Genomic DNA, 57,671 nt, shown 5'->3' with positions numbered 1-57,671 from the left:
CAAGCAGCTTCAAGTTATGTTCGGTGCTATGGTTGCTTCTATTTTGGTACCTATTACTTTATTTCTTCCTGACTCGTTTGTTACAACTCCGATTGGGAAAGCTATGTACTCAATATTGATTGTACTTTGTGCTTTTGGATTTAGAAATATCCGAAAATTCTTAAAAAAAATATTGACTTTCTATTTTATTTCATTTGCACTCGGAGGTGGATTGGTTGGACTACATTTTATGCTCGGACGACAAATAACAGCATCAGAAAATGGTCTGTTGACATTTCAAACTGGATATGGCGATCAAGTAAGCTGGTTATTTGTGTTTATTGGTTTTCCACTTGTCTGGTGGTTCACAAAGGTAAGGATGGACAAGCATGCATTGGAAAAATTTAAACAAGAGCAACTATATGAAGTTACAATAGTTTTGCAAGGAGAAAGTAATGCAACGACAGGTTATATGGATAGTGGAAATCAGCTACTAGATCCACTGAGTCAAAAGCCAGTTATTATTTGTGATCAACAATTTATGTTGAAATGGCTATCATCAGAAGAGCTTAAACAACTAGAAATGGCACAGGAACAACTAGACTTTGATACGATTCCAAGTAAGTGGGAACACAGTATTCAAATTGTTCCTTATCAGGGTGTGAATGGTAGCCGTACCTTCATGATTGTACTAAAACCGGACAGAATTCTAGTAAACTTTGAAGACAAACAAATATCCACATCAAAAGTCTTAATCGGTGTTCAATTTGGGGAATTATCACCTGATGGCAGTTATCATTGCCTTTTGCACCCCTACATTTTTAAGCATTCGGTAGCAACTTCCGCATAATTAAGAGATAAAGGAGAGATAACAGATGAGCAAATGGAAGTTAAAGTTTCAATTATGGTGGTACAAGGTTTTAATAAAGTTAGGTTTGAAAACAGATGAAATATATTACATAGGTGGTAATGAAGCTTTACCTCCACCATTATCGAAGGAAGAAGAGGCAGAACTACTGAAGCGGCTACCAGTTGGAGATAAAGCAGCAAGAGCTATGCTAATAGAAAGAAATCTTAGATTAGTTGTTTATATTGCTCGAAAGTTTGAAAATACTGGAATTAACATTGAGGACTTAATAAGTATTGGAACCATCGGCCTTATTAAAGCAATTAATACTTTTAATCCAGAAAAGAAGATCAAGCTAGCAACATATGCTTCTAGATGTATTGAAAATGAAATTCTAATGTATCTTAGAAAAAACAACAAAACAAAATCTGAAATATCTTTTGATGAGCCATTAAATATTGATTGGGATGGTAATGAATTATTGTTATCTGATGTGCTAGGCACCGATGATGACATTACCATAAAAGATATAGAAGCAAACGTAGACAAAAACTTGTTGAGAAAAGCTCTAGAGCAACTAAATGATCGTGAAAAACAAATTATGGAATTGCGATTTGGTCTTATAGGAGATGAAGAAAAGACTCAAAAGGATGTAGCTGATATGTTAGGCATTTCTCAGTCCTATATTTCTCGTTTAGAGAAGAAGATCATTCGTCGATTAAAAAAAGAATTTAATAAAATGGTTTAACCCTTCACATATCAATACTTAGATCATTTTTAATCGATGTAAGTGAATAAGTCTTCTGCATAAAAACCCTCCATGGTGGTGATACTGTTCCATGAATAGCATCTCCAACCAGGAGGGTAGAAAATGACAAGACATAAAGTAGAGATTTGTGGAGTAGATACCTCTAAATTACCTGTATTAAAAAACGATGAAATGAGAAAGTTGTTTAAACAAATGCAAGATGGTGACATTGCTGCTAGAGAAACATTAGTTAATGGCAATTTGCGTTTAGTTCTAAGTGTTATTCAACGTTTTAACAATCGTGGTGAGTATGGGGACGATTTGTTTCAAGTTGGTTGTATCGGACTAATGAAGTCAATTGATAATTTTGATTTAGGCCAAAATGTTAAATTCTCAACTTATGCAGTCCCTATGATTATTGGGGAAATAAGAAGGTACTTAAGAGACAACAATCCTATAAGAGTTTCTCGCTCCTTAAGAGACATAGCATACAAAGCATTACAAGTTAGAGAAAGATTAATTAGTAAAACGTCAAAGGATCCTACACCGATGGAAATAGCAAAAGAAATGGGTGTTCCCCATTCAGATATAGTTTTTGCAATGGATGCTATTCAGGACCCTGTATCGTTATTTGAACCTATTTATAATGACGGTGGAGATCCGATTTTCGTTATGGACCAATTGAGTGATGAAAACGACAAAGATTCAGATTGGCTTGATAAATTATCTTTAAAAGAAGGTATGCACCGTCTAAATGAAAGAGAAAAAATGATTCTGAATAAGCGCTTCTTCCAAGGAAAAACACAAATGGAGGTAGCGGAAGAGATAGGAATTTCTCAAGCGCAAGTTTCTCGTCTAGAAAAAGCAGCTATCCAAGAAATGAATAAAGAGATGTTCGAATAAAACAAAAAAAGCCTTTTAAGGCTTTTTTTGTTTTATTACACTGTGTCCATAGTGTGCGTCGTAACACACCAAGGGTAATGCGTGAATACAACGCAAGCAGTCATGAGGTACCTTATTTTCCTGTTGTTGGCCAATTTTGAATCTGAGCGGTCGTACAGTACACAATTTTAACAATATGCCATCAAAATAAATAAAATTAGGGCAAATAATGGATCTGGTGACCTCGAAAATTTAGTAATATTAAATAATAGCCAAATAACGGATCTCATGACCGCCAAGATTTCCTTAGACACCTGAGCGGCTATGAGAGCCCTTATTTTCCTATTTTATGCCAATTTAAAATCTAAGCGGCTATACAGTACGCTATTTTAGCAAATTGCCCACGTAATCAATGAAATCAGGGCGAATAAGGGATCTGGTAGCCGCTAAAATAATATAAACGAAGATTTCGGACAAATAACGGATCTCATAGCCGCCAAAACCGACCATAGATTACCAGCTGCTATAGTTACTTCGCATTTTATATCACATATGCAAAAGCTCAGCCTTTTCCTTTAGTTATTATTTTAATTGGAAGAGATGAATTTCGATTAGGAATTTTTATAATTAAGAAATATACAAACCTTTATGCATATAGTAATATAAAGGCGGTGATTGTATGATAACTCTTTCTGACTTACAGATTAAAGATATTATAATGATTGAAGATGGAAGAAAGCTAGGTAATATTACAGACCTTGAAATTGATGTGGATAAAGGTAAGATTATTTATTTAATTATAGGAGCAAAAGGTAAGATGATGGGTTTATTCGGCAAAGAAGAGGAAATAACGATACCATGGGAAAATATTGTAACAATTGGGTCAGATGTGATCCTTGTGAAAAAGGCTGACCACCCTAGACTCTTCTCTGGATATCAAGATCCTCAAGTAAAATAAGATCTTGGCAGGAATTAAGCCGAATTTTGTGTTAAAATAGTGGAAAATAAAGAGGAGATTCATGCATGGAACCTTTTGAAAAAGCAGATGAACGTGACTTACTTATAATAAATGAATGGACCAAGTTGAATGAGCAATTAATTGCAGGTATTACTACTAGACATGGGGGAGTTAGTAGTGCACCATTCCGTTCTATGAATCTTGGCTTTCATGTGCCTGATAATCATGAAGATGTATTGGTAAATAGACAAATAATTTCTCGGCAATTACAAATCCCCCTCGAAAAATGGGTGATGGGACAACAAACACATGGCACTTCTGTTGCTATTGTAAGTGATCAGGATGCTGGTAGGGGTGCCAAGAACCAAATCGACTCCATATCCGGCGTGGACGGCTTAATCACTAACGAAAAAGGGTTGTTATGTACAGCTATGTTTGCTGATTGTGTTCCAGTTTACTTCTTTGATCCTAAGACTGGTTGGATAGGAATTGCTCATGCAGGGTGGAGAGGGACAGTTAACCAAATCGTTGTGCAAGTGATTAATTCTTTGGTAGAACAAGGTTCACATCTGAGAGATGTTATGGTTGTTATTGGCCCGTGTATAGGTAAGCATGCATATGAAGTAGATAAAAATGTTATAGATCATATACCAGACTCATACAAACCGAACGTTGTTACACGAAAAACGAACGGTCATTATTTACTTGATCTTCGTCAATTAAATAAAGATATATTAATGGACCTTGGGTTAGAAGAAAAAAATATAGCTGTAAGTCAATATTGCACTTATGAAGATCAAATGTTTTTCTCTCATCGTAGAGACCAAGGGTTAACTGGGAGAATGTTAGGATTTGTAGGATATAAGGTATAATAAGGAGGAGCACTACCATTGGATGTACAAGCTAATTTGCAGTCTATTCAGCAAGATATACTTGAAGTTTGTCAACGAGTCAACAGAAATCCAAAAGAGGTCAACATCATTGGAGTGACAAAGTATGTTACAATTGAACGAGCAATGCAACTAATTGATGCTGGTGTTCATCAACTAGGTGAAAATCGATTAGAAGGTTTTATGGAGAAATATAATGCGTTGTCTTCGAATGAAGTTAAATGGCACTTTATCGGTTCTTTACAATCAAGAAAAGTGAAAGACTTGATTGATAAGATCGACTATATACACTCTCTTGACAGAAAATCTCTAGCAAAAGAAATTAACAAACGCGCAACAAAAACAATTTCCTGTTTTGTCCAAGTAAATGTGAGTGGGGAAGATTCAAAGCATGGTTTGGATTCGAAAGAAGTACATACTTTTATTGAGCAACTGCAAGACTTTAATCAAATTAGAGTGGTTGGTTTAATGACGATGGCACCATTTGTAGAAGATGAAAATATCATTCGTAATAGTTTTCGGACACTTAGATTGTTACGTGATGAAATAAAAGAAAAGAAAATGGAGCATGCTCCTTGCAATTATTTATCTATGGGTATGAGTAATGATTATAGAATCGCAATTGAAGAAGGTGCTACACACATAAGAATCGGATCTAAATTAGTAGGTTCGATGTAGATAGAGGGTGAAGAAATGAGCATTAAGAATAAAATAAAAACATTTTTTTCTGTTGATGATGAATACGAATATATTGAAGAAGAACCAGAGGTAGCGACTGTTGAGACAAGAAAAGAGAGGCGTCAACAAAATGTCGTAAGTTTAAAGTCTGTTCAATCTTCTTCAAAAGTAGTCCTTTGCGAACCTAAATCATTTAATGAAGTACAAGAAATTGCCGATCAAATTATCAATCGGAAATCTGTTATTATAAACTTACAACGTGCAGAGCACGGGGACGCAAGACAAATGATAGACTTTTTAAGCGGCACGATTTATGCTGTATCTGGCCAAATGCAAAAATTAGGATCACAAACATTTTTATGCACTCCTGAGAATGTGGATGTATCTGGCACGATATCGGATATGCTAATACAAGAAGAAACTGAAAAAAGGTGGTAATACAACATGGTACAATTGTTTAATATACTGGCAATGGCAGTGCAAATATATAGTTTTGCATTAATTGCATACATATTAATGTCATGGTTTCCTGGTGCGAAAGAATCTAGCTTTGGGCGTTTTTTATCTAGTATTTGTGAACCATACCTAGAACCTTTTAGAAAAATCATCCCTCCACTTGGAATGATTGATATATCTCCAATTGTTGCAATATTGGTTTTAAGATTTGCCGTAGACGGTTTGCAGGTATTGTTCTTTCAAATTTTGATGTAAAAGTTAAAAGTATTTATTTATAAGCATGGAGAAACTTGGCGTTCAGCCAAGTTTTTTAGTATTCCAACTAAATATAAATGAACAGGTGATCAGATTGGATATTTATCAACATTTTAGAAAAGAAGAGCATCCATTTATTGACCAAGTCTTGTCTTGGAAAGATCAGGTGGAAAGAAACTTTCAAGTGAAGCTTAGCGATTTCTTAGACCCGAGGGAACAAAAGATTTTTAAGACGATTATCGGTAATAATCCAGAATTCACTTGGAATCTTGTTGGTGGGGGAGAAACTGCAGAAAGAAAGCGTGCAGTTCTAGCACCTTATTATGAATTGCTTGAAGAAAATCGTTTTGAAATTACATTACTAGAGGGTACATATCCTACTAAATTTATTTCATTATCACATCGAGATGTACTTGGAGCCATTTTATCATTAGGTATTAAAAGAAAAAAATTAGGAGACTTATACGTGGACAATGGGGTGATCCAAGTGATTGTTGCTTCTGAGATAGAGCCTTTTATAAAGATGAACCTAACACATATAAAAAATGCACAAATTACATTTGAAGAAAAGCCCTTTTCGTCTATAATGGAAAAGAATGATGAATGGATATCTAGTCATACTACTGTTTCTTCTTTGAGACTAGATGTGGTTGTCAAAGAAATGTATAATGTTTCGAGACAAATTGCGGCAGCATCTATTCAGAAGGGACTAGTAAAAGTTAATTTTCGTGTTGTTGACAGTCCAGCTTTTGTATTAGAGGAAGGGGATCTTCTTTCATTAAGAGGTAAAGGTAGGGCTAAATTATCGGATATTCATGGCCTCTCTAAGAAAGAAAAATGGAAAATAACATTCGAAAAACTAAAATAATTTATATTTTTTGCAGGATTTTCATTATTTATGTCGAAACTTTTGAATACTACAATTATCGAAAATTACTTCTTTAAGGAGGTGGCCATTGTGCCATTAACACCACTGGATATTCATAATAAAGAGTTTACGCGAGGATTTCGAGGTTACGATGAAGACGAGGTAAATGAATTTTTAGATCAAGTTATTAAGGATTATGAATTAGTTATTCGTGATAACAAAGAACTGAAAGAAAGAGTCGAGACGTTAAATGAAAAGTTAGGACATTTTTCTAACATAGAATCGACGCTAAATAAATCTATTCTAATCGCGCAAGAAACTGCAGAAGAAGTAAAAGGTAACGCACAAAAAGAATCCAAACTGATCATAAAAGAAGCTGAAAAGAATGCTGACCGTATCATTAACGAAGCATTACAAAAGTCTCGCCGTATTTCTATTGAAGTAGAAGAGTTAAAAAAACAGGCGAAAGTTTTCCGTACTAGATTAAAAATGCTTGTAGAAGCTCAACTGGATCTTATTGAAAATGATGATTGGGATGGGTTGTTCGATACCGAAATAGACGAGTACAGAAATGAATCTGTAGAAAAGGTAGAAAATAATTATTAAACTTGACGTTTTCAACAGTTTTACATATAATTCATTAACATAAAGTGATGTTGAAACTAATTATATGATGACGAAATACAATGCAAGGGATAGTACAATGATAATAGCTGGTAAAGCGAGCTAGGGATGGTGGGAGCCTAGTACAGTTTATGATTGGAAAATCACCCTTAAGTATCCATTCGAAAAGCAATTGCTTAGTAGAAATGGACGTTTTATTCACGTTACGAATCATGAGTGGATTACATTTTAGTTTTAAGTAATCTATGAAGGGTGGTACCGCGAGTCTTTCTCGTCCCTTTTTGGGATGTGAAGGGCTTTTTTTGTTCCACAAAATACTATTGCACCTTGAATTTGTAATAGTTAATCATATCTTAGAAGAAATAAAGGAGGACATAAAATGGATTTTAAACAAACCCTGCTAATGCCAAAAACAGAATTTCCAATGCGTGGTAATTTGCCAAATAAAGAACCAAAAATGCAAGAGGAATGGGATGAACAAAAGATTTACGAGCAAGTTCAAAAAAGAACAGAAGGTAAACCTCTTTTTGTATTACATGATGGACCACCATATGCGAACGGTGATATCCATATGGGGCATGCGCTAAATAAGGTTTTGAAAGACTTTATTGTACGTTATAAATCAATGGCAGGTTTCCATGCACCATATGTACCGGGATGGGATACGCATGGTTTACCGATTGAGTCAGCATTAGCAAAGAAAAAAGTAGATCGTAAAAAGATGACAGTAGCTGAATTTAGACAAAAATGTGCGGAATATGCATTAAAGCAAATTGATAATCAACGTACACAGTTTAAACAATTAGGTGTACGCGGTGATTGGGAAAACCCTTATATCACGTTGAACAAAGATTACGAAGCTGCACAAATTGAAGTATTTGGAGAGATGGCTAAAAAAGGCTATATCTATAAAGGATTGAAGCCTGTTTATTGGTCTCCATCATCTGAATCAGCCCTTGCTGAAGCTGAAATTGAATACATGGATAAACGTTCAGCATCTATCTATGTCACATTTGATGTGAAAGATGGTAAAGATCTACTTGATGGTGATGAAAAATTCATCATCTGGACAACAACACCATGGACCATTCCAGCTAACTTAGCAATTTCTCTACACCCAGAGTTAGAATATGCAGTTGTGAAGGTTGGCGAAGTTAAGTATATTATCGCACACGAAATGTTAGCAAAAGTTAGTGAGATTCTAGAGTGGGAAAATGCAGAGGTAGTTAAGACCTTTAACGGTAAGGAAGCGGATCGTTTAGTTGCGAAACATCCATTCTATGAGCGTGATTCATTAATTATTCTTGGTGAGCATGTAACAACGGAAAGTGGTACTGGGCTTGTTCATACAGCGCCAGGTCACGGGGAAGAAGACTTCTTAGTTGGAAAGCAATATGGCCTAGAAGTACTTTGCCCTGTTGACGAAAAAGGTAACTTTACCGATGAAGCTCCAGGGTTTGAAGGCATGTTTTATGATGCTGCCAATAAAGAAATTACACAAAAGTTAGAAGAGGTTGGTGCATTATTAAAGTTAGAATTTATTACGCACTCTTATGCGCATGACTGGAGAACAAAGAAGCCAACAATTTATCGTGCGACCAATCAGTGGTTTGCTTCGATTAAGCAATTTAGAGAAGAAATTTTAGCAGAGATTAACCGCATTAATTGGTATCCAAAATGGGGTGAAACTCGTCTTTATAATATGGTACGTGATCGTGAAGATTGGTGTATTTCTCGTCAACGCACTTGGGGTGTTCCAATTCCGGTATTCTACGGGGAGGATCGTACACCTATTATCACAGATGAAACAATTAGCCATGTGTCTAAGTTGTTCCGTGAGCATGGATCAAATATCTGGTTTGAATGGGATGCTAAAGATTTGTTGCCTGAAGGGTACACATCTGAACATAGTCCGAATGGTACGTTTACAAAAGAGACAGATATTATGGATGTTTGGTTTGATTCAGGCTCATCACACCAAGGTGTCTTAGTTGAACGTCCTGAGCTTAAACGTCCAGCTGATGTTTATCTAGAGGGGTCTGACCAATATAGAGGTTGGTTTAATTCATCCTTATCTACTGCTGTTGCAGTAACAGGAAAAGCTCCTTATGAAACAATTATTAGCCACGGTTTTGCACTTGATGGTAAAGGACGTAAGATGAGTAAATCAGTTGGAAATGTTGTTGTACCGTCAAAAATTATGAAACAGTATGGAGCCGATATTTTACGATTGTGGGTAGCATCTGTAGATTACCAAGCAGACGTTAGAATTTCGGATGACATCATTAAACAAACATCAGAAGGGTATCGAAAAATCCGTAATACGTTCCGATTTATGCTAGGTAACCTTCATGATTTCGTTCCAAAACAACATACAGTTGCTGATCAAGACTTGCAAGAAGTAGATCGTTATATGTTAATGCGATTACAAGAATTAATTGAAAAGGTTCGTTATGCTTATGATCACTATGAATTTTCTACGATCTACCATAATGTGCATAACTTCTGTTCAATTGATCTAAGTTCTTTCTATTTAGATTTCGCTAAAGATGTACTGTACATTGAAGGTGAAGATAACGTAAGACGTCGCAGTCTTCAAACGGTGTACTATGAGATTGTTACAGCACTTGTGAAACTACTATCTCCAATTTTGACCCATACGACAGAAGAAGTATGGAGCCATATCCCAGGTGTAGAGGAAACACATGTGCAACTAACAGATATGCCGGAACCAAAAGAAATTGCAGGCAAAGAGGAACTAAAAGCCAAATGGGATCACTTTATGGATGTAAGAGACGACATTCTAAAAGCCTTAGAAGAAGCACGTGCTGAGAAAGTAATTGGTAAATCATTAGAAGCATCTATTTCACTTGTTGCCAAAGATGAAAAGACAAAAGCATTATTGAACAACATGGAACACTTACACCAGTTATTAATCGTTTCAGAAGCGCAAGTTGTTGAAAATCACACTGATGCAAAAGAATATGAACATGTTCATGTTCATGTAGAAAAACATACAGGCGAAACTTGTGAGCGTTGCTGGGTCGCATCGGATACAGTTGGTCAGGACGAAGTATATCCTGAATTATGTACCCGTTGTGCAGATATTGTAAAAGAACATTATGCGGATGTAGAATAATCTAAAATCAACTACCTTACGAGGTAGTTGATTTTTTATGTCTCTAATAAAGTAATTGTATGACGTAGAATTCATATACTGCGCAGCAATTCCTCGACCCGCTTCACAAGTGAAATTGGCTCCCTTTCCGAGGAGGAATCACGAAAAATCCCAGAACCCGGATTTTTCTAAGTGCAGATTCCTCTTGCGGGCACGGCCTCAGCTAACTCAGGAGCAGATGTTTTGGTGGGCCGAGTAACCGCAGGCCCAAAGTGCGCTCCTGAGTGGATCTTCGGCTCGTGCTGTTCCCGCAGGAGTGTCGCCAATTTCACTTGTTACGCTAGTAACTGCATCTTGTATATGTATTAATTAGTGAATTAAGTAAAGTAATTAAAAACCGCTAATGAACTTATCTTTATATTGTATATATCCAATATGCTAGTGTATTTCCGGAACGGTAGAGCAGTATTATCATCTTTAATTACTGCACAGTATGGATCTACTTCGAAATAAATAAAGTTTTTATATTGATTAGATAAAGAAATAAGGACTTTAACATAATGGTGTTTCCAATTGGTCCTACTTTTGTGATAAAATGCTATAGAATGTAGAAAGATAAAGAACGGGGGAAGATGCATGCAATATTTCATAATTGCATTAGTTGTAATCATTATTGATCAATTAACAAAATGGTGGGTTGTTTCATCTATGAAATTAGGTGAAAGTATCACAGTAATAGAAGGATTTTTCAATCTTACATCACACCGCAATACAGGTGCAGCATGGGGGATTTTAGCCGGACAAATGTTTTTTTTCTACATAATAACTTCGATCGTCATTGTTATCGTTATTTATTATATAAGAAAATTCGCGAAAGAAAGTGCATTAATGGGATGGGCACTTGCAATTATATTAGGCGGAGCAATTGGTAATTTTATTGATCGTCTATTCCGAAAAGAAGTTGTAGACTTTTTTGATTTCATCATTTTTAATTATGACTTTCCTATCTTTAACATCGCAGACTCTGCGCTAGTAGTTGGAGTTGGGCTCGTAATAATTGCGACAATCCTGGACGAGAAAAAGAAAGGAAGATCAAAAGCATGACAGTGCTATCACATACAATTCAACCAGAAGAACAAGGCATGCGAATTGACAAAGTATTAGCAAGTTTAAATGAGGATGCATCTAGATCACAGGTACAATCCTGGATAAAAGACCAATTGGTAAAAGTAGATGATGAGCCGATAAAGAGTAATTATAAGTGTCAAAAAGGTGCTACCATTACCTGGGAAATTCCAGAACCAGAAGTGTTAGATGTTATACCAGAGAATATTCCTTTAGATATTATTTATGAAGACAGTGATGTACTCGTTGTCAATAAACCAAGGGGGATGGTTGTCCATCCATCCGCTGGTCATGGTAGCGGGACACTTGTCAATGCTTTGATGTACCACTGCAACGACCTATCTGGAATCAATGGTATCTTAAGGCCTGGGATTGTACATCGTATTGATATGGATACGAGTGGACTATTAATGGTAGCAAAAAATGATAAAGCACACGTTTCTTTAGTAGATCAATTAAAAGAAAAAACGGTGAAACGATCCTATGAAGCAATTGTTCATGGTACCATTTCTCACGAAGTTGGCACGATAGATGCTCCATTAGGCAGGGATCCTAAGGATAGGCAGAAGATGGCTGTAGTGGATGGAGGAAAGCACGCAGTAACCCATTTTGAAGTGATTAAACGTTTTGAGAATGATTTCACGCACGTAAAGTGTGTGCTCGAAACAGGTCGAACGCATCAAATCAGGGTGCACATGCAGTATATTGGGTTCCCTTTGGTTGGTGATCCAAAGTATGGTCCGAGAAAAACATTAGAGTTTGATGGACAAGCGCTTCATGCTACTGTGCTTGGTTTTGAACATCCAACTACAGGGGAATGGATGGAGTTCGAAGTGGCACCACCAGAGGATTTTGAAAATTTATTAGAGAAATTAGAAAAGATGAGTTGACATATTGTCGATTTTTTGGAATAATTATTAATAGAAAGTTTAATATGACCCTTTAAGAACAGTCCCGTGAGGCTGAAAAGGAACCGGATGAGACACATAGGTATTCGTATGTCCAACCCCTTTTTTCCACGCGGAAAAAAGGGGTTTTTTAATGGGGTAACAGCTTGCTTTCTTAGAAGGGAGAAAGAGCAATGAACAAAAAAGCAACCGTACTAGATGCTTCAGCAATAAGAAGAGCTCTGACACGAATTGCTCACGAAATCCTTGAGAAGAACAAAGGTGTAGACGGATTAATGTTGGTTGGGATTAAGACACGAGGAATTCCTTTAGCAAATAGGCTAAGAGACAAAATTGCTGAAATTGAAGGTGTTAACATCCCGATAGGAGAAATTGATATTACCCTATATCGAGATGATTTATCACATGTAGAGAACACGCTTGAACCAACAATCAAAGAAGCAAGAATTGATGATAATATCTCAGGCAAGAAGATAATTCTTGTCGATGACGTATTATACACTGGTCGAACTGTAAGGGCTGGAATGGACGCAATTATGGACCAAGGAAGACCGTCGCAAATCCAATTAGCAGTATTAGTAGATCGCGGCCATCGAGAATTGCCAATACGTGCAGATTACATTGGTAAAAACATTCCAACTTCTCAAGAAGAGGTTGTTGTCGTTGAGTTAGGCGAAACAGACGAGCAAGATCAAGTTAGTATATTTGAAAAATAATAACAGAACCTTTAATTAAGTCCAGAGAGGCTTGCAAGGTTGCTTAAATAGGATACGTGTATAATCTATGAATCTACACGTCTACCTCTTTGCAACCATGCAAAGAGGTTTTTTATTTGGAAAGAAAGAGATAATAGTATTAGAGGATAAACCAGAGGAGGAAATACAATGACAGCAAAAAATATGGTTATGGATGTAAACGAAGTACCAAAATTATCTAAATGGATTATTTTTAGCATACAGCACTTATTCGCAATGTTTGGCGCAACAATTTTAGTACCGTTTTTAACAGGTCTTTCCCCTGCAGTAGCTTTAGTATCAAGTGGTACAGGTACTCTAGCTTATCTATTAATTACAAAAGGGAAAATACCAGCTTACCTTGGCTCAAGCTTTGCGTTCATCACACCGATAATCGTTGCCACTGAAGCCAGTGGTGTTCCTGGGGTTATGGTTGGTAGCTTTTTAGCAGGTTTAGTTTATGGGCTTTTAGCATTACTAATTGGTGCTTTTGGACTTGACTGGTTAATGAAAGTCTTACCACCAATAGTTGTTGGACCAGTAATTATCGTAATCGGTTTAGGGCTTGCGCCAACAGCGATTGATATGGCAATGAATGTTGACGGATCTTATAGCGGAAAGCATTTCGCTATCGCAATTGCAACACTTGCTATAACCATTATCGGTTCGTTATTCTTTAAAGGTTTCTTTGGACTCATACCTATTTTAATCGGTATTGTTTCAGGATATATTATTAGCTTGTTTGCAGGAATTGTAGATACATCAGGTGTAAGTGCAGCATGGGATAAAATTGCAAATGCAGGTTCTGTTGGGGACTTATTTGGATCAATCTTCTTAATGCCTGATTTTGTTCTTCCGTTTGTACATTACGCACCGTTTGAGGTCCTGAGTTTGAATATCGCTGCAATCATGGTACCGGTAGCTGCCGTTACAATCGCAGAACATATTGGGGATCAAATGGTTTTATCTAAGGTAGCTGGTCGCAATTTTATTAAAAAACCAGGTTTACACCGTTCAATCCTTGGTGATGGTGTTGCAACGATGATCGCCTCTGTATTAGGTGGGCCACCAAATACAACATATGGTGAGAATATCGGGGTTCTAGCAATTACGCGTGTGTTCAGTGTATTCGTTATTGGTGGTGCAGCGGTCTTGGCGATTTCATTCGGATTTATTGGAATTATTACTGAAGTTATCGCTTCGATACCTACAGCTGTAATGGGCGGCGTATCAATCCTGCTATTCGGTATCATTGCATCAAGTGGATTAAGAATGTTGATTGACAACCAGGTAGATCTTGGAGAAAAGCGTAATTTGATTGTCTCATCAGTTATCTTAGTTATCGGAATTGGTGGAGCACTTGTACGTGTGAACGTTGCTGGAGTTACTATTGAAGTAGCAGGTATGGCCCTAGCAACCATTATTGGTATCGTTCTAAACTTAGTTTTACCTGGAAAAGAATCTGGATTTGGAAATGGAAGTATGTTCCAAGCAGATGAAGAAGTGGAAACGGAAAAATAATTTATAAATAGCATGTGAATAAAAGGGACTGTCTTTTACTGAGACAGTCCCTCCATATAAGGGGGAGCTATTATATGAAACATTTTGTGTCGATGAAAAACTTGTCAGAGCATGAACTCCTGCAGCTAATAAAACTAGCAGATGATATTAATCAAAATGGTATCGAACCATTACAAAAACAAGTATTTGCTGCAAACCTTTTTTTTGAACCTAGTACAAGAACGAAGATGAGTTTTATTGTAGCCCAAAGAAAGTTGGGAATAGAAGTGCTCGACTTCATGACAGATGCTTCTAGCGTTCAAAAGGGAGAAAGTATGTATGACACAGCAAAGACACTCGAATCATTAGGTGCTTCCTTATTAGTAGTTAGACATCCAGAGGATAATACTGTACAGCAATTAGCTGAGCAAATAAATATACCGGTTATCAACGCAGGAGACGGAAAAGGTGAGCATCCTACACAATGTTTACTTGATTTGTTAACCATTTACCAAGAATATCGTAAGTTTACCGGCTTAAAAGTTGCGATTGTTGGAGATATCAAACATAGTCGAGTAGCCAGATCTAACGCATACGCATTAGCGACTTTAGGTGCAGAAGTTTATCTATCTAGTAAGCCAGATTGGCAAGATGATAGTCTTCCATTCCCTTACTTAGACATAGATGAAGCGGTTGAATCATGTGATGTCGTTATGCTTCTACGCATACAACATGAAAGACACGAGGATCAGTCTACAATGACGAAAGAAGAATACTTAGAAAATTATGGACTCACAATCGAAAGAGAAAATCGCATGAAATCACACGCAATCATCATGCATCCTGCTCCAGTAAATAGAGGCGTAGAGATCGATGATGTACTGGTTGAATGTAAGAGATCTAGGATCTTTAAACAGATGTCAAACGGGGTAGCAGCTCGCATGGCGGTCATGACAAAGTTATTAGAAAAGGGAGGAATCAAGCATGAAAACAGTTTTAATCAACGCGAAGCAGTTAGTAGCAGATAATCAGCTTTTACCTTGTGAGATATCTATACGAGATGGAGTCATCGAAGAAATCGGTGAAAAGGTATCAAGAGATGGAGCTGTATTAATAGATTGTAAAGGTAATCTTGTTACGCCAGGTTTTATTGATGTGCATGTTCACTTAAGAGAGCCAGGTGGCGAAAAGAAAGAAACAATTGAAACCGGCACACAATCAGCTGCGCGTGGAGGTTATACAACGATTTGTTCGATGCCGAATACCCGCCCTGTTCCTGATAACGAAACAACATTAAAAAGCATTGTAAAAAGAAATGAGGAGTCAGCACATGTGCGAGTATTGCCTTACGCTTCCATTACAGAAAGATTACTTGGAGAAACACTAACAAATATGGAGGCATTAAAAGAGGCTGGAGCCTTTGCTTTTACTGATGATGGTGTTGGCATACAAACAGCGGATATGATGCTGCAAGCCATGCAAGAAGCAGCCCGATTGAAGATGCCAGTTGTGGCACATTGTGAAGACAACTCTTTAATTCATAAAGGGGTTATTCATGAAGGAGAAGCTAGTAAAGCTTTAAATGTACCTGGAATACCATCTATTTGTGAAGCGGTTCAGATTGCAAGAGATGTTTTACTCGCAGAAGCAACAGGCTGTCATTATCACGTTTGTCATGTAAGTACAAAAGAATCTGTCAGAGTAATAAGGGATGCTAAAAAAGCAGGCATCCATGTAACTGCTGAAGTAACACCACATCACTTACTATTAAATGAAAAAAGCGTAGTTTCTGATGATGCGAACTATAAAATGAACCCTCCACTTAGAGGAGAAGATGATCAACAAGCCTTATTAGAAGGCCTGCTAGACGGAACAATTGATTTTATTGCGACAGACCATGCACCACATACGGAAGATGAGAAAAATCAAGGTTTATTGTTAGCACCATTTGGCATTCACGGTTTTGAAACAGCTTTTTCTCTACTCCATACACACTTAGTTGAGACAGGAAAAATCACATTAAAACAATTAATCGACTGGATGACTATTAAACCAGCAGAAGTTTTCAACATGCCATATGGAAAACTAGAGCCAGGATCTACAGCTGACATTACAGTGGTTGATATAAACAGAGAAATAAAGATAGATAAAGAAACATTCTTATCAAAAGGAAAAAATACACCGTTTCATGAATGGCATGTAAAAGGACTGCCAGTAATGACAATTGTAGAAGGAAAAATCGTCTTTGAGGAGGCTTCTTATGGAAAAGCGACAACTCGTGCTTGAGGATGGCACTGTATTTAATGGTATTGCATTTGGATCAAACGAAGCAAGTGTTGGGGAAGTAGTTTTTAATACAGGTATGACAGGCTATCAAGAAATTTTGTCTGATCCGTCGTATTGTGGTCAGATTGTAACGATGACTTATCCGTTAATTGGAAATTACGGTATCAACAGAGATGACTTTGAGACGATCACGCCTTCGATTCATGGGCTTATTGTTAAAGAAGTCTGTGATCATCCATCTAACTTCCGTAGTGATGAAAGCCTGGATAGTTACTTAAAAGCAAATAACATCCCTGGAATAGCAGGAATTGACACCAGAAAGTTAACAAAAATCATCCGTAAACACGGAACGATGCGTGGTATTTTTACAGAAGCTGGAGCATCTATACCAGAGGCTATCGAGCAAATAAATGATACACCTGTTCTAAGAAACCAAGTAGAAAGAGTATCTACTGTAAAACCATATGTAGTACCTGGACGAGGACACCGTATTGTACTGGTTGACTTTGGTATGAAACACGGGATTCTACGCGAATTAACGAAACGAAATTGTCATGTAACGGTTGTACCTTATCATTATAGTGCGGAAAGCATTTTGCGCTTAAAACCAGACGGAGTCATGCTTACAAATGGCCCTGGTAACCCTAAAGATGTACAAGAAGCGATTGACATGATCGGTTCTATAATAAAAACTACACCAGTGTTTGGTATTTGTTTAGGTCACCAACTTTTAGCTCTAGCTTGTGGTGCAAATACAGAAAAATTGAAATTTGGTCACCGTGGATCCAACCACCCGGTTAAAGATATCTTGCTAAACAAAACATATTTAACTTCACAAAACCATGGTTATGCGGTTACAGCTGATTCTCTAACGAATACGGACTTAGAATTAACGCAAATCGCATTAAATGATAAAACAGTAGAAGGAATACAACATAAGTTGTATCCAGCCTTTTCGGTACAATATCACCCAGAAAGTTCACCGGGTCCAGAAGATACGAATCATTTATTTGATGAGTTTTTAACGCGAATTAAAAATCACCAGTCTACAATCAAGGAGGAAACTTCATGCCTAAGCGTACAGATATAAATAAAATTCTTGTTATTGGTTCTGGTCCGATTGTTATTGGTCAAGCAGCAGAGTTTGACTATTCAGGAACACAAGCATGCCAATCATTAAAAGAAGAAGGTTACACGGTTATACTAGCGAACTCAAACCCTGCAACAATCATGACGGATCATACGGTTGCAGATACAGTTTACATGGAACCATTAACGGTAGACTTTCTTATCAAGATCATTCGTAAAGAGCGCCCAGACGCAATTCTTCCAACACTTGGTGGACAGACAGGATTAAATTTAGCTGTTCAATTAGAAGCTACTGGGATTTTAGAAGAAACGAATACGGAACTATTAGGAACGTCACTGGATGCGATTCAACAAGCAGAAGACCGAGAAAAGTTTAGAACACTTATGAACGAATTAAATGAGCCAGTTCCTGATAGTATGATTGTAAATACAGTAGATCAAGCGATCGATTTTTCAAGAGAAATTGGATTTCCTCTTATTGTTAGACCAGCATACACCTTAGGTGGAACTGGTGGTGGAATGTGTAACAATGAACTCGAATTAAGAGAAATTACGCGTAACGGTTTATCTTTATCTCCAGTAAGCCAATGTCTTATTGAAAGAAATATTGCAGGTTTTAAAGAAATAGAGTACGAAGTTATGAGAGATAAAAATGACCAAGCTATCGTTGTGTGTAACATGGAAAACATAGATCCTGTTGGAATTCACACAGGCGACTCCATAGTTGTAGCACCATCTCAAACGTTAAGTGATCGTGAATACCAAATGTTAAGAAACGCATCCTTGAAAATTATCCGTGCATTGAAAATTGAAGGTGGATGTAACGTGCAATTAGCACTTGATCCAGATAGCTTCCAATACTACATTATTGAGGTAAACCCTCGTGTAAGTCGTTCGTCAGCACTCGCATCAAAAGCAACAGGTTATCCGATTGCCAAAATAGCTGCTAAAATAGCAATTGGACTTACATTAGATGAGATAATTAACCCAATTACAGGTACAACATATGCGATGTACGAACCTGCATTAGACTATGTCGTTTCTAAGCTGCCGCGTTTCCCGTTTGACAAATTCGCAACTGGTAATCGTACGCTTGGAACACAGATGAAAGCAACAGGGGAAGTTATGGCTATTGGAAGAAACTTTGAAGAATCGATGTTAAAAGGTATTCGATCATTAGATATTAGTTCAGAGGACTTCTGGTTAAAAAGTTTAGTAGAGTTGTCTATGGACGAATTAAAAGAAAGACTTGTAAAGGCAGATGATGAACGGATCTTTGTACTTGCTGAAGTGCTTCGCAGAGACCTTACAGTGGAAGAAATTTTTGAACTAACCAAAATCGATCGCTTTTTCCTAACGAAATTGAAAAGAGTTATTGATTTAGAAAAAGTGCTAGAACATAATAAAGGATCTGTTGAGTTACTTACAGAAGCGAAAAAATTAGGATTCTCAGATACACAAATCGCACGAATTTGGGATGTAGACGTGGATGAAATCTATTATTTAAGACAAGAAGAAAACATCCAACCAGTTTATAAAATGGTAGATACATGTGCTGCTGAATTTGAATCGGAAACTCCTTACTTTTATAGCTCGTATGAGGAAGAAAATGAATCCATTGTTTCTGACAGACAAAAAGTTATTGTACTGGGTTCAGGTCCAATTCGAATTGGGCAGGGAATTGAATTTGATTATGCAACAGTACACTCGGTGCTGGCGCTTAAAGAAGCGGGCTATGAAGCTATAATTATGAACAGTAATCCAGAAACAGTTTCTACAGACTTTAGTGTTTCTGACAAGCTGTATTTTGAGCCATTAACACTAGAAGATGTGATGCATGTTGTTAATTTAGAAAAGCCTTTAGGTGTAATTGTACAATTTGGTGGTCAAACGGCTATCAATCTAGCGGAAGGCTTAGAAAGAAGAGGAGTCAAGATTCTTGGTACCTCGCTTGAAGCGATTGACACAGCGGAAGACCGTGACAAGTTTGAACAGCTTTTAAGTGAACTAAATATCGCTCAACCGAAAGGGAAGAGTGTCCGAAAGCTAGATCAAGCGATTGATGCTGCGAATGAGATTGGTTACCCGGTATTAGTGCGACCATCCTACGTTATTGGTGGAAGCCAAATGGAAATCGTTTATAACGATGAAGAGCTATACAATTACTTGAAAAAGTCAAACCGAATCGAACATAAACATCCAGTTCTAATTGATAAATATCTAACTGGAATTGAAGTAGAGGTAGATGCGATCAGTGATGGAGAAACAACCATTATTCCAGGAATTATGGAACATATTGAGCGTGCTGGTGTTCACTCTGGCGACTCCATTGCTGTTTATCCAACACAACGCATTTCAGCTGAAGTAAAACAGCAATGTGTGGAGACCACTTTAAAAATCGCATCTAGGCTAAATGTCAAAGGGCTAATTAACATTCAATTTGTTGTGCATAAAGATGAAGTATATGTCTTGGAGGTAAATCCAAGAGCAAGTAGAACGATTCCTTTCTTAAGCAAAATAACCGGGGTGACGATGGCAAACCTTGCGACGAAGTGTATTATTGGTGAGTCACTTGCTGAGTTAGGTTTTGCAACTGGTGTGTTGCCAGAACCTGAGACGGTTTCAGTAAAAGTACCAGTATTCTCTTTTGAAAAGTTACGTAGTGTTGATACAATGCTCGGGCCTGAAATGAAATCAACAGGAGAAGCAATTGGTCGTGATAAAACGTTGGAGAAAGCACTTTACAAAGGGTTGATTGCCTCTGGTTTGAAAATTCCTATGGAAGGTTCTGTCCTACTTACTGTGGCTGACAAAGATAAACCAGAAGCAGCAGCAATAGCTAAAAAGTTCCATCAACTTGGTTTCCGCTTATATGCAACGGAAGGAACAGCTGCGTTTGTTGAGGAGTACGGTATTCCAGTAAATGAAGTAGGGAAGATTGGATCTGAAGGAGATAACGTATTGTCTATTATTGAAGATGGTGAAGTGCAATTTGTTGTCAATACGCTAACTTCAGGAAAACAACCACGTTCGGATGGTTTTAGAATTCGTCGTGAAGCTGTAGAGCATGGAATTGCTTGTTTAACAAGTTTAGATACAGCGCAAGCGATCGTAAATGTAATAGATTCAACTACATTTAATGCAAGGCCAGTTGTAGAGAGAAAGGCTGTTGTATTGTGATAAATAAAGAATGGATGACGATTGTTGCAAAGGAACAGATTGCTAAAGATACAATTGAAATGACGCTATCAGGCTCAGCTGTGATCGACACAGCTGAACCTGGGCAGTTTGTTCATATTAATGTTGGGACAAATAACACGAACCTTCTAAGAAGACCAATATCGATTGCAGATGTGAACAAGAAGGAGCAGACAATCACGATTATCTTTAAAATTATTGGCACTGGTACAGATCAACTAAGTAAATATACGGTTGGTCAAGAGCTTGATGTACTTGTTCCTTGTGGCCAGGGTTATCCAATTAGTAAGGTAACGATGAAAAAAGCATTAGTCATTGGTGGAGGTATTGGAGTACCTCCTCTGTATTACCTTGCTAAACAGTTACAACAAAAAGGTATTGAAGTGACTGCTGTCATAGGTTTTCAATCGGAAGAACATGTATTCTATGAGTCTAAATTTTCTGAGATCGGCTCATGTCACGTTGTCACAGATGATGGAAGCTATGGTTTTAAGGGATATGTGACAGACGTCTTAGATCAAGTAGATATTGCATACGATTATTATTTTTCATGTGGACCAACAGGGATGCTAAAGGCAGTTTCAAAAAAACTTGAAGACAAAAAGGGTTATATCTCCATCGAACAACGTATGGGCTGTGGCATTGGTGCTTGTTATGCTTGTGTTGTACCTACAAGTGAACCAAACGGCTTTAAGAAGATATGTAAAGATGGTCCAGTTTTTGAAGCGAAAGAGGTGGTATTATGATCGATTTAACTACAACTTTGCCAGGATTAAGCTTGAAAAATCCAATTATGCCTGCCTCTGGATGCTTTGGATTTGGTAAAGAGTATAGTGATGTTTTCGATTTAAATCAACTTGGTGCAATTATCATAAAAGCTGCGACCAAAGAAGGACGATACGGAAATTCAACACCAAGAGTAGCTGAAACTTCTGCAGGCATGTTAAATGCGATTGGGTTACAAAATCCAGGTGTAGAAAACATTATCGACAATGAACTTCCTTTCTTAGCGAAGTATGATGTTCCAATCATTGCAAACGTTGCAGGTAGTAGTGTAGAGGAATATGTAGAAGTAACAAAAGCTTTTACACGTACCACAGCTATACAAGCAATCGAATTAAATATCTCTTGTCCGAATGTAAAAGAAGGCGGGATTCAATTTGGTACAGATCCAGGATTAGCGGCTGAGGTGACTTCGCAAGTGAAAGAAGCAAGTCATGTGCCTGTATATGTAAAACTGTCTCCAAACGTTTCAAATATTGGAGTAATGGCGAAAGCGGTAGAAAGCGCTGGAGCAGATGGTCTCTCGATGATCAATACATTAACAGGCATGCAAATAAACCTATCATCTAGAAAACCATTACTTGCGAATAAAACAGGTGGGTTATCTGGCCCTGCAATTAAACCAGTTGCTATCCGTATGATTTATGAAGTAAAACAACAAGTGTCGATTCCGATTATTGGTATGGGTGGGGTCATGACCGCTGAAGATGTCCTAGAATTTCTATTAGCTGGTGCAAGTGCTATTGCAGTTGGGACAGCTAATTTCCATAATCCACTCGTTTGTCCTGAAATAATTGAAGCTTTACCTAGCGTTTTAAAGCAATATGGATTTGATTCTGTTGAGGATGCAATTGGAAAGGGGCATGAGCATGCATACACCGGTTTATCTCGCGCTTGATTTTCCAACATGGGAAGAAAGCCATTCATTTATTCAGAGTAATAACTTACAAGGCGTACCTGTAAAAGTAGGAATGGAGCTTTTTTACCGTGAAGGACCTAAGGTAATACAAGAATTAAAAGATAGTAACCATGCTATTTTTCTAGATTTAAAGCTTCATGATATACCGACAACCGTTCATAAAGCGATGAAAAACATAGCGAAACTCGGTGTAGACCTTATTAATGTGCACGCTTCTGGTGGAAGTGAGATGATCCATGCTGCCAAAATGGGTTTAGTAGAAGGTACTGGGGATGGAGAAGTACCTAAGCTATTAGCGGTTACTGTATTAACATCCATGGACGAAACAATCCTTCAAGATGAATTACATGTCAATGAGTCAGTAAAAAGAGCCGTGACGAGATTAGCAAAACTTGCTAATGACAATGGTGCGGACGGTGTGGTGTGTTCTGCACATGAAGTGCCGAACATAAAAGAAGTTTGTACGTCTAACTTTTTAACAGTAACACCTGGAATTCGGTTGGCAGATTCTGAACATAATGATCAAAAACGAATTGCAACACCAGCATTTGCTAAAAAGAATGGTGCAAGTGCCATCGTCATTGGTAGAAGCATTACACAAGCGGAAAATCCGAAACAAGCATATGAAAAAGCACTAGAGGAGTGGGGATATGTCATTAAGTAAGGAAATTGCAAAAAGTTTATATGAGATCAAGGCGATCCAAATTAAACCAGACCGATCGTTTACATGGACGTCAGGAATAAAGTCCCCAATCTACTGTGATAATCGTCTGACTATGTCTTTCCCAGATGTACGAGATAAAATAGCAGATGGTTTTATAGAGTTAATAAATAACCTTGATGAAAAGCCTGACGTGATAGCAGGTTGCGCTACAGCTGGGATTCCTCACGCAGCGTGGGTAGCACAAAAGTTAGACTTACCAATGGTTTATGTTCGCTCTAAGCCTAAAGCACATGGGAAAGGGAATCAAATAGAAGGTACACTACTAGAAGGACAAAAAGTAGTTGTAATTGAAGATTTAATTTCAACAGGTGGATCTTCAATTAATTCCGCATTAGCTTTACGTGAAGCTGGTGCAGAGGTACTTGGTGTGTTGGCTATTTTTAGCTATGGTATTTTGCAAGCGAAAGCAAACTTTGAAAATCATCAATTGCCAATGGAGACGATTTCTAATTTTGATACATTGCTAAAGGAATTAGTAGAAGTAAATCAAATCACAAATGCAGAAGAAGCTGATTTATTGGAATGGAGAAACGGTTTGTTTGCATCATTTTCGAAATAAGTTGGGCTAAAAACATGTGAATTGCTATGATTCACATGTTTTTACTTTTTGGAGGATTTAGTCTACATTTAACGTAGTGTAGATTGAAAAAACTAAGATGAGAAGGTTAAAGATATGGAAGATTTCCAAAGCTTATTTGCAAAACAAAAACAGTTTTTCTACTCAAATAAAACAAAGTCTATTTCCTTTCGCATACAAGCATTAGAAAAGTTGAAGGCCGCGATTAAGAAATATGAGTCTAAACTTATAGATGCCCTCAAGGCAGATTTAAATAAATCTGCATTTGATACTTATACAACCGAGATCGGCATAGTTTATAAAGAAATATCTTTCATGAAGGATCACATAAAACAATGGAGAAAGCCTGAAAAAGTACAGACGCCCTTAACACATATAGGCACCAAAAGTATTATCTATGCTGAGCCCTATGGAAGTACACTGGTTATCGCTCCATGGAATTATCCATTTCAATTAGCAGTCGCTCCAATGATTGGTGCAATCGCAGCAGGAAATTGCGTAGTGTTAAAGCCCTCAGAGTTAACACCTACGACTTCAGATGTTCTGCGTCAACTAGTGTCTGAAACTTTTTCAGAAGAGTATGTCAGTGTGGTGGAAGGAGCAGTTGAAACGAGCCAAGCGTTACTCGAGATACCATTTGATTATATATTTTTCACCGGTAGTACATCGGTAGGGAGAATAGTTATGGAGCAGGCTGCTAAACACTTAACACCAGTTACATTAGAGTTGGGTGGAAAAAGTCCGTGTATTGTTGATGAAGATGCACATGTAAAATTAGCAGCGAAGCGGATTGCTTGGGGTAAATTTACGAATGCTGGTCAAACGTGTGTGGCGCCTGATTACGTATATGTAAATCGTCGGATAAAGAAGGAATTTTTAGAAGAGTTAAAAAGAGCCATCACAGATCTGTATGGTGAAAATCCTATTCAAAATACTAATTACACTCACATTGTAAATGATAAACATTTTAACAGGTTACGGTCTTTTTTAGACAGGGATAACATCGCTTATGGTGGTGAAGTGGATTCGGTTTCATTAGTAATTGAACCAACCGTATTAACTGGTATAAATTGGGATGATAAAGTAATGGAAGACGAGATCTTTGGTCCGATTTTACCGGTGTTGGATTTTGATGATGTAGACGAGATCATCCATGTAATTAATAGCCATCCAAAACCACTTGCGTTATACCTTTTTTCTGAAAACAGTGATGTGCAACAGCAAGTTATCTCTTCCATTTCTTTTGGGGGTGGATGTATTAATGATACCATCTACCACCTTAGCTCACCTTACTTACCATTTGGAGGAGTTGGCGCGAGTGGGATGGGTGCTTATCATGGAAAAGCGAGCTTTGACACGTTTTCACACAAGAAAAGTATAATGAAACAAACAAATAAGTTTGATATACCACTTCGATACCCTAATTTGAAAAATGGTCTAAGAAAGATAAAGCGGTTCTTAAGATGAGTGAAAGGCAAATAAGAAAACCGAGAATTAGCTTGGTAAGCAATTCTCGGTTTTTTGTGTCCTATATACTATAGCCAGCAGCTAGAGCTTTTGGAGTTAATGGTTTTCCACCTAAAGCAAGTGATGCTTCATTTGCCCAATATGGGTTTCTTAGCATACCGCGTCCCACTGCTACTAAATCTACTTGACCTTCTTTTACTACTTGATTGCTTAGTTCAACATCTTCCATTCTTCCTACCGTCATAACTGGTACATCTAATACTTGTTTCAGTTCTTTAGCATAATCGACTTGGTAACCTGGTCCTGCACTAGCTGGTCCATTCATACTTTCTCCACCAGATGAAACATCAAATATATCGACACCCGCCGCTTTATAACGCTTGGCAAGGTCAATGACATAGTTCAGGTCGTATCCGTCTTTGTCGTATTCTACTGCTGATAATCGCATGATGAGTGGCATATCTTCGGGCATCACTCGCTTGGCCGCTTCAATAATCTCTACACCAAATAAGCTCTTGTCTTGCCCGTATTTATCTTCTCTTTTATTTGTAAGAGGTGATTGGAATTGGTGAATAAGATATCCATGAGCACCGTGAAGTTCAATCGTGTCCACACCTGCTGCAATCGCCCGTTTGATTCCTGCTTCGAATTTAGTAACAAGTTCTTCCACTTCAGTTGTTGTTAATTCTCTTGGTGTTTTATATTGATCAGAAAAACGGATAGCAGAACATGAAACAGGTTGATCCGCATCTTCTGCTTTTCTACCCGCATGTGCAATTTGGATGCCGACTTTTGCACCATAGCTATGGCAGTTATCGATAATCCGTTTAAAAGCTGGAATGTGGTCATCCGACCAAATACCAAGATCATAATCTGATATACGACCGTCTGGTTCTACATCAGTCATTTCTATAATAATGAGACCAGTACCTCCAATGGCACGACTTGTGTAATGAGAGAAATGCCAATCATTAGGAATGCCGTCTTTTGCTGTAACGGAGTACTGACACATTGGCGACATAACGATACGATTTTTTAATTTTAGTCCTTTTAGTTCAAAGCTTGATAATAAATCCATGATTATGTATCCTTTCGATTTAGATTGACTTGAGATGTCACTTTAGCTTTGTTGCAAAGTATGCATATACTACGTCGTAACTCAAAAATAGAGTCATATAACGCAAGCGGCCTTGAGAGACCTTATTTACCTGTTTTTGACCAATTTTGAATCTGAACGGTCATACGATACGCTATTTTAATAAAATGTTATCGAAATCAATGAAATAAGGGCAAATAACGGATCTGGTGACCGCTAAAATAATATAAACGAAGATTTCGGACGAATAACGGATCTCATAGCCGCCAAAATCGACCATAGATTAGCGGGTAGGATAGTTACTGCACAGTATATATCAATAGTGAACTGATAATAAGCAACGACTTTTGCGAATTTGCTCTAATGTCAAAAATCATATAACCATCTAAAAAAAGAATCAAGTAAAAGGTCTCAGCCTTTACTTGATTCCGTGTTTAATCAGGTTTTTTCTTTAGTTTTTCTATAAAGTTCACTTTCGGAGTAATGTACAACGTTTTTTGGTTGTCATACGTAACGAAACCAGGTTTTGCTCCATTTGGTTTTTTTACATGTCGGATTAAGGTGTAGTCCACTGGAACGGAAGATGAATTTTTCGACTTACTAAAATTCGCTGCAAGCTGCGCGGCTTCAAATAGTGTCTCTTCACTTGGGTTTCTATCACGAATGACTACATGCGATCCTGGGATGTCTTTCGTGTGTAACCAAATATCATCTCTTGCAGCAATCCGATTCGTTAAAAATTCATTTTGCTTGTTGTTTTTTCCAACTAAAATTACTGTGCCATCTGAACTGAAAAACTGCTCTGGGTCTGGCTTTGTTGGTTTTGTTTTTTTCTTTTTATGTTTGCTTTTTGATTTTAAATATCCTTGTTCTCTTAATTCTTCGCGTATTTCTTCAATATCTTGCTCTCTAGCCTCTTCAATTTGCTGAATTAGCTCTGCAAGATAGGTAATTTCTACTTTGGCTTTATCTATTTCTTGCAAAACCATTTGCTTTGATTTTTTTAATTTTTGATAGGTTTTGAAATAAGCTTGTGCATTTTCACTAGGTGTTTTGTTAGGGTTAAGTTCTATCGTTATTTCCTTTTGATCAGGGTCATAATAGTCTATGACCGTAGCGGAAGAATCACCATGTTTAATCGCATGCATATTTGCAGTCAATAGTTCACCTTGGCGTTGAAAAAGTTCTGCTTGTTCTGCTTTTGTAAATGTCTGTTCATGCTTTTTAATCTTTCTAATATTTTTATCACGTTCATTTTTTAAGAAACGATATAAGTCTCCTGCTTGTTGCTTTACGCGGTCACGTTCCGCTTTACCAGAATAAAAATCATCTAACATGACACTTACGGATGAAAATTGTTTTCTTTCTCCTTGAACGGATTCGAGTGGTAACACGTAAAAGTCTTCCTTTGTTCCAGCAATTCTTTCAGGTGAATAACCATGATTTAATAGAGACTCTTGAATGTCCTGGAAAACCGTTTTGTACGTATCAATGGAACCAAGTTTAGCCCGAAAGATAATTTCCTTAGCGATAACAGGTGAAAACCCCATGTATGTATCGACTAATTGTTTATCTAATTTACCTGCATTAAAATCTAATTTTTTTATAAATGTGTCACTGTCCACTGAGAGGGGGTTCAATTTCCCTTGATCAGGTGGCAGTTTATAGTCTTGGCCGGGCATTATTGTCCGAACTCTATTTTGCATGGGTGGGACATGCTTGATACTGTCCAAAATATGACCCTTTTCTTGATCAATCAACAGGATATTACTGTGTTTTCCCATAACCTCAATTATCAATGTTTTTTTGGTTTCGTCTCCAATTTCATTTCTTCCTTTAACTTTAATAGAAACAATTCTTTCATTTTCATATTGGGAAATGTCTTCAATAAAACTTCCCACGAGATGTTTTCGTAATAACATACAAAACATTGGTGGTTCTTGTGGGTTTTGATACGTATCCTTGGTTAAGTGAAAACGAGCATAACTAGGATGCGCTGATAGTAAAAGAGTATTATTCTTTCCATGACTTCTTATTGTGAGTATAAGTTCCGTTTCCGTCGGTTGATATATTTTTAAGATTCTACCCGTTGTTAACGATTGACTAAGCTCGTGCGTAATCGCTCGGGTTACTATTCCGTCAAAAGCCATTTGAATCACCTCGCTAATCTAATTATAGCATTTTTTGGGACGAGTCTGAATACATATCTATTGAAGGAAAGAGTACATGGAGGTATGCAGTATGAATTGGTACCAATGGAATGAAGAAAAACTGCAGGAAAAGCTAGGTGTAGACATTGATAAAGGTCTATCAACGAAGGATGCAGAAAATCGATTAAATAAATTTGGCCCTAACGTTTTTGATGACGGAAAGAAGACTCCATTGTGGCTTGTTTTTATTAAGCAGTTCCAGGATTTTATGGTTTTAGTACTATTAGCTGCTACATTGGTTTCTGGTCTTCTTGGTGAGTATGTGGATGCTATCGCAATCATGATTATTGTCCTAATCAATGGATGTATCGGTTTTTTTCAAGAACAAAAAGCAGAAAAATCTTTAGCGAAATTAAAAGAATTGTCTGCTCCTATGGCAAATGTATTGCGTAATGAAAAATGGGAGAAAGTTCCTTCAAGTGAATTAGTAGTTGGTGATGTGATTAAGGTTACTAGTGGAGATCGTGTTTCCGCAGATTTACGTGTTATTAAATCAACTAGCTTAGAGATAGAAGAATCTGCATTGACAGGGGAATCTGTACCTGCATCAAAGCATGCTACTGCAATGACAAAAGATGGGTTAGAACCAGCTGATCAGAAAAATATGGCCTTTATGGGAACACTTGTGACACGAGGTAGTGGTATCGGTGTTGTAGTAGGGACAGGAATGAAGACTGCGATGGGCCAGATTGCAGACTTACTTGTGAATACAGAACAACAGCAAACACCACTAGAAAGAAAATTGGCGGAGCTTGGAAAACTATTAATTGTGATCGCATTATTATTAACTGTTTTTGTTGTTATTGTAGGCGTTTGGCAAGGTCATCCGCTTTATAATATGTTTTTAGCAGGTGTTTCATTGGCTGTCGCCGCTATACCAGAGGGCTTGCCGGCCATCGTTACTGTTGCGCTGTCTTTAGGTGTACAAAGGATGATAAGAAAAAAAGCAATTGTTCGAAAACTATCTGCTGTCGAAACGTTGGGAAGTGCATCTGTTATTTGTTCAGATAAAACAGGGACAATGACAGAGAATCGAATGACTGTGAAACAGATCTATTTAGACAATGACATCTTTGATGTTACAGGTCAAGGGTATGATTTAAAAGGAGAATTTCAACTAGATGGTAAAAAAGTAGATGATCCTTCGTTAGATAGCATGCTATTGTATGGTGCGATATGCAACCATGCTACGCTTATGAAAAAGAAGGGAAATTGGATGATAGATGGGGATCCAACAGAAGGGGCGCTACTTGTTGCAGCAAGAAAAGCAAATATTACAATAGAAGATACAAATCAATTTACAATTATCCACGAAATTCCTTTTGACTCTGATCGGAAACGAATGAGTGTCGTAGTGGAAGATAAGCAAAAGAATCAATTTGTCATTACGAAAGGTGCACCGGATGTGTTACTACCAAGAATGAATTATGTTACTGATGCTAGTGGTAGAAGACCTTTACGTACAGGTGATCAAAAACAAATGGATCAGGCTATTAATAATATGGCGAATCAAGCGTTAAGAACAATAGCGATAGGGATTAAACCTTTAAAGAAAGGTCAACAGTTTGATGACATGTTGCTAGAAAAGGATCTTACGTTTATTGGAATTTATGGAATTATTGATCCTCCTAGAAAAGAAGTAAAAGCAGCAATTGCTGAATGTCGAGAAGCAGGTATTAAAACAGTGATGATTACCGGCGATCACGCAAAAACTGCCTACGCCATAGCAGATCAATTAAAGTTAATTCCTAAAGGTGGAAAAGTATTAGAAGGACATCAACTGAGTAATATGACGGAAGAACAATTGAGTGACGTGATTGAAGATGTATATGTTTTTGCTAGAGTAACCCCAGAACATAAACTGAAAATTGTAAAAGCTTTTCAACGAAATGGACATGTTGTTGCCATGACTGGTGATGGGGTAAATGATGCACCTGCCATTAAGGCAAGTGATATTGGAGTGAGTATGGGATATAACGGGACGGATGTTGCGAAAGAAGCGTCTGCTTTGGTGCTACTGGATGATAACTTTGCAACGATTAAATCTGCCATAAAAGAAGGTAGAAATATATATGAAAATATTCGTAAGTTTATCCGTTATCTACTTGCGTCCAATGTAGGGGAAATATTAGTCATGTTATTTGCAATGTTACTAGGTATGCCTCTACCACTAATCCCTGTACAAATTTTGTGGGTCAATCTAGTAACAGATGGGCTACCTGCTATGGCGTTAGGCCTGGATCAAGCAGAAGGAGATGTAATGAAACGTAAACCAAGAGATCCTAAAGAAGGTATTTTTGCTAGGGGACTTGGGTTTAAAATATTGAGTAGAGGCTTAATGATCGGTTTAGTTACTTTAATAGCTTTTATAACTGCATATCAAAATAATCCAGATCACTTACGTTATGCACAGACCATTGCTTTTACTACATTAGTAATGGCTCAGTTAATTCATGTATTCGATTGTAGAAGTGAGCATTCGATCTTTTCGAGAAATCCGTTTCAGAATTTATATTTAGTAGGGGCTGTTATTTCTTCTGTTCTATTGTTATTAGTCGTCATTTACTTTGAACCATTACAAACTGTTTTCAACACAATGGACCTAGCTTTAAGAGACTGGATTTTCATATTAGCATTAAGTGCCATCCCAACAGTCCTATTTGGATTCACAAAAAAATAACTACAAGGCGGCCTACTTTATTCGTAGGCCTATTTTCGTTGTGAGACGCAGTTTCTATAGAGTGCGTCGTAACACAAGATGATGAGAGAATACAACGCAAGCGGTCATGAGTTCCCTTATTTTCCTATTTTAGGCGATTTTAAAATCTAAGCGGCTATACAGTACGCTATTTCAGCAAAATGCACACGTAATTAATGAAATAAGGGCAAATAAGGGATCTGGTAGCCGCTAAAATAATATAAACGAAGATTTCGGACAAATAACGGATCTAGATAGCCGCCAAAATCGAACATAGATGGCGGGTGGGTTAGTTACGACAGAGTTTATATCAAATGTGAATTACTAAGAGGAAATGCTTGTGTCATATTCTCTTGCTTCTTAATGACATATTGCAACAATGTTTGATATAGTTAAGGTATAACTTTGGAACAAAAAAGTAATGGATGTGATAGCGTGGTTACAAGTATGACTGGATATGGTAGGGATGAAATAATTATTAATGAAACAAATATTGCGGTTGAAATAAGAAGTGTGAATCACCGCTTCTTGGATGTTTCCATGAAAATGCCGCGTTCTTTATTAGTGTTAGAAGAAAAATTAAAAAAGGTTGTTCAATCATTCTTTCAAAGGGGAAGGATAGAAGTGTTCGTTACCATGAATGGGGAGGAGCTTATAAGTCGTACTTTACTCGTTAATTGGGACCTAATGGACCAATACATAGAAAAGATCCAAGAGGCTAAGAGCAGATACAACCTTAATGGTAATATTCCTGTAGATGTTTTAACTAAAATAGAAGATGTTTTTTCTGTTCAGGAACAATCCGAGTATGATGAGACGGTGTATCATTCAGTTGAAAAGGTGCTTACTACTGCATGTAGACAAGTTGAACAAATGCGACAAGAAGAAGGTAGAGAAATAAAAAAAGATTTAGCTGGTAGGATAGATTTCATAGAAAAAACAGTAAAAGAGTTGGGAGAAAGAAGAGATATTGTTATAATAGAATATCGGGACCGAATAATTCAAAGAATTAAAACCTACATAGAGGATGAATCGTATGTAACGGATGAATCTAAACTATATCAAGATATCGCAGTGCTTGCTGAGAAAGGTGATATTACGGAAGAGGTCACTCGTTTACATAGCCATGTGCACCAATTTTTACAGACTATGTCTCAAAAAGATGCGATCGGAAGAAAATTGGATTTTATCTTGCAAGAAATGCATCGAGAAACGAACACAATTGGGTCAAAATCAAATGACGTTAAAAATAGCGAATTGGTTGTTTTATTAAAAAGTGAGATAGAAAAAATAAAAGAGCAAATACAAAATGTAGAATAACATTATGTTTTGTAGATAGATTGCTATATACTATAATAGCTAGTAATGATAAAATACAAACGGATTAATGGATTTAGTGAATAATGTTTGTACTTGTCTAAACCTGTATAGAATAAGGATAGTTATTTCTAACAACTTTTTACATTTAGTTTTAGAAAGTGTTATTAAATATAAAGACTAATTTTTTATGTGCAGGAAATATCTGTACAAGAGGGGGAACCGTCATGAGTTTAAGATTAATAAACATAGGATTTGGTAATGTGGTTTCAGCAAATCGCATTATTTCAATTGTTTCACCGGAATCTGCTCCGATTAAACGAATTATTACGGTTGCAAGGGACAATAATAAATTAGTAGATGCTACATATGGTCGACGTACTAGAGCTGTAATCATAACGGATAGTGATCATGTTGTTTTATCAGCAGTGCAACCTGAGACTGTTGGTCAACGTGTCATTAGCCACGATGAAATCTCTGATGAGTAAAGTAAATAGCTAGGAGGATATATGTTGATAGATGAGAAAGGAATTTTGTTTATATTATCTGGTCCATCAGGGGTAGGTAAAGGAACGGTAAGGAAGGCTCTTTTTGAAAAGGATACGGATTTAAAATATTCTATTTCCATGACAACAAGAACAAAAAGAGAAGGAGAGCAAGAAGGTGTTGATTATTTCTATCGCTCAAAGCAAACCTTTGAGGATATGATTAAAAATAATGAACTTCTTGAATATGCCGAGTATGTGGGGAATTATTATGGCACACCAAGAGAATATGTCGAAGCTACATTAAATGAAGGTAAAGATGTTTTCTTGGAAATTGAAGTGCAAGGTGCACTTCAAGTGAAGAAAAACTTTCCGGAAGGTGTCTTCATATTTCTGTTTCCACCAAGTTTAGAAGAATTAAAAAACAGAATTGTAAATAGAGGCACTGAAACAGAAGACCTCGTTAAAAATCGCTTGTTAGCTGCTCGGGAAGAAATAGAAATGATGGATGCCTATGATTATGTCGTTGTTAATGATAAAATAGATACGGCAGTTAGCAAGGTTCAATCTATTGTTCGAAGCGAACATTGCAAGCGTGAGCGAGTTGCTAAACAGTACAAGAAGATATTGGAGGCTGATTGAGTATGATGTTAGAACCATCAATTGATAAATTGCAAAATAAAATTAATTCTAAGTACACATTAGTTACTTTATCAGCTAGACGTGCACGTCAAATTCAAGATACGCAGCGTCACCAGTTAGATAATCCTAAGTCAGTGAAATATGTAGGAATTGCTTTAGAAGAGATCCAAGCTGACAAACTAACTTTCATTGCTGCGGAAGAAGAGTAAACGAATTGACAGAATTATGATGGTATGACTTTCTCGAACACTTTCTATAGGAAAATGTTGAATTGGATCTATTTTGATCATCATGCCATGCACACTAGTAAAGAGATACATGTCGTTGTTTTCCAGAAGTTCCTCGCTTGCAAAGACGCAAGCGAGGTTTTCTTCTATAAAAATGCTACAATTCAAATTATTAAACATACATATAAAGCTTAAGATTAAGGTTATGGATAAGGGGGATATAAGCGTATGCTTCAACAAAAAAACGTTATTTTAGGTGTTACGGGTGGAATTGCAGCATACAAGGCCTGTGCGCTTACGAGTAAACTTACTCAAAAAGGTGCGAATGTAAAAGTTATTATGACAGAGAGCGCGACCAAGTTCGTTTCTCCGCTTACGTTTCAAGCTTTATCTAGAAACCCTGTTTATACAGATACATTTGATGAGAAAGATCCTGAAAAAATCGCACACATTGACCTTGCTGATTGGGCAGATTTAGTGATAATCGCGCCTGCAACAGCCAATATCATTGCAAAAATAGCAAATGGGAATGCGGATGATATGCTTTCCACTACACTCTTGGCAACAAGAGCTCCCGTTTATATTGCTCCAGCAATGAACGTACATATGTATGCACACCCAGCTGTAAAGGAAAATATGAATAAAATAGCCTCATGGGGTTATCAGTTTATTGAACCAGGCAGTGGTTATCTCGCTTGTGGTTATGTTGGCAAAGGAAGATTAGAAGAACCAGAAACCATTATAGATGTGATCGAAAACCATCTAATTAATCCTAGCCTGAAAGATAAGAAAATCTTAATTTCTGCAGGACCAACAAGAGAATCTATCGATCCGATTCGATTTTTCACAAATCATTCTTCAGGTAAAATGGGTTTTGCACTTGCGGAAGAAGCAGCACGTCTTGGTGCGGAAGTTACCTTAATAGCTGGACCAGTAAGCTTAAATACGCCTAGAAATGTAAAACGGGTGGATGTAACGACGGCAGAGGAAATGTTCCAACAGATGAGTATGTACTATCCAAATCAGGACATTGTCATAAAAGCAGCTGCCGTTGCTGATTATCGACCAGTTGTTATACATGACCGAAAAATGAAGAAATCGGATGGTAATCTATCTATTGATATGGAAAGAACAAAGGACATTTTACTTACCCTTGGTGAAATGAAAACAACACAATATTTAGTGGGATTTGCAGCTGAAACGGATGAGATACTTACATATGGAAAGCAGAAATTAGAGAAAAAGCATTTAGATGCAATTGTCATTAACGATGTAAAAGCAGAGGGAGCTGGTTTTGCAACTTCTACTAACGCGGTAACCTTTGTAAGTAAAAAAGGAATAGAAAAGGACTTACCATTAGCGACCAAAAATGTCATAGCCCAGGAAATCTTGGAGCTAATTCACTTAGAATTAAAGGATGAAGAAAAGTGAATATTGCAAAAGTAGTTGTAGATGTGCCAGCAACGCAAACCAATCGAGTTTTCGATTATAAAATACCGAGTAAGTTTCAAGGATCTATCCATAAAGGAATGCGTGTTATTGTTCCGTTTGGACCAAGAAAGATTATGGGGTTTGTTCTTGATTTAGTGAATGAATCTGAATTTGATCGATTGAAGGAAATAAGTGATTTAATGGACGTAACACCAGTTCTAACAGAAGAGTTACTTGATTTAGGGGAATGGCTATCAGAAGAAACACTAAGCTTTTATATTTCTTCGTTTCAAGCAATGCTTCCACAGGTTTTAAAAGCAAAATACAAAAAAGAACTACATTGTTTATCTAGTGATGAAATTCCTGTTGAATTTAAAACTTTATTTGCCGGTCGAGATTTTATAACGTACGATGAATTTGTTGAACGAGAGGGAAATCATGCGAAACTTCAAAAAGCTATACGCGATGGTTTAATTGAAGTAATATACCAAGTGCAATCGAGAGAAACGATCAAAAAACAATCTGTCATTCGTTTAAATAAAGAAGCACATTTAATAGAAGAAGCACTTGAAGATCTGTCAAAACAAGCTGCAAAGCAACGACAATTACTCCATTATTTGTTAGAACATTCGAAGCCAATTAATCAAAAAACATTACTAAAAAAGGTAAATACAACGCGAGCAAGTTTAAAGCCGTTATTAGACCAAGGTTTACTTCTTGAATCCTTTGAAGAAGTGTATCGTGAACCTTATGAAAAAGGTAAATATCCAAGAACATCACCGCTCCCCTTAACAAATCAACAAGAAGAAGCTATACAACCAATATTAAACGCGTTAGAAAATGAAGAACACCATGTTTTTTTGCTTCACGGGGTAACGGGTAGTGGTAAAACAGAAGTGTATTTGCAATCTATTCAAGAAGTAATTGAAAAAGGGCAGGAAGCAATTGTTCTTGTACCAGAAATAGCCCTAACACCGCAAATGGTAGAGCGGTTTAAAGGCCGTTTTGGATCTGAGGTAGCGGTATTACACAGTGCTCTATCTGCTGGCGAAAAATATGATGAGTGGCGAAAAATACAAAGGAAACAAGTAAAAGTAGTTGTGGGAGCTAGATCTGCCATTTTTGCACCTTTTGAAAATGTCGGAATTATTATTATTGATGAAGAACATGAAACAAGCTATAAACAAGAAGATCATCCTAGATATCATGCAAGAGATGTAGCTATTTATAGAGGAGAAAAACATCGTTGTCCGGTAGTGCTTGGAAGTGCTACTCCGACATTAGAATCGTTTGCGAGGGCGAAAAAAGGTGTATATCACCTACTTTCAATGGGGAACCGAATGAATAACGCAACTATGCCAACCGTAGATTTAGTTGACATGCGAGAAGAATTGCATAAAGGGAATCGAACGATGTTTTCCATAAGGTTAAAAGAAGCAATGGAAGAAAGATTAAAAAAAGGAGAACAAATTGTTCTTTTTTTAAATCGAAGAGGGTATTCCACTTTTGTAATGTGTCGAGACTGTGGATATGTAATAGAATGCCCACATTGCGATATAGCACTTACCTATCACCGTAAAAATGAACGATTGAAATGTCACTATTGTGCTTATGAAGAAAAAATGCCAAGCATGTGTCCTGAATGTGAGAGTGACACCATTCGGTATTTCGGTACAGGAACACAAAAAGTAGAAGAAGCTTTAGCAGAATTATTACCAGAAGCGCGTGTAATACGTATGGATGTAGATACGACTAGAAGAAAAGGATCACATGAACGTTTACTCACACAATTTGCAAGAAAAGAAGCGGATATCCTATTAGGTACACAGATGATTGCAAAAGGGCTCGATTTTGGGAACGTTACACTAGTTGGGGTGTTAGCAGCAGATTCCTTATTACACCTTCCAGATTTTAGAGCTTCCGAGAAAACATTTCAACTGCTGACACAAGTTAGTGGAAGAGCGGGACGGCACGCATTACCGGGAGAAGTTGTTGTGCAAACTTACACACCCGAGCATTATAGTGTGCAATTAGCGAGCCAGTATGATTATGAACAGTTCTTTTCGGAAGAAATGAAACTGAGAAAATCTTTTCAATATCCTCCATATTACTTCCTCACTTTGATCACTGTTTCACATGTGAATCAAGTGAAAGTGATGGAAGTAACGAGAACCATTGTTCAATTATTACAAAAGCACCTTTCACAACAGACGAGAATACTTGGGCCAACACCATCACCATTAACTAGAGTCAAAGATAGATATCGTTTCCAATGCATGGTAAAATACAAAAATGAACCGAATCAAAGAAAAATAATAAAAAAAATATTAACTTATTTTGAAAGTGATATACAAAAAAATGACTTGCTGATTCAAGTTGACCTACAGCCTTATCAACTAATGTAGAGAGGGGTTCATCATGAAGAGAATTGTTTTTATGGGTACACCAGATTTTGCAGTTCCAGTTTTGCAACAAATAATATCAGATCAATATGAAGTGGTTTTGGTAGTGACACAACCAGATCGTCCCAAAGGGAGAAAAAGGGTTTTAACACCTCCACCAGTTAAAGAGGAAGCGCTAAAACATAACATTCCTGTCTTTCAACCTGAGAAGATTAGAGCAGAATTTGAGCATGTTTTAAACTATAAGCCAGACATTATTGTCACAGCTGCATTTGGCCAGATCTTACCGAAGGAGTTACTAGAAGCACCAGCCTATGGTTGTATCAACGTACATGCTTCTTTACTTCCTGAATTAAGAGGTGGTGCTCCGATCCATTACGCGATCTTGCAAGGAAAAAAAGAAACAGGGATTACGATCATGTATATGGTAGAAAAACTTGATGCTGGGGATATTATTACACAAAAGCGTGTGACGATTGAAGAAGAGGCTCATGTTGGAACACTACATGACAAACTGGCTGAAGCAGGAGCTAGCCTGTTAAAAGATACATTGCCAACATTATTTAATCAAAAGGCTACTCGTACGAAGCAAGAGGATAGTCAAGCAACCTTCGCATCTAACATTAAACGAGAACAAGAAAAAATTGATTGGACCAAGTCACACGTTGAGATTTATAACCATATAAGGGGTCTCCATCCTTGGCCGGTTGCATTCACCACGCTACAAGGTAAAACGCTAAAGGTTTGGTGGGGAATAAAAGAGAATATACATTTCGCTGCTAATCCAGGAGAAATTGTAAGGATTGAAGATGATGGTTTTGTTGTATGTTGTGGAGATAACAAAGGAATAAAGATTACAAGCTTGCAGCCATCAGGGAAAAAACGGATGACAGCTAGCGATTTTTTACGTGGAACTGGGAATGAAATACTGTTAGGGGAAAAGTTAGGAGAGTAAAATGGTTAATAGCAAATATATGATAAGGCAGACAGCATTAGAAATATTAGTCAGAATAGGAGAAGGTGGTGGCTTTAGTCACTTACTCATTGATCAAGCTTTGGCTAAGAAAGAACTAAGTATTCGAGATGAAGCACTTCTTACAGAAATTGTATATGGAACTATCCAACGAAAACTAACGCTTGATTACTATTTGTCTCATTACTTAAATAGTAAAAAGAAAATAGAACCATGGGTTAAATGGTTATTATATATGTCCATTTACCAAAAACAATTCCTAGATAAAGTCCCTGATCACGCAATTATTCATGAATCCGTTGAGATTGCAAAAGTAAAAGGGCATAAAGGAATTTCTTCCTTAGTTAACGGAATATTGAGATCAATTCAACGAGAAGGGTTACCAAATGTAGATCAAATTACTAATCGGGAAGAGCGTTTATCGATTGAAACGAGTCATCCACTATGGCTTATTAAACGTTGGGTTAAGATGTATGGATATGAAGTCACAGAAGACATGTGCCAAATCAATCTACAGCACAAATCAATGAGCATAAGAGTGCAACCTTTAAGGATCAGTCGTGAAAATGCGATGACTCAACTTAATGAAGATGGGTATGAAGTAGAAGCCTCACTTTTTTCCAGTCAAGGTATAATTGTCCGAAAAGGTAATATTTTAAAAAGTAACCTTTTTAAAGATGGTTACGTAACTGTTCAAGATCAGAGTTCGATGTTAGTAGCAGAAATGCTTGATTTAGAACCAGGTATGACAGTGTTAGATGCTTGTAGTGCTCCTGGCGGAAAAGCAACACATATTGCTGAAAAAATGGAGGACACAGGTGTTGTGTATGCCTATGATTTGCATGAAAAGAAAGCAAAGCTTGTTACCAAAAAAGCAATGGAGCTTAACCTTACCATTATTCAAGCAAATCAAGCAGATTCTAGAGAGTTAGATACATATCATGAAAAGGATACGTTTGATAGAATTCTATTAGATGCACCTTGCTCAGGATTAGGCGTATTAAGAGGGAAACCGGATATTAAATATAATAAACGTGAGGAAGATATAGATAAATTAGCTTCCATTCAGATAAAATTGTTGGAAAGTGTTTCCTCTCTATTAAAAAAAGATGGTAAAATAATATATAGTACTTGTACTGTTGATCGCCACGAGAATGATTACGTCATTGAGAAATTCTTATCCGAACATACAGAATTTGAAGTGGACGAAAGTTTCTTTAAGGATTTACCTGGAGATATGCAACACTCTATAGGATCAACACAATGGGGATTACAATTATTTCCTCAAACCTATAATACAGATGGTTTTTTCTTAACTAGATTAAAAAAGAAGTAAAAACTTTCTGTGTGACCATTTTAAAGATAAAAGGATTGAAAACCAATTAGATATAATTCTTTGGAACTGAAAATAGAATTATGTCGTTTTATGAGGAGACGGGGTGAAAAGATTGAATGGTTACTTTTTAACCGACAAAGGTAAAGTAAGAGATCATAATGAAGATGCTGGTGGTTTTTTCTTTAATGCGCAACAGCAGGCATTGGCTGTTATTGCTGATGGAATGGGTGGACATAAGGCTGGTGATGTAGCTAGTCAAATGGTTATAGAGTCTTTAAAAGAAAAATGGAATGAAATGACGACAATTGTTTCTCCTGATCAAGCCGAGAACTGGCTTTCTGAGTGCATTACTGAAACCAATCATCTTGTATATGGTCATGCAAAGGAACATGAGGATTGTGCAGGAATGGGAACAACAATAGTAGCTGTTATATGTACGGTAGATTTTATAACCATTGCACATATAGGTGACAGTCGTTGTTATTTATATAACGCACAAGGATTTAAACAAGTTACAGAAGACCACTCCTTAGTTAACGAGCTAGTTCGCTCAGGACAAATAACAAAAGATGATGCTGAATATCACCCGCGAAAGAATGTACTATTAAAAGCATTAGGAACGGAACAAAATGTTCAAGTCGATATCCAAACGATTGGATGGGAACCACATAACAAGCTATTGTTATGTTCGGATGGCTTATCAAATAAAATTTCTGAAATTGAGCTAGATACGTACATTGATGAATCATTAAATATAGAGGAAACTGCGCATAAATTCATCGAACTTGCTAATGAACGTGGTGGTGAAGATAATATTTCAATCGTTTTAGTAGAACACAATGATTCACAGGAAGAGGGTGAATTATAATGCTTGAGGGTCGGATGCTAAACGAAAGATACAAGATTAAGAAGATGATTGGTGGCGGAGGAATGGCGAATGTCTATTTAGCACAAGATAGCATTCTCGATCGAGAAGTCGCCATTAAAGTACTCCGTCTTGAACATGCGAATGATGATGAATTCATCGCAAGGTTTCATCGAGAAGCGCAATCTGCTATCAGTCTTTCGCACCCCAATATTGTTAATATCTATGATGTTGGGGAAGAAGATAATATATATTATATGGTAATGGAATACGTCGAAGGAATGACTTTAAAGAAATATATTCAAACGTATGGTCCTGCTGAGGTACAAGAAGCAATTGATATCATGAAGCAAATAACATCTGCTATTTCTCATGCGCATGCTAATGATATTGTACATAGAGATATCAAGCCGCAAAATATATTAATTGATCCATATGGTGTGGTGAAAGTTACAGATTTTGGAATAGCTATTGCTTTAAGTGCAACAGCTTTAACACAAACAAATTCTGTTCTGGGGTCTGTTCATTACTTATCCCCTGAACAAGCTCGTGGTGGAATGGCCAACAAAAAATCCGATATTTACTCTTTAGGTATCGTGCTTTTTGAGTTACTAACTGGACGATTGCCGTTTTCCGGTCAATCTGCTGTTTCTATTGCTTTGAAGCATTTACAAATTAATACACCATCGATTAGAAGATGGAAGCCAGAAATACCGCAGAGCGTTGAGAATATCGTATTAAAGTCAACAACGAAAGATCCTTTTCATCGATATGATACAGTCTATGAATTGGAAGAAGCTCTTAGTACTGCTATGCTTCCCGAAAGAATAAATGAAGAAGTCTTTGTTACTCCTGAAGATAGTGGTGAGGCTACAAAGGCAATTCCAATTATCACAGAAGAAAGATTTAAACAACATAAATCAACGCAAGATACGCTTATCCATCATACCGAAGCTGGTAATACTAAACACAGTACAGATGAAAATAATAAAGAGCAAGAACCTAACTTAAAGAAAAAGAAACGAGCAAAAGCATGGGTATGGATATCTGTAATTCTCGTTGTACTATTTGGTGCGTTTTTAGCTGCTTTATTTATCATTCCTAGTATGCTTCAACCTGCTGATGTTGATATTCCGGATGTTGTTGGTGAGGATTATGAAGATGCGCTAAGTGAATTAACTACCTTAAATTTGAAAGTAGATAGTGAGGAAGTATTCAGTGATGAGTTTGAAGAAGGAGTTGTCGTTAGTACGACTCCTGAATCAGGAATGACTGTAAAAGAAGGGGATGCGGTAACCCTCTTTACAAGTAAAGGGAAAGAAAAAGTTGCATTTGAAGATTATGTCGGAGAAGATTATAGTCAAGTAAGAAGCTTACTAATTCAAAAAGGCTATACAGATATAACGTATAACGAAGAAAATTCGGATGAACCAGAAGGTCAAATAATAGCTCAGGAGCAACCAGAACCTGGTGAACAAATTATACCCGAAGAAACCAGTGTCATATTTACGATAAGTAAAGGACCCAAAATGGTAGAGTTAATTAATTTTTTTGAATGGAGAGAATCGGCTGTAACAAGTTACTTAAAGGATAAAAAACTTGGGGCAAAAATAGATGAAGAACATCATGATGAGGTTAGAGAAGGTTTTGTGATCAGACAATCTCCTGAAGCAGGTACAGAGGTTGAAGAAAACGCCGTTGTAGAGATTGTATTATCTTTGGGGCCAGAGGAAAAACCGCCTGTTACGCATGAACTACCAGTTACTGTACCATACACAGGTAGAACAGTTGAGGATGATACAAACAACGACACCGTGGACAATCCAGATGAAAATAACAATGAACCCACTGGACCTGAACCACAAGAAATAACGATCTATGTTGAGGATGCGAATGAGGATGGACTTGAGCCGTATATTCAACGTGAAATTACGGAGGACACTGTTTTCAACCTTGTCTTATACATTAATCCGAATGATGTAGCGCAATATAGAATTTTGCGAGACGGTGAACTTTTGTACGAAAAAATAGTTAAATTTGAAGACGTGGAGGATGAGTGAATGGATGCCAGAAGGTAAAATTGTAAAGGCGTTAAGTGGATTTTATTATGTGCAAAGTGGAGACGCTCGTTACCAATGTAGAGGTAGAGGAGTATTTAGAAAGAACAAAATTAATCCTCTTGTAGGTGATGAAGTTCTGTTCGAGGAAAGTAATCCTGGCGAAGGATATATATTAGATGTTAAACCTCGAAAGAATGAATTGGTGCGTCCGCCTATTGCCAATATTGATCAAGCAGTGATCGTTGTGTCAGCAGCTGAACCTGACTTTAGTGCTTTACTGCTTGACAGGTTTTTAGTGCTTGTGGAGTCCAAGGGGATTGACCCTGTTATCTTTATTACTAAAATGGATACGATTAAAGAAGGCAAATTAGAAGGTATTCAACAATATGAAGAGGATTACAAAAAGATCGGCTATCCTGTTCAAATGTTATCGACAAAACAAACAGATGATTTTGATCAAGCTAAGGATTTCTTTAAAGATAAGATCTCTGTTATAGCTGGTCAATCAGGTGTTGGGAAATCGTCTATTTTAAATGCGTTTAATCCGCTATTGTCTTTGGAAACGAATGTTATTTCTGAAAGTCTAGGAAGAGGAAAGCATACGACACGTCACGTGGAGTTGATTGAAATCAATGGTGGCCTAGTTGCGGACACACCAGGTTTTAGTTCATTAGATTTCAACGACTTAGAGCTTGAGGATTTACCTGCTTGTTTTCCAGAGATGCGAGAAAGAATGGAACATTGTAAATTTAGAGGATGCATGCATAATAAAGAACCGAAGTGTGCGGTAAAAGAAGCTGTAGGGAAGGAAGAGATCCCAACCTATAGATATGAACATTATTTACAGTTTTTTGAGGAGATTCAAAATAGAAAGCCGAGGTATTAATTCATGACAAAAATTGCACCTTCTATTCTGTCAGCTGATTTTGCTAACTTGCAAAATGAAATAATAGATGTCGAAAAAGGTGGGGCAGATTACATTCATGTGGATGTGATGGATGGACATTTTGTGCCAAATATAACAATCGGTCCACTTGTGGTGGAAGCGATACGTCCTGTCACCAAATTACCATTAGATGTACATTTAATGATAGAAGACCCAGATCAATATATTTCTTCTTTTGTGAAAGCGGGGGCAGATATTTTAACTGTACACGTAGAGACCTGTCGTCATTTACATCGCACGATCCATGCAATTAAAGCTGCAGGAATAAAAGCTGGTGTTGTAATTAATCCTGCAACACCAGTAGAAATGATTCGCCCGATCCTGCCAGATGTAGATTTAGTTTTATTTATGACCGTTAATCCTGGATTTGGAGGGCAATCCTTCATACCAGAAGTGTTAACGAAAGTAAAAAAAGCTGCTACATGGAGACGAGAAGATCAGCTAGACTTTGAAATTGAAGTGGATGGAGGCGTTAATACATCCACCGCCAGATTGTGTAAAGAAGCAGGCGTAGATGTTTTAGTTGCTGGAAGTGCTGTATTTAACCAAGCAGATAGAAAGTTAGCAATAGAAGAAATCCGAAATGCTTGATATCAAAAAAAGGGTTGTCACTATATGGCAACCTTTTTTAATACCCATTTTTATATGAACATTGAATAAATATAGAAAATAGGAATATCTTGTCTTTCTTTTTACTATAGATATATTAATAAAGATTACTTATTTTAGACTCTTTTTAGCACATATAACTGTTTATTTGTTAAAATGGTACTTTTTTATTTAATTATGACATACAAATAGTTATAAAGAGTTGATATGTACTTATTTAGCTTTTCTATCATAGGATAATGTGAAGTGTTCTTCTGCTATGCTGAAAAGAGGAGGGGTTCTCATGAAATTTTATACCTTTAAACTCCCAAGGTTCTTAGGTGGATTTGTACGTGTAATAATGGGATCATTTAAAAAGGATTAACAAAGTTTAATGCCCACTATTGAAAAGTGTGGGAAAAAAGGTACGAAGACGCAAAAAAGCACCCTCTTGGGTGCTTTTTTCATTGGTTGGCTATAGCTAATTATACTCGTTCTACTTTACCTGATTTTAAAGCACGAGCAGAAACATATACACGCTTTGGTTTACCGTCAACCAAAATGCGTACTTTTTGTACGTTAGCTTTCCAGTTACGTTTATTAGCATTCATCGCGTGTGAACGAGCGTTTCCAGCTTTCGTTTTGCGTCCAGTTACAACACATGTACGTCCCATAATAATTCCCTCCTACCTAACATGTATCTCTTTACATACTAATATAATTTATCATAGGAGACAAAATAATGCAATATTGTTTTAGTAACACTATATTTCGGACATTTGTTTCACTATTTTATAACATTTATAAGCTAATGGAGTGAATATCAAGAAAACTTACTTGACAGATGAGTAGTTTTCGTCCATTGTATAAAGGGGTTTTACCTTGAGACCGTGTACGAGAAAGTCATTTCCAAATTCAATATTATAAAATAGGTTGACATGGTTAGCATGTTACTATGTGTACTGTTATTAAGGTAGCTCAAAACGAATGGCAATTGAAACTGCTTTCATATTTTTCATTGTTATAGTAAAATAACTTTAAATTTAAGATAGTTCCAAGGAGGATTTGTTATGTCCATTGAATTGACTACAAAAGATGGCCACGTAACTATTACTAATGAAGTGATCTCAACCGTAGCAGGTGGCGCAGCTATCGAATGTTATGGGATTGTGGGTATGGCTTCAAAAAATCAACTAAGAGACGGTATTGCTGAAATTCTTCGTAAGGAAAATTTCTCAAAAGGTGTTGTGGTAAGACAAGATGGAGAAGATATACATATTGATATGTATATTATAGTGAGCTATGGCACAAAAATTTCCGAAGTAGCACATAATGTACAATCACAGGTGAAATACACATTAGATAAAACACTGGGATTAAACATCCGCTCTGTAAACATATATATTCAAGGTGTTCGTGTTTTACAAGATTAATGCTTTTATATACTTAAACCAAATATAGAATGTATTGAATCATCTAGAAGAAGTGCAGGATATTATGGAATTACGTCCTGTCTAAGAAGGAGGAAGTTCAAAGTGAAAGTAAATTTGTTAGATGGAAATACTTTCGCACAAATGGTACTAGCTGGGGCTAACCATTTAACGAATAATGCAAGCATGATTGATGCTTTAAATGTATTCCCTGTACCAGATGGTGATACGGGGACAAATATGAATTTATCTATGACTTCAGGAGCGAATGAAGTTAAAACTGCCAATCCTGATCAAGTAACAGATGTTGCTCAAGCATTAGCAAAAGGTCTGTTAATGGGTGCTAGAGGTAATTCAGGTGTTATCCTTTCTCAATTATTCCGAGGATTTGCCAAAGGTGTAGAAGGTAAGAAAAAACTAACAACAAAAGATTTTGCTCATGGGCTAGATGTTGGTGTAAACACTGCCTATAAGGCTGTTATAAAACCGGTAGAAGGAACTATTTTAACAGTAGCTAAGGACACTGCAAAAAAAGCCGTTGAATTAGCTGGAAATACAGATGACATGATTACATTTATGGAGGGGGTGTTAGACGCATCCAAAGTATCCTTGAAAAGGACTCCAGATTTATTGCCAGTTCTTAAAGAGGTTGGTGTAGTCGATAGTGGTGGCCAAGGGCTTGTTACCATTTATGAAGGGTTCTTAGCATCATTAAAAGGTGAAGAGTTACCTGAGTCTTCAGAGAGTTCAGTTGATATGAAGGATATGGTAAGTGCAGAACACCATAAATTAGCACAGGACTTTATGAATACAGAAGATATAGAATTTGGCTACTGTACAGAGATTATGGTCAAATTTGAAGAAGATAAATTAAAGAAACATCCATATGATGAAGAATCCTTTAGAAATGAATTAAGTGAATTCGGTGATTCTTTACTTGTTGTATCAGATGATGAAATTGTAAAAGTGCATGTTCATGTTGAGAATCCTGGTGAAGTGCTAAATCTAGGTCAACGCTTTGGAAGCTTTATTAATATTAAAGTTGAAAATATGAGAGAACAACACACTTCAATCGTAGGGGACAAAGAAAAAAAGACGAAAACACCTAAAGAAAAGACAGATTATGCGGTTGTGTCCGTAGCAATGGGTGAAGGCTTAAAAGAATTACTAGAAAGTCTAGGTGCAACAGTAGTGATTCAAGGTGGACAAACAATGAATCCAAGTACACAAGATATTACAGATGCAATCAATGAAGCAAATGCGCATAATATTGTTGTCTTGCCGAATAACAAAAATATTATCATGGCTGCAGAGCAAGCTGCGGAACTCTCGGACGATAATGTTGTAGTTGTTCCAACTAAAACAATCCCACAAGGAATGAGTGCACTCTTGGCATTCCACCCACAAGCGAAACTTGAGGAAAATAAACAAAACATGATAGAGGCTAGCCAACAAGTGAAAACGGGACAAGTTACTTACGCTGTTCGTGACACTCAAATTGATGGAATGACCATTAAGAATGGTAATTTTATGGGGCTAGCAGATGGAAAGATAAAGGTAAACGATAAGGATAAGCTAAAAGTAATTAAAGACTTGTTATCCGACATGATTACCGATGAGGATGAAATCATAACGATTCTTCAAGGGGAAGAAGCTAGCGATGAAGAAGTGAAACAAATCGAAAGCTTTATCGAAGAAAACTTTGAAGATATTGAACTTGAAGTTCACAAAGGAAATCAACCAATATATTCTTATATCTTTTCTATTGAATAAAACAATTCTAACGAAGCTCTATCCAAATGGATGGAGCTTCTTTCTTTTTGCTGCTTATTTGAATAAATTTGCTTATTACACAGTAGATGTAAACTCTGTCGTAACTAACCCACCCGCTCCTCGAGTGAAATTGGCTCCCTTTCCGAGGAGGAATCACGAAAAATCCCAGAACCCGGATTTTTCTAAGTGCAGATTCCTCTTGCGGGCACGGCCTCAGCTAACTCAGAAGGAAGTTCGCTTCTGAGTGGATCTTCGGCTCGCGCTGTTCCCGCAGGAGTGTCGCCAATTTCACTCGATCCGCTACTAACAGCTTCAAAATAATGATACATATTAACCTAGTAATGGCGTTCATTTTAAAATATAATTGCTAGATGTATTATTTTTGTATCATTTTTTCAAAAAAATCAATGAGTAGAAAGCAAAAAACAGTGGAGGCAGAATACGAAGACTCCTGCGGGAACAGCGCGAGGTGAAGACCCCGCAGTGGCGCCCTTCCACGAGGAGGCTGAGGCCGTGCCCGCGGAAAGCGAAGTATTCTGCCGGAACGGCGTTATATTGGTAATCTCAATGATTTATTCCCTACGACAGAGTTTATATATTATCCGTAATTTTGATTAAGTTGTGCGTTTTTTTGTAACTTTCTAATAGTTTAGAAATAAGGGATAACACTTCTTTTTTACAGGGTTAATCGTTATAATTAAAGGTAACAACGAGGTGATTACGAATGAAGTATAAATCTGTTTTTGATATTATTGGTCCGGTTATGATTGGCCCTTCTAGTTCTCACACAGCAGGTGCGGCAAGAATTGGGAGAGCAGCTAGAACTCTATTTGGCAGGCAACCTGAATGGGTCGAAATCTATCTGTATGGTTCCTTTGCTAAAACGTATAGAGGGCATGGAACGGATGTTGCAATAATTGGAGGGATTCTAGATTACGATACAGATGATACTAGAATCCAAAATTCCCTAATAACAGCGAAAGAAAAAGGGATTAAAGTTAGGTTTCATGAAGATGAAGCTTCTACAGAACATCCAAATACAGCACGTGTTAAAATAGGGGACAAAGAGGGTAATATGGAGTTAGTAGGTATATCGATTGGTGGAGGAAAGGTAGAAATTACGGAGTTGAATGGATTTGAACTTCATCTATCAGGAAACCACCCAGCTATATTAGTAATGCATAATGACAGATTTGGCGCAATTGCTTCCATTACGCAAATATTAGCGAAACATGAAGTGAACATTGGACGGATGGAAGTATCCCGTAAAGATGTTGGGAAAGAAGCTATCATGATCATTGAAATTGATCAAAATATAGACGAGCATGTTGAAGAAGAGTTGAAAAGGGCAGATCATATCCTTCAAATTGCTAAAATTGTAGAGTAATCGTTAGTGATACACACAACTTTGTCAGACATAAGGAGGGGACAATTTGTTCCGTAATGTAGCTGAATTATTGGAAATCACAAAAGAAGAGAAGTTATCTATTTCGGAAGTAATGATTAGACAAGAGATGGAAGTTCATGATAAATCGAGAGAAGAAATCGTTGACCGTATGGAAAAAAATCTACAGGTCATGGAAAAAGCAATTGAAGACGGTCTCAAAGGTGTAAAGTCACACTCGGGTCTTACAGGTGGAGACGCTGTACTACTGCAGAAATATATGCAAGAAAATGAAACGTTATCGGGAACATTACTATTAGATGCTGTAAGTAAAGCAGTTGCGACAAATGAAGTTAATGCTGCAATGGGAACCATATGTGCGACACCAACAGCGGGAAGTGCGGGGTGTGTACCTGGTGCATTATTCGCTGTGAAAGAACGATTAAATCCAACTAGAGAGCAAATGATTCGATTCCTATTCACATCAGGTGCGTTTGGTTTTGTGGTTGCCAATAATGCTTTTATTTCTGGAGCGGCAGGCGGTTGCCAAGCGGAAGTGGGATCTGCAGCAGCGATGGCTTCTGCTGCTGTAGTTGAAATGGCAGGAGGTACACCAGAACAAAGTGCAGAGGCATTTGCTATTACTTTAAAAAATATGCTTGGCCTTGTTTGTGATCCTGTTGCAGGCTTAGTAGAAGTTCCTTGTGTAAAAAGAAATGCTGCGGGAGCTTCTAATGCAATTGTATCAGCAGATATGGCTTTGGCAGGCATAAAAAGTAAAATTCCTTGTGATGAGGTAATTGGTGCGATGTACCGTATTGGTCGTTCTATGCCAACTGCTTTAAGAGAAACAGCAGAAGGAGGATTAGCGGCTACTCCTACTGGTCAAGCATTGGCTAGGAAAATCTATGGAAGCCAAGATGAGAAAGAGTGATACACATTGTTAAATGAGTCCGTGATAAATGTTAAAGGAATTGGTGACAAGTTGTATGAATCCCTTGTAGAAATGGGAATTAGCACGATATATGATTTGTTGTTTTATTTACCGTTTCGTTATGATAATTACGAAACCAAGCCTTTAAGCGAACTGGCAAATGGTGAAAAAGTAACGATTGAAGGGAAGGTAATTGGAGAACCTTCCCTTACTTTTTATGGAAGAAAAAAATCAAGGTTAGTTGTTAATTGTCAAGTTGAACATACTATTGTGAAAGGTGTAATGTTTAATCGGGCATTTGCAAAAAAACAAATGCAAGATGGTGACGTAGTCACGTTGACAGGGAAATGGGATCAACACCGTCTACAAATAACGATCAGTAATTATAAAAAAGGAAACGCCAAGACGCAGGACCCTATTCAACCAATTTATCCGCTAAAGGGTACTGTTACGAATAGACAACTTAAAAAGGTTATTGCCCAAGCGATCCAACAATACGGGGATCAAGTAGAAGAAATTCTTCCTGATACATATTTGCAAGCTTACAAATTGCCTCTAAGAGCTGAGGCATTAAAACAAATGCATTATCCTACCAATTTCCAAACATTAAAACATGCCAAACGAAGGTTTATCTATGAAGAATTTTTGCTATTTCAGTTGAAAATGCAATTACTAAGAAAACGAAATCGAGAGGCTACAAAAGGAAATACACAAAATTATGATAAGAATAAAGTGGAATATTTTATTTCAACATTACCATTTCAACTCACAAATGCTCAGAAACAATCACTGAGTGAAATTTTGCGAGACATGCAGTCACCTAATCGCATGAATCGTTTATTACAAGGCGATGTAGGTTCAGGGAAAACAGCAGTTGCTGCGATAAGTTTATTTGCCTCTGTAACAGCCGGTAAACAAGGTGCATTAATGGTGCCTACCGAAATCTTAGCAGAGCAACACTATTCTTCTTTACTAGAGCTATTTGATGAAGTTGCACAAGTGGTTTTATTAACTGGATCGATTAAGGGGAAGAAGAGGAAAGAAGTACTGGAAAAAATAAAGAAGCGTGAAGCAGATATTATTATAGGTACACATGCTTTAATTCAGGATGAAGTTGTATTTCCGAATTTGGGTACAGTAATTGTGGATGAGCAACACCGTTTTGGTGTAAAGCAAAGAAAAACCTTACGAGATAAAGGTATCAATCCTGATGTTTTATTTATGACAGCAACACCAATCCCGAGAACGCTTGCTATCACAACTTTTGGAGATATGGACGTTTCAATCATTAATGAAATGCCTAAAGGACGAAAAGAAGTAAAAACATATTGGGCGAAAGAATCCATGCTCGATCGCGTCCTTGATTTTATCGAAAAAGAAGTGAATCAAGGTCATCAAGCTTATGTCATATGTCCGTTGATTGAGGAATCTGATAAATTAGATATTCAAAATGCAGTTGATTTATATCATCAATTGCAAGCTACTTATGAACCAACTATTAAAGTAGGTCTTATGCATGGAAGGTTACATGCCGATGAAAAAGAAGCAGTGATGCAACAGTTTGCTAAAAATGAAGTACAAGTATTAGTATCAACTACTGTTGTAGAAGTGGGAGTAAATGTTCCAAATGCGACGGTTATGGTAATTTATGATGCTGAAAGATTTGGATTATCACAGTTGCATCAACTTAGGGGACGAGTTGGACGTGGGTCTAGCCAAAGTTACTGTATTTTGTTGGCCGATCCAAAGGGTGATGTAGGAAAAGAAAGAATGAGAATTATGACAGAGACGACAAATGGATTTGAATTGTCAGAGCAGGATTTACAACTAAGAGGGCCTGGTGATTTCTTTGGAAGTAAGCAAAGTGGATTACCAGAATTTAAAGTGGCAGACGTCGTACATGATTATCGTGCATTAGAAACAGCCCGGAGTGATGCGCAAAAAATAATTTCTCAAGGAATTTTGGAAATAGATCCTCTATATGCCAAGTTATATCAACTACTAGAAAGTGAAGTAGTCTTTCATGGAGAAACATTAGATTAGTATCTGCTTGCATATTCTCTATTGGTATTATATATTACTATTAGTACCTAGTCTTAAATTAATGGAATGAACTATGTGAATATATCCATAAAAGATAAAGGCATAGATGGACGGTGTGATAAATGAAAAGAAATAAAAAGAATCGACAAGAGTTACTTAAAACCACAATTGAAGAAATGCCTTTTATTACGGATGAAGAACTAGCAAAGAAATTTGAAGTTAGTATCCAGACGATTCGATTAGATCGAATGGAACTTTCCATTCCTGAGTTAAGGGAACGAATTAAGTCAGTGGCTACTTCTCAATGGAATGAAACGGTGAAAGCATTACATATAGATGAAGTTATAGGTGAAGTGATTGATTTGGAATTAGACAGGCGCGCTATCTCTATTCTCGATATTAATCATGAACATGTATTTTCAAGAAATAATATAGCCCGAGGTCATCATCTTTTTGCCCAAGCAAACTCTTTAGCGGTTGCAGTCATTAACGATGAATTAGCATTAACTGCAGGTGCTGAGATTAAGTTTACTCGACAAGTAAAAGAAGGAGAACGAGTAGTTGCTAAAGCAAAAGTAGAAGGCGCAGATGAAAAAGGAAGAACATCTGTAAAGGTTGATAGTTACGTTGAAAACGAAAAAGTCTTCTCAGGTATGTTCCAAATGTTTCGTTCAAATCAACAAAAAGGAGTTGTGACGGATGAGGATCGCGATTGATGCAATGGGCGGAGACCATGCACCAAAAGAAGTAGTATTAGGTGCAATGGAGGCAGTGGATAACATAAAAGATTTACAAATAACACTAATTGGTGATGAAAATCAAATTTCTAAATATTTAACAAACACGTCTAACATTGAAGTGATCCATACTACAGAGATGATCACTGGAGAGGACGAGCCTGTTCGAGCTGTCAGGCGCAAAAAAAATGCCTCTTTAGTGTTAATGGCAAATGAAGTAAAAGAAAAGCGTGCAGATGCTTGTATCTCTGCTGGGAACACAGGAGCCTTAATGAGTGCTGGATTGTTTATTGTAGGTAGAATGAAAGGCATTGATCGACCTGCTCTGAGTCCAACATTGCCTACCCAAGATGGAACTGGATTCTTGCTACTTGATGTAGGAGCTAATGTAGATGCGAAACCACAGCATCTATTGCAATATGCGATTATGGGATCCATCTACACGGAAAAGGTTAGAGGGGTTACCAGACCTCGGGTAGGGCTATTAAATGTAGGTACAGAAGACGGTAAAGGCAATGACTTAACGAAGAAAGCCTTTGATTTATTAAAAGATGCACCGATTCATTTTGTAGGTAATGTCGAAGCTCGTGATTTACTCAATGGGGTTGCAGATGTTGTTGTTACGGATGGATTCACTGGCAATGTTGCTTTAAAGACAATTGAAGGTACGGCCCTGACCATGTTTTCTATGATTAAGCAAACATTCATGTCTAGCTTAAAAACGAAACTAGCCGCTGGACTAGTTAAAAATGATTTAAGAGGTTTGAAAAATCAACTGGATTATTCAGAGTATGGCGGTGCTGGATTATTTGGTCTTGCATCACCTGTAATAAAAGCACATGGTTCATCTAATGCTCGCGCTATTTTTAGTGCCATTAAACAAGCTTGTCATATGGTAGAAAACAATGTGACAGAGACAATTGAAAACACAGTTGATTCTCTCCAATTAATAAAAGAGGAGGAATAGAATGAAAAGAGTAGCCTTTATTTTCCCGGGTCAAGGCTCGCAAGAAGTTGGTATGGGGAAAGGTATGTATGAAAACTATGAAAGTGCAAGAAGATCATTCGAACAGGCAGATGAACTGCTTGATACTACACTAACGACTTTAATGTTTGAGGGTCCTGTCGAGGAACTAACTAATACAGAAAATGCACAACCGGCATTATTGTTAACTAGTGCTGTAATAAATCAAGCCTTAAATGATGAAGGTATTTATCCAGTTGTTACAGCGGGACATAGTTTAGGTGAATATAGTGCATTGGTTGCTTCAGGGGCTATATCTCTAGAAGAAGCGCTTCCTTTAGTGCAAACAAGAGGAAGATTAATGGAGAAAGCTTATCCAAAAGGTCAAGGGGCAATGGCTGCAGTGTTAGGACTTTCAAGAGATGAGATCGAAAAAGTCATTCATTCTGTAAATCTTTTAGATGAAGTTGTGGATATTGCTAACCTAAATTGTCCTGGTCAAATTGTAATTTCTGGTACAAAAAATGGTATAGAGACCATTTCAGAATCTTTGAAAGAAGCAGGAGCAAAAAGAGTTATCCTTTTAAATGTTAGCGGGCCATTTCATTCAAGATTGATGAAGGCTGCTGCTGAACAATTTGCAGAAGCTTTGGAGCAAGTGAATTTAGTAGATGCAAATATTCCTGTTTATGCAAATGTGACAGCGAATCAAGTGAAAAGCTACGATGAAATAAAAGACTTACTAATACAGCAGTTGTATTCACCAGTTCGTTTTGAGGAAACAATTGAGCATTTATTACAAGATGAACTTGATGCGATTGTAGAAGTAGGGAATGGAAAAGTGCTTACAGGATTAGTAAAGAAAGTAAACAGAAGAACGAAAACTTTTACGATTCAAGATCCTGAATCACTACAACTGTTTATCGACTGGTATAAGGAGGAATCCTAATGTTACAAGGAAAAGTGGCACTAGTTACTGGCGCTTCACGAGGTATTGGAAAGGCGATTGCATTAGAGTTAGCGAGGCAAGGTGCAAAAGTTGCAGTAAATTATGCAGGAAGTGAAGCAAAAGCGCAGCAAGTTGTTGAAGAGATTCAGCGTCTAGGTTCAGCGGCAATGAAAATTAAAGCGAACGTTGCAGATGAATCTGAAGTGAAAGACATGGTTAAAGCAGTAGTAACTGAATTTGGAAGCCTAGATATTTTGGTTAATAATGCTGGGATTACGCGTGATAATTTGCTTATGAGAATGAAAGTAGAAGAGTTTGATGAAGTGATCCAAACAAACTTAAAAGGCGTTTTCCTTTGTACAAAAGGTGTAACAAGACAAATGATGAAGCAAAGAAGCGGAAGAATTATTAATATCGCTTCTGTTGTCGGTGTAAGTGGTAATCCTGGTCAAGCTAACTATGTGGCAGCAAAAGCTGGTGTGATTGGACTTACGAAAACGACCGCAAAAGAATTGGCAACTAGAAATATTTTGGTGAATGCAATTGCGCCCGGGTTCATTGAAACAGATATGACGGACCAATTAACGGAGGAGCAACGCGAATCGATGATGGCACTAATACCTCTGGCTAAACTTGGAAAAGGGGAAGACGTAGCGAAAGTGGTCCGATTCTTAGCTTCTGAGGATGCCAACTATATTACTGGTCAAACTATTCATGTGGATGGCGGTATGATTATGTAAATCTTTGCAGGCGAGACCTAAACAGTCGCCTATGCTTTATATGAAATCTAGCTACGGCTCCTAGGTCCTCGCTGAGATAAGCAATATCCACTACAAGGCATTAGAACATTGCCTTTCCGTGAATCTTGCTTATCCAGTCGGACCTGTACAGTCGCCTACGCTTTATATATTTGAAAGGAGGTGAATTTGCGATGGCAGAAACTTTTGAGCGTGTAAAGAAGATTGTTGTTGATCGTTTAGACGTAGAAGAGTCTAAAGTAACAATGGAAGCTTCTTTTAAAGATGACTTAGAAGCAGACTCACTTGACGTAGTTGAGCTTGTTATGGAACTTGAAGATGAGTTTGACATGGAGATTGCTGATGAGGATGCTGAAAAAATTGGAACAGTTGGTGATGCTGTGAATTACATAGACAGCAAATCTTAATATATTTCCATTATTCATTCTATCATTTAGCATTTTTATGAAGGAAGTCTCGCATTTAGCGAGGCTTCCCTTATATAATTGCCGGTGATTTACCGAAGAGTTAGGTGGCGAGACAGATGAGCTTTAAACAGTTACAACAACATTTGAGCATTCAATTTCAAAATGAAGATTTATTAAAACAAGCATTCACCCATTCATCCTATGTGAATGAGCATCGAAAAAAAGATTTTTCTGATAACGAGCGATTGGAGTTTCTTGGGGATGCAGTATTAGAACTTGGTGTATCTCAATATTTATATCGTGAATTTCCAGATATGGCCGAGGGAGAGCTAACAAAATTTAGAGCTTCCATCGTGTGTGAACCATCATTAGTTAATTTTGCCAACGATATAAACTTTAGTAACTACATTTTACTAGGTAAAGGTGAAGAGATGACTGGTGGAAGAAATAGACCTGCGTTATTAGCAGATGTTTTTGAATCATTCATTGGTGCACTTTATCTTGATCAAGGTTACGATGAAGTTATCCACTTTCTTGAAAAGTATGTTTATCCTAAGATCAGTAAAGGTGCTTTTTCGCATGCGATGGATTACAAAAGTCAATTGCAAGAATTTGTTCAACGTGATAAAAAGAGTATTGTAGAATATACAATCGTTGAAGAAAAAGGTCCTGCACACAATCGAGAGTTTGTAGCTCAGGTTCTGATTAACTCAGAAATTGCTGGTGTCGGGATTGGTAGAACGAAAAAGGAAGCGGAGCAACGAGCTGCCAAAAAGGCTTTGGATGAAAGAAAATAAATGAAGTAAAGCAGTCTATTAAAAAGATAGGCTGCTTATTTTTATTTAATTGGCATTAGTTTTCTTCTTAATATCAATAATATTTTTTGGAATTTTATGTTAAAATATATTTGTGGGATAAGTATAGTTTATTATCAGATGAATTTTCTTGAAGTGGGGAATTGTTATAGAAATAGCCCGTAAAACCACGCGGGATTGCCCCGTGGATGTAAGGGCTTCGCTCAAGGGGCAGTTCTTAGACTGCTCTACTTGAGCGATTTTTTGTTTGGTGAACAAAAATATAGATTGAGAACATACATTCCTATGTGGTAAAATGTTTGTAAGTAGAAAAGAAAATAAGATACAAAAATTAGGTGAAATGATGAGTGAGTATAATAGATTAAATCATTGTAAGTTTCTTATCCAATATCACATCATTTGGTGTCCAAAATTTCGATTTAACGTACTTAACGAAAAAATAGAATTAGAATTAAGGGGAATCCTTCGGATTATCAGTGAACGATACGGATATGAAATAAAGGAAATGGAAATCATGCCAGATCATATTCATTTATTCATCTCTACAAAACCGACCGTTTCTCCGACTGATGTAGTTCGCACTCTTAA

General features: G+C 37.1%; 53 protein-coding genes and 1 other annotated feature (1 of these 54 running past the window's edge). Of the genes, 50 read left to right on the top strand and 3 right to left on the bottom strand.

Annotated elements, in window-relative coordinates:
• The 24 genes from spoIIGA to NYQ66_RS20000 all read left to right on the top strand — a co-directional run.
• On the top strand, positions 1-829 hold the 3' portion of the coding sequence (gene spoIIGA, locus NYQ66_RS20115) for a sigma-E processing peptidase SpoIIGA (protein ID WP_259872132.1). It extends 92 nt beyond the left edge of the window; 829 of the gene's 921 nt are visible here — the last part of the coding sequence; its start codon lies beyond the left edge, outside the window; the stop codon is at positions 827-829.
• A gap of 25 nt (positions 830-854) precedes the next feature.
• Positions 855-1,574 (top strand): RNA polymerase sporulation sigma factor SigE, encoded by a 720-nt coding sequence (gene sigE / locus NYQ66_RS20110; RefSeq protein WP_259872129.1) that lies wholly within the window; start codon positions 855-857, stop codon positions 1,572-1,574.
• A 123-nt stretch (positions 1,575-1,697) separates the two neighbouring features.
• Complete coding sequence (gene sigG, locus NYQ66_RS20105; RefSeq protein WP_259872126.1) at positions 1,698-2,477, top strand: RNA polymerase sporulation sigma factor SigG; 780 nt, start codon at positions 1,698-1,700, stop codon at positions 2,475-2,477.
• A 658-nt stretch (positions 2,478-3,135) separates the two neighbouring features.
• Positions 3,136-3,414, top strand: a complete 279-nt coding sequence (locus tag NYQ66_RS20100) for a YlmC/YmxH family sporulation protein (protein WP_259872124.1) — start codon at positions 3,136-3,138, stop codon at positions 3,412-3,414.
• 65 nt (positions 3,415-3,479) lie between these two features.
• Entirely contained in the window at positions 3,480-4,286 is an 807-nt protein-coding gene (pgeF, locus tag NYQ66_RS20095) for a peptidoglycan editing factor PgeF (RefSeq protein WP_259872121.1), read from the top strand.
• 18 nt (positions 4,287-4,304) lie between these two features.
• A complete protein-coding gene (locus tag NYQ66_RS20090) occupies positions 4,305-4,982 on the top strand; it encodes a YggS family pyridoxal phosphate-dependent enzyme (protein WP_259872119.1) in 678 nt (225 codons plus the stop codon).
• A gap of 15 nt (positions 4,983-4,997) precedes the next feature.
• The gene (locus NYQ66_RS20085; RefSeq protein ID WP_259872116.1) at positions 4,998-5,420 is read left to right on the top strand and encodes a cell division protein SepF; all 423 of its coding nucleotides are present in this window, start codon (positions 4,998-5,000) and stop codon (positions 5,418-5,420) included.
• Positions 5,421-5,426: 6 nt separating this feature from the next.
• Positions 5,427-5,693, top strand: a complete 267-nt coding sequence (locus NYQ66_RS20080; protein WP_259872115.1) for a YggT family protein — start codon at positions 5,427-5,429, stop codon at positions 5,691-5,693.
• A gap of 85 nt (positions 5,694-5,778) precedes the next feature.
• Positions 5,779-6,561 (top strand): YlmH family RNA-binding protein, encoded by a 783-nt coding sequence (locus NYQ66_RS20075; RefSeq protein ID WP_311202043.1) that lies wholly within the window; start codon positions 5,779-5,781, stop codon positions 6,559-6,561.
• A 90-nt stretch (positions 6,562-6,651) separates the two neighbouring features.
• Positions 6,652-7,167 carry a DivIVA domain-containing protein gene (locus tag NYQ66_RS20070; protein ID WP_259872110.1) on the top strand — a complete coding sequence of 172 codons (516 nt, stop codon included), beginning with the start codon at positions 6,652-6,654 and terminating at the stop codon, positions 7,165-7,167.
• Between the two features lie 71 nt (positions 7,168-7,238).
• Positions 7,239-7,467: a binding site (T-box leader), on the top strand.
• Between the two features lie 97 nt (positions 7,468-7,564).
• The gene (gene ileS, locus NYQ66_RS20065) at positions 7,565-10,324 is read left to right on the top strand and encodes an isoleucine--tRNA ligase (protein WP_259872108.1); all 2,760 of its coding nucleotides are present in this window, start codon (positions 7,565-7,567) and stop codon (positions 10,322-10,324) included.
• Positions 10,325-10,939: 615 nt separating this feature from the next.
• Entirely contained in the window at positions 10,940-11,407 is a 468-nt protein-coding gene (gene lspA, locus NYQ66_RS20060) for a signal peptidase II (protein ID WP_259872106.1), read from the top strand.
• Positions 11,404-12,318 (top strand): RluA family pseudouridine synthase, encoded by a 915-nt coding sequence (locus tag NYQ66_RS20055; RefSeq protein WP_259872105.1) that lies wholly within the window; start codon positions 11,404-11,406, stop codon positions 12,316-12,318. Before lspA ends, NYQ66_RS20055 begins: the two co-directional genes overlap by 4 nt.
• Positions 12,319-12,509: 191 nt before the next feature.
• Complete coding sequence (gene pyrR, locus NYQ66_RS20050) at positions 12,510-13,052, top strand: bifunctional pyr operon transcriptional regulator/uracil phosphoribosyltransferase PyrR (RefSeq protein ID WP_259872104.1); 543 nt, start codon at positions 12,510-12,512, stop codon at positions 13,050-13,052.
• A 168-nt stretch (positions 13,053-13,220) separates the two neighbouring features.
• On the top strand, positions 13,221-14,591 hold the full coding sequence (locus tag NYQ66_RS20045) for a solute carrier family 23 protein (RefSeq protein ID WP_259872101.1): 1,371 nt from the start codon (positions 13,221-13,223) through the stop codon (positions 14,589-14,591).
• Positions 14,592-14,665: 74 nt separating this feature from the next.
• Positions 14,666-15,598, top strand: a complete 933-nt coding sequence (locus tag NYQ66_RS20040) for an aspartate carbamoyltransferase catalytic subunit (RefSeq protein ID WP_259872100.1) — start codon at positions 14,666-14,668, stop codon at positions 15,596-15,598.
• On the top strand, positions 15,555-16,856 hold the full coding sequence (locus tag NYQ66_RS20035; protein ID WP_259872099.1) for a dihydroorotase: 1,302 nt from the start codon (positions 15,555-15,557) through the stop codon (positions 16,854-16,856). The genes NYQ66_RS20040 and NYQ66_RS20035 overlap by 44 nt, the downstream gene beginning before the upstream one ends.
• A complete protein-coding gene (locus NYQ66_RS20030; RefSeq protein ID WP_259872097.1) occupies positions 16,831-17,946 on the top strand; it encodes a carbamoyl phosphate synthase small subunit in 1,116 nt (371 codons plus the stop codon). The genes NYQ66_RS20035 and NYQ66_RS20030 overlap by 26 nt, the downstream gene beginning before the upstream one ends.
• On the top strand, positions 17,925-21,125 hold the full coding sequence (gene carB / locus NYQ66_RS20025; protein ID WP_259872095.1) for a carbamoyl-phosphate synthase large subunit: 3,201 nt from the start codon (positions 17,925-17,927) through the stop codon (positions 21,123-21,125). Before NYQ66_RS20030 ends, carB begins: the two co-directional genes overlap by 22 nt.
• Positions 21,122-21,889 (top strand): dihydroorotate dehydrogenase electron transfer subunit, encoded by a 768-nt coding sequence (locus NYQ66_RS20020; protein ID WP_259872093.1) that lies wholly within the window; start codon positions 21,122-21,124, stop codon positions 21,887-21,889. The genes carB and NYQ66_RS20020 overlap by 4 nt, the downstream gene beginning before the upstream one ends.
• Positions 21,889-22,824 (top strand): dihydroorotate dehydrogenase, encoded by a 936-nt coding sequence (locus NYQ66_RS20015; RefSeq protein WP_272479973.1) that lies wholly within the window; start codon positions 21,889-21,891, stop codon positions 22,822-22,824. The genes NYQ66_RS20020 and NYQ66_RS20015 overlap by 1 nt, the downstream gene beginning before the upstream one ends.
• Positions 22,796-23,509 carry an orotidine-5'-phosphate decarboxylase gene (gene pyrF, locus NYQ66_RS20010; protein WP_259872090.1) on the top strand — a complete coding sequence of 238 codons (714 nt, stop codon included), beginning with the start codon at positions 22,796-22,798 and terminating at the stop codon, positions 23,507-23,509. The genes NYQ66_RS20015 and pyrF overlap by 29 nt, the downstream gene beginning before the upstream one ends.
• The gene (pyrE, locus tag NYQ66_RS20005) at positions 23,496-24,128 is read left to right on the top strand and encodes an orotate phosphoribosyltransferase (protein ID WP_259872089.1); all 633 of its coding nucleotides are present in this window, start codon (positions 23,496-23,498) and stop codon (positions 24,126-24,128) included. Before pyrF ends, pyrE begins: the two co-directional genes overlap by 14 nt.
• A gap of 114 nt (positions 24,129-24,242) precedes the next feature.
• Positions 24,243-25,613: an aldehyde dehydrogenase gene (locus NYQ66_RS20000; protein ID WP_259872087.1), complete on the top strand. Its 1,371-nt coding sequence runs from the start codon at positions 24,243-24,245 to the stop codon at positions 25,611-25,613.
• A gap of 61 nt (positions 25,614-25,674) precedes the next feature.
• Here NYQ66_RS20000 and NYQ66_RS19995 read toward each other — a convergent pair whose 3' ends face one another.
• Positions 25,675-26,694: an NADH:flavin oxidoreductase/NADH oxidase gene (locus NYQ66_RS19995; protein ID WP_259872243.1), complete on the bottom strand. Its 1,020-nt coding sequence runs from the start codon at positions 26,692-26,694 to the stop codon at positions 25,675-25,677.
• Between the two features lie 449 nt (positions 26,695-27,143).
• Positions 27,144-28,859, bottom strand: coding sequence for an Rqc2 family fibronectin-binding protein (locus tag NYQ66_RS19990; RefSeq protein ID WP_259872086.1), 1,716 nt, complete (start codon positions 28,857-28,859; stop codon positions 27,144-27,146).
• A 91-nt stretch (positions 28,860-28,950) separates the two neighbouring features.
• On the opposite strand from NYQ66_RS19990, the gene NYQ66_RS19985 reads away from it, so the two are divergent.
• The 14 genes from NYQ66_RS19985 (at position 28,951) to spoVM (ending at position 45,274) form a co-directional block, all read left to right on the top strand.
• Positions 28,951-31,599, top strand: a complete 2,649-nt coding sequence (locus NYQ66_RS19985; protein ID WP_259872083.1) for a calcium-translocating P-type ATPase, SERCA-type — start codon at positions 28,951-28,953, stop codon at positions 31,597-31,599.
• 453 nt (positions 31,600-32,052) lie between these two features.
• Complete coding sequence (locus NYQ66_RS19980) at positions 32,053-32,937, top strand: YicC/YloC family endoribonuclease (RefSeq protein WP_259872081.1); 885 nt, start codon at positions 32,053-32,055, stop codon at positions 32,935-32,937.
• Positions 32,938-33,161: 224 nt separating this feature from the next.
• The gene (remA, locus tag NYQ66_RS19975; protein ID WP_093210849.1) at positions 33,162-33,422 is read left to right on the top strand and encodes an extracellular matrix/biofilm regulator RemA; all 261 of its coding nucleotides are present in this window, start codon (positions 33,162-33,164) and stop codon (positions 33,420-33,422) included.
• 24 nt (positions 33,423-33,446) lie between these two features.
• Positions 33,447-34,061, top strand: coding sequence for a guanylate kinase (gmk, locus tag NYQ66_RS19970; RefSeq protein WP_259872073.1), 615 nt, complete (start codon positions 33,447-33,449; stop codon positions 34,059-34,061).
• Between the two features lie 5 nt (positions 34,062-34,066).
• A complete protein-coding gene (gene rpoZ, locus NYQ66_RS19965) occupies positions 34,067-34,270 on the top strand; it encodes a DNA-directed RNA polymerase subunit omega (RefSeq protein WP_259872242.1) in 204 nt (67 codons plus the stop codon).
• A 246-nt stretch (positions 34,271-34,516) separates the two neighbouring features.
• Positions 34,517-35,719, top strand: coding sequence for a bifunctional phosphopantothenoylcysteine decarboxylase/phosphopantothenate--cysteine ligase CoaBC (coaBC, locus tag NYQ66_RS19960; RefSeq protein ID WP_259872070.1), 1,203 nt, complete (start codon positions 34,517-34,519; stop codon positions 35,717-35,719).
• Entirely contained in the window at positions 35,716-38,124 is a 2,409-nt protein-coding gene (gene priA / locus NYQ66_RS19955) for a primosomal protein N' (protein ID WP_259872067.1), read from the top strand. Before coaBC ends, priA begins: the two co-directional genes overlap by 4 nt.
• Positions 38,125-38,137: 13 nt before the next feature.
• Positions 38,138-39,076: a methionyl-tRNA formyltransferase gene (gene fmt / locus NYQ66_RS19950; protein ID WP_259872064.1), complete on the top strand. Its 939-nt coding sequence runs from the start codon at positions 38,138-38,140 to the stop codon at positions 39,074-39,076.
• Position 39,077: 1 nt separating this feature from the next.
• The gene (rsmB, locus tag NYQ66_RS19945) at positions 39,078-40,430 is read left to right on the top strand and encodes a 16S rRNA (cytosine(967)-C(5))-methyltransferase RsmB (RefSeq protein ID WP_259872061.1); all 1,353 of its coding nucleotides are present in this window, start codon (positions 39,078-39,080) and stop codon (positions 40,428-40,430) included.
• Between the two features lie 103 nt (positions 40,431-40,533).
• Positions 40,534-41,298, top strand: a complete 765-nt coding sequence (locus NYQ66_RS19940) for a Stp1/IreP family PP2C-type Ser/Thr phosphatase (RefSeq protein ID WP_311202041.1) — start codon at positions 40,534-40,536, stop codon at positions 41,296-41,298.
• Positions 41,298-43,355 (top strand): Stk1 family PASTA domain-containing Ser/Thr kinase, encoded by a 2,058-nt coding sequence (pknB, locus tag NYQ66_RS19935; RefSeq protein WP_259872059.1) that lies wholly within the window; start codon positions 41,298-41,300, stop codon positions 43,353-43,355. The genes NYQ66_RS19940 and pknB overlap by 1 nt, the downstream gene beginning before the upstream one ends.
• A 4-nt stretch (positions 43,356-43,359) precedes the next feature.
• Positions 43,360-44,241 (top strand): ribosome small subunit-dependent GTPase A, encoded by an 882-nt coding sequence (rsgA, locus tag NYQ66_RS19930; RefSeq protein WP_259872058.1) that lies wholly within the window; start codon positions 43,360-43,362, stop codon positions 44,239-44,241.
• A 3-nt stretch (positions 44,242-44,244) separates the two neighbouring features.
• Positions 44,245-44,892, top strand: coding sequence for a ribulose-phosphate 3-epimerase (gene rpe, locus NYQ66_RS19925; RefSeq protein ID WP_259872056.1), 648 nt, complete (start codon positions 44,245-44,247; stop codon positions 44,890-44,892).
• Between the two features lie 277 nt (positions 44,893-45,169).
• On the top strand, positions 45,170-45,274 hold the full coding sequence (gene spoVM, locus NYQ66_RS19920; protein ID WP_311202040.1) for a stage V sporulation protein SpoVM: 105 nt from the start codon (positions 45,170-45,172) through the stop codon (positions 45,272-45,274).
• A gap of 100 nt (positions 45,275-45,374) precedes the next feature.
• Here spoVM and rpmB read toward each other — a convergent pair whose 3' ends face one another.
• On the bottom strand, positions 45,375-45,563 hold the full coding sequence (gene rpmB / locus NYQ66_RS19915; RefSeq protein WP_259872054.1) for a 50S ribosomal protein L28: 189 nt from the start codon (positions 45,561-45,563) through the stop codon (positions 45,375-45,377).
• Between the two features lie 396 nt (positions 45,564-45,959).
• Between rpmB and NYQ66_RS19910 the strand changes: the two genes are divergently transcribed.
• The 12 genes from NYQ66_RS19910 to tnpA form a co-directional block, all read left to right on the top strand.
• The gene (locus NYQ66_RS19910) at positions 45,960-46,322 is read left to right on the top strand and encodes an Asp23/Gls24 family envelope stress response protein (RefSeq protein ID WP_259872052.1); all 363 of its coding nucleotides are present in this window, start codon (positions 45,960-45,962) and stop codon (positions 46,320-46,322) included.
• 102 nt (positions 46,323-46,424) lie between these two features.
• On the top strand, positions 46,425-48,092 hold the full coding sequence (locus NYQ66_RS19905) for a DAK2 domain-containing protein (protein ID WP_259872049.1): 1,668 nt from the start codon (positions 46,425-46,427) through the stop codon (positions 48,090-48,092).
• A 724-nt stretch (positions 48,093-48,816) separates the two neighbouring features.
• The gene (sdaAB, locus tag NYQ66_RS19900) at positions 48,817-49,479 is read left to right on the top strand and encodes an L-serine ammonia-lyase, iron-sulfur-dependent subunit beta (protein ID WP_259872048.1); all 663 of its coding nucleotides are present in this window, start codon (positions 48,817-48,819) and stop codon (positions 49,477-49,479) included.
• A 46-nt stretch (positions 49,480-49,525) separates the two neighbouring features.
• On the top strand, positions 49,526-50,410 hold the full coding sequence (gene sdaAA / locus NYQ66_RS19895) for an L-serine ammonia-lyase, iron-sulfur-dependent, subunit alpha (RefSeq protein WP_259872045.1): 885 nt from the start codon (positions 49,526-49,528) through the stop codon (positions 50,408-50,410).
• A 6-nt stretch (positions 50,411-50,416) separates the two neighbouring features.
• Positions 50,417-52,453 (top strand): ATP-dependent DNA helicase RecG, encoded by a 2,037-nt coding sequence (gene recG, locus NYQ66_RS19890; RefSeq protein WP_259872044.1) that lies wholly within the window; start codon positions 50,417-50,419, stop codon positions 52,451-52,453.
• 122 nt (positions 52,454-52,575) lie between these two features.
• Entirely contained in the window at positions 52,576-53,169 is a 594-nt protein-coding gene (gene fapR, locus NYQ66_RS19885) for a transcription factor FapR (protein ID WP_259872041.1), read from the top strand.
• The gene (plsX, locus tag NYQ66_RS19880; protein ID WP_259872039.1) at positions 53,153-54,157 is read left to right on the top strand and encodes a phosphate acyltransferase PlsX; all 1,005 of its coding nucleotides are present in this window, start codon (positions 53,153-53,155) and stop codon (positions 54,155-54,157) included. The genes fapR and plsX overlap by 17 nt, the downstream gene beginning before the upstream one ends.
• Position 54,158: 1 nt before the next feature.
• The gene (fabD, locus tag NYQ66_RS19875; protein WP_259872032.1) at positions 54,159-55,103 is read left to right on the top strand and encodes an ACP S-malonyltransferase; all 945 of its coding nucleotides are present in this window, start codon (positions 54,159-54,161) and stop codon (positions 55,101-55,103) included.
• Complete coding sequence (fabG, locus tag NYQ66_RS19870) at positions 55,103-55,843, top strand: 3-oxoacyl-[acyl-carrier-protein] reductase (protein ID WP_259872031.1); 741 nt, start codon at positions 55,103-55,105, stop codon at positions 55,841-55,843. The genes fabD and fabG overlap by 1 nt, the downstream gene beginning before the upstream one ends.
• Before the next feature lie 191 nt (positions 55,844-56,034).
• Positions 56,035-56,268, top strand: a complete 234-nt coding sequence (locus NYQ66_RS19865) for an acyl carrier protein (RefSeq protein ID WP_259872029.1) — start codon at positions 56,035-56,037, stop codon at positions 56,266-56,268.
• A gap of 116 nt (positions 56,269-56,384) precedes the next feature.
• A complete protein-coding gene (gene rnc, locus NYQ66_RS19860; protein ID WP_259872027.1) occupies positions 56,385-57,065 on the top strand; it encodes a ribonuclease III in 681 nt (226 codons plus the stop codon).
• A gap of 313 nt (positions 57,066-57,378) precedes the next feature.
• On the top strand, positions 57,379-57,671 hold a 293-nt coding region (gene tnpA / locus NYQ66_RS19855), incomplete at its 3' end, for an IS200/IS605 family transposase (RefSeq protein WP_259872026.1).

Origin of the sequence: Aquibacillus koreensis (genome assembly GCF_025154055.1) — a bacterium.
Lineage (GTDB): Bacteria > Bacillota > Bacilli > Bacillales > Amphibacillaceae > Aquibacillus_C > Aquibacillus_C koreensis.
Note: the sequence above shows the minus strand (reverse complement) of the source record. Positions and strands in the feature narration are given on the sequence as shown.

Coding starts and splice junctions, on each gene's coding strand:
- rsgA (WP_259872058.1), top strand. CDS start 43,360: ATGCCAGAAGGTAAAATTGTAAAGGCGTTAAGTGGATTTTATTATGTG.
- rsmB (WP_259872061.1), top strand. CDS start 39,078: ATGGTTAATAGCAAATATATGATAAGGCAGACAGCATTAGAAATATTA.
- fapR (WP_259872041.1), top strand. CDS start 52,576: ATGAAAAGAAATAAAAAGAATCGACAAGAGTTACTTAAAACCACAATT.
- NYQ66_RS20085 (WP_259872116.1), top strand. CDS start 4,998: ATGAGCATTAAGAATAAAATAAAAACATTTTTTTCTGTTGATGATGAA.
- fabD (WP_259872032.1), top strand. CDS start 54,159: ATGAAAAGAGTAGCCTTTATTTTCCCGGGTCAAGGCTCGCAAGAAGTT.
- NYQ66_RS20100 (WP_259872124.1), top strand. CDS start 3,136: ATGATAACTCTTTCTGACTTACAGATTAAAGATATTATAATGATTGAA.
- NYQ66_RS20080 (WP_259872115.1), top strand. CDS start 5,427: ATGGTACAATTGTTTAATATACTGGCAATGGCAGTGCAAATATATAGT.
- pknB (WP_259872059.1), top strand. CDS start 41,298: ATGCTTGAGGGTCGGATGCTAAACGAAAGATACAAGATTAAGAAGATG.
- NYQ66_RS19865 (WP_259872029.1), top strand. CDS start 56,035: ATGGCAGAAACTTTTGAGCGTGTAAAGAAGATTGTTGTTGATCGTTTA.
- plsX (WP_259872039.1), top strand. CDS start 53,153: ATGAGGATCGCGATTGATGCAATGGGCGGAGACCATGCACCAAAAGAA.
- NYQ66_RS19990 (WP_259872086.1), bottom strand. CDS start 28,859: ATGGCTTTTGACGGAATAGTAACCCGAGCGATTACGCACGAGCTTAGT.
- NYQ66_RS20040 (WP_259872100.1), top strand. CDS start 14,666: ATGAAACATTTTGTGTCGATGAAAAACTTGTCAGAGCATGAACTCCTG.
- pyrR (WP_259872104.1), top strand. CDS start 12,510: ATGAACAAAAAAGCAACCGTACTAGATGCTTCAGCAATAAGAAGAGCT.
- NYQ66_RS20000 (WP_259872087.1), top strand. CDS start 24,243: ATGGAAGATTTCCAAAGCTTATTTGCAAAACAAAAACAGTTTTTCTAC.
- remA (WP_093210849.1), top strand. CDS start 33,162: ATGAGTTTAAGATTAATAAACATAGGATTTGGTAATGTGGTTTCAGCA.
- fabG (WP_259872031.1), top strand. CDS start 55,103: ATGTTACAAGGAAAAGTGGCACTAGTTACTGGCGCTTCACGAGGTATT.
- rpe (WP_259872056.1), top strand. CDS start 44,245: ATGACAAAAATTGCACCTTCTATTCTGTCAGCTGATTTTGCTAACTTG.
- spoVM (WP_311202040.1), top strand. CDS start 45,170: ATGCTGAAAAGAGGAGGGGTTCTCATGAAATTTTATACCTTTAAACTC.
- pyrF (WP_259872090.1), top strand. CDS start 22,796: ATGCATACACCGGTTTATCTCGCGCTTGATTTTCCAACATGGGAAGAA.
- carB (WP_259872095.1), top strand. CDS start 17,925: ATGCCTAAGCGTACAGATATAAATAAAATTCTTGTTATTGGTTCTGGT.
- NYQ66_RS19910 (WP_259872052.1), top strand. CDS start 45,960: ATGTCCATTGAATTGACTACAAAAGATGGCCACGTAACTATTACTAAT.
- ileS (WP_259872108.1), top strand. CDS start 7,565: ATGGATTTTAAACAAACCCTGCTAATGCCAAAAACAGAATTTCCAATG.
- rpmB (WP_259872054.1), bottom strand. CDS start 45,563: ATGGGACGTACATGTGTTGTAACTGGACGCAAAACGAAAGCTGGAAAC.
- pgeF (WP_259872121.1), top strand. CDS start 3,480: ATGGAACCTTTTGAAAAAGCAGATGAACGTGACTTACTTATAATAAAT.
- rpoZ (WP_259872242.1), top strand. CDS start 34,067: ATGTTAGAACCATCAATTGATAAATTGCAAAATAAAATTAATTCTAAG.
- sigG (WP_259872126.1), top strand. CDS start 1,698: ATGACAAGACATAAAGTAGAGATTTGTGGAGTAGATACCTCTAAATTA.
- NYQ66_RS20055 (WP_259872105.1), top strand. CDS start 11,404: ATGACAGTGCTATCACATACAATTCAACCAGAAGAACAAGGCATGCGA.
- rnc (WP_259872027.1), top strand. CDS start 56,385: ATGAGCTTTAAACAGTTACAACAACATTTGAGCATTCAATTTCAAAAT.
- fmt (WP_259872064.1), top strand. CDS start 38,138: ATGAAGAGAATTGTTTTTATGGGTACACCAGATTTTGCAGTTCCAGTT.
- lspA (WP_259872106.1), top strand. CDS start 10,940: ATGCAATATTTCATAATTGCATTAGTTGTAATCATTATTGATCAATTA.
- sigE (WP_259872129.1), top strand. CDS start 855: ATGAGCAAATGGAAGTTAAAGTTTCAATTATGGTGGTACAAGGTTTTA.
- NYQ66_RS19985 (WP_259872083.1), top strand. CDS start 28,951: ATGAATTGGTACCAATGGAATGAAGAAAAACTGCAGGAAAAGCTAGGT.
- pyrE (WP_259872089.1), top strand. CDS start 23,496: ATGTCATTAAGTAAGGAAATTGCAAAAAGTTTATATGAGATCAAGGCG.
- NYQ66_RS20045 (WP_259872101.1), top strand. CDS start 13,221: ATGACAGCAAAAAATATGGTTATGGATGTAAACGAAGTACCAAAATTA.
- coaBC (WP_259872070.1), top strand. CDS start 34,517: ATGCTTCAACAAAAAAACGTTATTTTAGGTGTTACGGGTGGAATTGCA.
- NYQ66_RS20035 (WP_259872099.1), top strand. CDS start 15,555: ATGAAAACAGTTTTAATCAACGCGAAGCAGTTAGTAGCAGATAATCAG.
- sdaAB (WP_259872048.1), top strand. CDS start 48,817: ATGAAGTATAAATCTGTTTTTGATATTATTGGTCCGGTTATGATTGGC.
- NYQ66_RS20030 (WP_259872097.1), top strand. CDS start 16,831: ATGGAAAAGCGACAACTCGTGCTTGAGGATGGCACTGTATTTAATGGT.